Source organism: Nocardiopsis deserti, assembly GCF_008638355.1.
Lineage (GTDB): Bacteria > Actinomycetota > Actinomycetes > Streptosporangiales > Streptosporangiaceae > Nocardiopsis > Nocardiopsis alborubida.
Map to the genome: position 1 here is coordinate 1 of NZ_ML703349.1, position 57671 is coordinate 57671.

42 protein-coding genes, 1 tRNA gene and 1 pseudogene are annotated in these 57671 nt (G+C 71.9%); 21 read left to right on the forward strand and 23 right to left on the reverse strand.

Annotated features, from left to right (window positions below; translation table 11 throughout):
• Window positions 1–737: 737 nt before the first annotated feature.
• From FYW99_RS05160 to FYW99_RS05170, 3 genes are all read left to right on the forward strand, one after another.
• Complete coding sequence (locus tag FYW99_RS05160) at window positions 738–1358, forward strand: DUF6230 family protein (protein WP_150250789.1); 621 nt, start codon at window positions 738–740, stop codon at window positions 1356–1358.
• Between the two features lie 14 nt (window positions 1359–1372).
• A complete protein-coding gene (locus FYW99_RS05165) occupies window positions 1373–1804 on the forward strand; it encodes a DUF6114 domain-containing protein (protein WP_263364049.1) in 432 nt (143 codons plus the stop codon).
• A 164-nt stretch (window positions 1805–1968) separates the two neighbouring features.
• Complete coding sequence (locus tag FYW99_RS05170; protein WP_150250791.1) at window positions 1969–2640, forward strand: hypothetical protein; 672 nt, start codon at window positions 1969–1971, stop codon at window positions 2638–2640.
• A gap of 152 nt (window positions 2641–2792) precedes the next feature.
• On the opposite strand, the gene FYW99_RS05175 is transcribed toward FYW99_RS05170, so the two are convergent.
• Together FYW99_RS05175 and FYW99_RS05180 are read right to left on the reverse strand one after the other, a co-directional pair.
• Window positions 2793–3083 (reverse strand): hypothetical protein, encoded by a 291-nt coding sequence (locus FYW99_RS05175; protein WP_150250793.1) that lies wholly within the window; start codon window positions 3081–3083, stop codon window positions 2793–2795.
• 69 nt (window positions 3084–3152) lie between these two features.
• Entirely contained in the window at window positions 3153–4736 is a 1584-nt protein-coding gene (locus FYW99_RS05180) for a molybdopterin-dependent oxidoreductase (RefSeq protein WP_150250795.1), read from the reverse strand.
• A gap of 134 nt (window positions 4737–4870) precedes the next feature.
• On the opposite strand from FYW99_RS05180, the gene sigK reads away from it, so the two are divergent.
• The 5 genes from sigK to FYW99_RS05205 all read left to right on the forward strand — a co-directional run bounded on the left by sigK (window position 4871) and on the right by FYW99_RS05205 (window position 9410).
• Window positions 4871–5476: an ECF RNA polymerase sigma factor SigK gene (gene sigK, locus FYW99_RS05185; protein WP_150250797.1), complete on the forward strand. Its 606-nt coding sequence runs from the start codon at window positions 4871–4873 to the stop codon at window positions 5474–5476.
• Window positions 5473–6198: an anti-sigma factor gene (locus FYW99_RS05190; RefSeq protein WP_150250799.1), complete on the forward strand. Its 726-nt coding sequence runs from the start codon at window positions 5473–5475 to the stop codon at window positions 6196–6198. The genes sigK and FYW99_RS05190 overlap by 4 nt, the downstream gene beginning before the upstream one ends.
• Before the next feature lie 384 nt (window positions 6199–6582).
• Window positions 6583–8223, forward strand: a complete 1641-nt coding sequence (locus FYW99_RS05195) for an AMP-binding protein (protein WP_150250801.1) — start codon at window positions 6583–6585, stop codon at window positions 8221–8223.
• Window positions 8224–8460: 237 nt separating this feature from the next.
• Complete coding sequence (locus tag FYW99_RS05200) at window positions 8461–8955, forward strand: MarR family winged helix-turn-helix transcriptional regulator (RefSeq protein ID WP_150250803.1); 495 nt, start codon at window positions 8461–8463, stop codon at window positions 8953–8955.
• A 200-nt stretch (window positions 8956–9155) separates the two neighbouring features.
• Window positions 9156–9410 carry a hypothetical protein gene (locus FYW99_RS05205; protein WP_150250805.1) on the forward strand — a complete coding sequence of 85 codons (255 nt, stop codon included), beginning with the start codon at window positions 9156–9158 and terminating at the stop codon, window positions 9408–9410.
• Here the strand turns inward: FYW99_RS05205 and FYW99_RS05210 are convergent.
• Window positions 9411–10414, reverse strand: a pseudogene (locus tag FYW99_RS05210) (IS5 family transposase).
• Window positions 10415–10706: 292 nt separating this feature from the next.
• On the opposite strand from FYW99_RS05210, the gene FYW99_RS05215 reads away from it, so the two are divergent.
• On the forward strand, window positions 10707–11549 hold the full coding sequence (locus FYW99_RS05215; protein ID WP_150250807.1) for an SDR family oxidoreductase: 843 nt from the start codon (window positions 10707–10709) through the stop codon (window positions 11547–11549).
• A gap of 128 nt (window positions 11550–11677) precedes the next feature.
• Here FYW99_RS05215 and FYW99_RS05220 read toward each other — a convergent pair whose 3' ends face one another.
• Window positions 11678–13531, reverse strand: coding sequence for a PASTA domain-containing protein (locus FYW99_RS05220; RefSeq protein ID WP_150250808.1), 1854 nt, complete (start codon window positions 13529–13531; stop codon window positions 11678–11680).
• Between the two features lie 121 nt (window positions 13532–13652).
• Here FYW99_RS05220 and FYW99_RS05225 point away from each other — a divergent pair, with 121 nt between their 5' ends.
• Both FYW99_RS05225 and FYW99_RS05230 read left to right on the forward strand, forming a co-directional pair.
• Complete coding sequence (locus FYW99_RS05225) at window positions 13653–14627, forward strand: ADP-ribosylglycohydrolase family protein (RefSeq protein ID WP_150250810.1); 975 nt, start codon at window positions 13653–13655, stop codon at window positions 14625–14627.
• Window positions 14628–14754: 127 nt separating this feature from the next.
• Window positions 14755–15273, forward strand: a complete 519-nt coding sequence (locus FYW99_RS05230) for a YbaK/EbsC family protein (protein WP_150250813.1) — start codon at window positions 14755–14757, stop codon at window positions 15271–15273.
• Window positions 15274–15753: 480 nt separating this feature from the next.
• Here the strand turns inward: FYW99_RS05230 and FYW99_RS05235 are convergent, their stop codons facing one another.
• Window positions 15754–16851, reverse strand: coding sequence for a CU044_5270 family protein (locus tag FYW99_RS05235; RefSeq protein WP_150250815.1), 1098 nt, complete (start codon window positions 16849–16851; stop codon window positions 15754–15756).
• A complete protein-coding gene (locus FYW99_RS05240; protein WP_150250817.1) occupies window positions 16848–17441 on the reverse strand; it encodes an RNA polymerase sigma factor in 594 nt (197 codons plus the stop codon). The genes FYW99_RS05235 and FYW99_RS05240 overlap by 4 nt, the downstream gene beginning before the upstream one ends.
• Before the next feature lie 263 nt (window positions 17442–17704).
• On the opposite strand from FYW99_RS05240, the gene paaZ reads away from it, so the two are divergent.
• Window positions 17705–19741, forward strand: coding sequence for a phenylacetic acid degradation bifunctional protein PaaZ (paaZ, locus tag FYW99_RS05245; protein ID WP_150250819.1), 2037 nt, complete (start codon window positions 17705–17707; stop codon window positions 19739–19741).
• 268 nt (window positions 19742–20009) lie between these two features.
• On the opposite strand, the gene FYW99_RS05250 is transcribed toward paaZ, so the two are convergent.
• On the reverse strand, window positions 20010–21038 hold the full coding sequence (locus FYW99_RS05250) for an Lrp/AsnC family transcriptional regulator (protein WP_150251180.1): 1029 nt from the start codon (window positions 21036–21038) through the stop codon (window positions 20010–20012).
• Window positions 21039–21240: 202 nt separating this feature from the next.
• Between FYW99_RS05250 and FYW99_RS05255 the strand changes: the two genes are divergently transcribed.
• Entirely contained in the window at window positions 21241–22761 is a 1521-nt protein-coding gene (locus tag FYW99_RS05255) for an AbgT family transporter (RefSeq protein WP_150251181.1), read from the forward strand.
• A 58-nt stretch (window positions 22762–22819) separates the two neighbouring features.
• Complete coding sequence (locus tag FYW99_RS05260) at window positions 22820–23977, forward strand: M20 family metallopeptidase (RefSeq protein WP_150250821.1); 1158 nt, start codon at window positions 22820–22822, stop codon at window positions 23975–23977.
• Between the two features lie 209 nt (window positions 23978–24186).
• On the opposite strand, the gene FYW99_RS05265 is transcribed toward FYW99_RS05260, so the two are convergent.
• The 3 genes from FYW99_RS05265 to pdhA are packed head-to-tail and all read right to left on the reverse strand — an operon-like array spanning window position 24187 to window position 27741.
• Entirely contained in the window at window positions 24187–25665 is a 1479-nt protein-coding gene (locus FYW99_RS05265; RefSeq protein ID WP_150250823.1) for a dihydrolipoamide acetyltransferase family protein, read from the reverse strand.
• Window positions 25662–26654, reverse strand: coding sequence for an alpha-ketoacid dehydrogenase subunit beta (locus tag FYW99_RS05270; RefSeq protein WP_150250825.1), 993 nt, complete (start codon window positions 26652–26654; stop codon window positions 25662–25664). Before FYW99_RS05270 ends, FYW99_RS05265 begins: the two co-directional genes overlap by 4 nt.
• Window position 26655: 1 nt before the next feature.
• Entirely contained in the window at window positions 26656–27741 is a 1086-nt protein-coding gene (gene pdhA / locus FYW99_RS05275; protein WP_150250827.1) for a pyruvate dehydrogenase (acetyl-transferring) E1 component subunit alpha, read from the reverse strand.
• Between the two features lie 280 nt (window positions 27742–28021).
• On the opposite strand from pdhA, the gene FYW99_RS05280 reads away from it, so the two are divergent.
• Window positions 28022–28519, forward strand: coding sequence for a phosphoribosyltransferase (locus tag FYW99_RS05280; protein ID WP_150250829.1), 498 nt, complete (start codon window positions 28022–28024; stop codon window positions 28517–28519).
• An 83-nt stretch (window positions 28520–28602) separates the two neighbouring features.
• Here FYW99_RS05280 and nrfD read toward each other — a convergent pair whose 3' ends face one another.
• Genes nrfD through fdh form a run of 3 tightly spaced genes read right to left on the reverse strand, consistent with a single transcriptional unit; the run spans window position 28603 to window position 33844 of the window.
• A complete protein-coding gene (gene nrfD / locus FYW99_RS05285; RefSeq protein WP_150250831.1) occupies window positions 28603–29703 on the reverse strand; it encodes an NrfD/PsrC family molybdoenzyme membrane anchor subunit in 1101 nt (366 codons plus the stop codon).
• Window positions 29703–30593 carry a 4Fe-4S dicluster domain-containing protein gene (locus FYW99_RS05290; RefSeq protein WP_150250833.1) on the reverse strand — a complete coding sequence of 297 codons (891 nt, stop codon included), beginning with the start codon at window positions 30591–30593 and terminating at the stop codon, window positions 29703–29705. The genes nrfD and FYW99_RS05290 overlap by 1 nt, the downstream gene beginning before the upstream one ends.
• On the reverse strand, window positions 30590–33844 hold the full coding sequence (gene fdh / locus FYW99_RS05295; protein ID WP_150250835.1) for a formate dehydrogenase: 3255 nt from the start codon (window positions 33842–33844) through the stop codon (window positions 30590–30592). The genes FYW99_RS05290 and fdh overlap by 4 nt, the downstream gene beginning before the upstream one ends.
• 361 nt (window positions 33845–34205) lie before the next feature.
• Between fdh and FYW99_RS05300 the strand changes: the two genes are divergently transcribed.
• Window positions 34206–35864 (forward strand): catalase, encoded by a 1659-nt coding sequence (locus FYW99_RS05300; RefSeq protein WP_150250837.1) that lies wholly within the window; start codon window positions 34206–34208, stop codon window positions 35862–35864.
• A 232-nt stretch (window positions 35865–36096) separates the two neighbouring features.
• Here the strand turns inward: FYW99_RS05300 and FYW99_RS05305 are convergent, their stop codons facing one another.
• Window positions 36097–36561: a DUF4383 domain-containing protein gene (locus FYW99_RS05305; protein ID WP_150250839.1), complete on the reverse strand. Its 465-nt coding sequence runs from the start codon at window positions 36559–36561 to the stop codon at window positions 36097–36099.
• 327 nt (window positions 36562–36888) lie between these two features.
• Here FYW99_RS05305 and FYW99_RS05310 point away from each other — a divergent pair, with 327 nt between their 5' ends.
• Both FYW99_RS05310 and FYW99_RS05315 read left to right on the forward strand, forming a co-directional pair.
• Window positions 36889–38688 carry a thiamine pyrophosphate-requiring protein gene (locus tag FYW99_RS05310; RefSeq protein WP_150250841.1) on the forward strand — a complete coding sequence of 600 codons (1800 nt, stop codon included), beginning with the start codon at window positions 36889–36891 and terminating at the stop codon, window positions 38686–38688.
• A 52-nt stretch (window positions 38689–38740) separates the two neighbouring features.
• On the forward strand, window positions 38741–40555 hold the full coding sequence (locus tag FYW99_RS05315; RefSeq protein WP_150250843.1) for a glycoside hydrolase family 15 protein: 1815 nt from the start codon (window positions 38741–38743) through the stop codon (window positions 40553–40555).
• A 116-nt stretch (window positions 40556–40671) separates the two neighbouring features.
• Here FYW99_RS05315 and FYW99_RS05320 read toward each other — a convergent pair whose 3' ends face one another.
• Entirely contained in the window at window positions 40672–42042 is a 1371-nt protein-coding gene (locus FYW99_RS05320; RefSeq protein ID WP_150250846.1) for an MFS transporter, read from the reverse strand.
• A gap of 524 nt (window positions 42043–42566) precedes the next feature.
• Between FYW99_RS05320 and FYW99_RS05325 the strand changes: the two genes are divergently transcribed.
• Genes FYW99_RS05325 through FYW99_RS05335 form a run of 3 tightly spaced genes read left to right on the forward strand, consistent with a single transcriptional unit; the run spans window position 42567 to window position 46824 of the window.
• Window positions 42567–42890 carry a trypco2 family protein gene (locus FYW99_RS05325; RefSeq protein WP_150250848.1) on the forward strand — a complete coding sequence of 108 codons (324 nt, stop codon included), beginning with the start codon at window positions 42567–42569 and terminating at the stop codon, window positions 42888–42890.
• Entirely contained in the window at window positions 42890–45415 is a 2526-nt protein-coding gene (locus FYW99_RS05330) for a trypsin-like peptidase domain-containing protein (protein WP_150250850.1), read from the forward strand. Before FYW99_RS05325 ends, FYW99_RS05330 begins: the two co-directional genes overlap by 1 nt.
• Window positions 45412–46824, forward strand: a complete 1413-nt coding sequence (locus FYW99_RS05335) for an extracellular solute-binding protein (RefSeq protein WP_150250852.1) — start codon at window positions 45412–45414, stop codon at window positions 46822–46824. Before FYW99_RS05330 ends, FYW99_RS05335 begins: the two co-directional genes overlap by 4 nt.
• Window positions 46825–47000: 176 nt before the next feature.
• On the opposite strand, the gene FYW99_RS05340 is transcribed toward FYW99_RS05335, so the two are convergent.
• The 8 genes from FYW99_RS05340 to dnaN all read right to left on the reverse strand — a co-directional run bounded on the left by FYW99_RS05340 (window position 47001) and on the right by dnaN (window position 57241).
• Window positions 47001–47074: transfer RNA gene (locus tag FYW99_RS05340), tRNA-Ile, on the reverse strand.
• Between the two features lie 182 nt (window positions 47075–47256).
• Window positions 47257–47991, reverse strand: a complete 735-nt coding sequence (locus FYW99_RS05345) for a DUF3566 domain-containing protein (protein WP_150250854.1) — start codon at window positions 47989–47991, stop codon at window positions 47257–47259.
• A gap of 111 nt (window positions 47992–48102) precedes the next feature.
• Window positions 48103–50715 carry a DNA gyrase subunit A gene (gene gyrA / locus FYW99_RS05350; RefSeq protein ID WP_190394560.1) on the reverse strand — a complete coding sequence of 871 codons (2613 nt, stop codon included), beginning with the start codon at window positions 50713–50715 and terminating at the stop codon, window positions 48103–48105.
• A gap of 202 nt (window positions 50716–50917) precedes the next feature.
• The gene (gene gyrB, locus FYW99_RS05355) at window positions 50918–52855 is read right to left on the reverse strand and encodes a DNA topoisomerase (ATP-hydrolyzing) subunit B (RefSeq protein WP_150250856.1); all 1938 of its coding nucleotides are present in this window, start codon (window positions 52853–52855) and stop codon (window positions 50918–50920) included.
• Between the two features lie 469 nt (window positions 52856–53324).
• Window positions 53325–53798, reverse strand: coding sequence for a DciA family protein (locus FYW99_RS05360; protein WP_190394561.1), 474 nt, complete (start codon window positions 53796–53798; stop codon window positions 53325–53327).
• A 79-nt stretch (window positions 53799–53877) separates the two neighbouring features.
• Window positions 53878–55011, reverse strand: coding sequence for a DNA replication/repair protein RecF (gene recF, locus FYW99_RS05365; RefSeq protein ID WP_150250858.1), 1134 nt, complete (start codon window positions 55009–55011; stop codon window positions 53878–53880).
• Between the two features lie 93 nt (window positions 55012–55104).
• Window positions 55105–56085 carry a phosphogluconate dehydrogenase (NAD(+)-dependent, decarboxylating) gene (gene gnd, locus FYW99_RS05370; RefSeq protein WP_223838761.1) on the reverse strand — a complete coding sequence of 327 codons (981 nt, stop codon included), beginning with the start codon at window positions 56083–56085 and terminating at the stop codon, window positions 55105–55107.
• 16 nt (window positions 56086–56101) lie between these two features.
• Complete coding sequence (dnaN, locus tag FYW99_RS05375) at window positions 56102–57241, reverse strand: DNA polymerase III subunit beta (protein ID WP_150250863.1); 1140 nt, start codon at window positions 57239–57241, stop codon at window positions 56102–56104.
• Window positions 57242–57671: the final 430 nt, after the last annotated feature.

Consider the following 57671-nt stretch of genomic DNA (forward strand, 5'->3'; position numbering starts at 1 on the left):
TGTGGGCTTTTCCGCCGAAGGCGTCTGCGTTTCCGCTTTGTTGTGTCTTTACTTTATCAGGTGTTCCGCGCCCCGCCAAATCGGCGGTTTGTGGTGTTCCTGGTCGGGGTAAAGCCCGTTTCCCGTTGCGCTTCCGTGTTTCCTTGGAAGCGCCTCCCGAAGCCTAGCCGACTCGGAGCAGTGCTCGAACCGACTCGGTTGAGAGGGAGGAGGGATGTCGCCGGACCCGGTCCGGTGCCGAGTCGACCCGAGGGCCGCTCGCCGTCCCGTGGCGACTCGGAGAACACTACCCCCCTCGTGAACACCGAGCAAACCGCAGTGCACGTGCCGCCGCTCACACGCCAACCTCGGGCGCGCCCGCGCACGGGCAGCTGGGTGGGCGCCGACGACTCACCTGACTGAGAAGACCGGTGCGGGCGAACGCTCACCCGAATGACAAAGAACGTTCTCCGTCAAATTCCTCGGAGCCTCCCCGACAAGCACATTTGTGCGTTTCCGCAGTTCAAGACCTCCTCCAACAGTGCTGCGCTCATGTTTGGCGCGAAACTCGGAAAAGGTGGGAAAGTTCGGAGAACACCCTTGAAATCCCCTCGGATGCAATACATGATGTGCAGCGTTACCGGAACGGACTCTGGTCCGGCGCCCCGACAGGCGGGGACGGCCGCGACCAGGCCGCGTGCCGAAGGTTCGGGGGGACGGCAGGCGCAGCGCGGCCATGCACCCACGGAAGGACATGCATGGACACCACATCCCCCGACACCCCCGAGAGCCACACCAGCTGGAAGCGCTTCGCGCTCTTCTCGCTTCCCGCGGGCGCGGCCGTGGGCGGCATCCTGATCGCCATGGCCCAGGGCGCTCTCGCCGCCTCGTTCACCGTCTCCGGCCAGGAGTTCAAGATCGCCGCGGAGGAACTGAACGGCGAGGGCTTCGTCCAGTACGGCTGGCTGGACCAGACGGTCCGCGAGGAGGCCGTACCGGTGGCCGTCGCCGGAATCCGGGAGGCCGAGATCCAGGGGCTGTGCCAGTCGGTCCTGACCGAGTTCCCCATCGTCGGGCAGATCTCCCTCCGGCTGACCGCCGGTGACCAGGGCACCCCGGTCATCGCGGAGAACCTGGTGATCGACATGTCGCAGATGGACGGCAACGCCTCCTTCGAGAACATCGAGATCGGCCGCGACGCGGGCACCCTCGACCAGGGCCCGGAGGGGGCGCGGGGGTTCAACGACCTGTTCGGCATGCAGTCCGACACGATCGTGATCGAGGACCTGGAGCAGACGGCCAGGGCCGCCAGCGCCGGGACCTTCCGTCTCTCCGGCCTGAGCATGGGCATCAGCATGGGGGACGACGAGTGCTTCTGAGGCCGTCGCGGAGCCTGGGGGCGCGCTGGCGCGGATGGCGCAAGCGCCGCCCCTTCGCGGGAGGGCTCCTGATGGTCCTCTCCGGTGCCGTCATGGCGTCTCTCGTCGCGATGCCGGTGGAGCTGATGATCCAGACCGGTGTCGGCGGGGTCTCCTCACTGATGTTCGGCGGCATGCTCGCCGTCCTGGGCCTGGTCACCTGGTTCACCCCGAATCAGCACGTCATCACCGGTTCGCTGGCCGGGTTCCTCGGTCTGGGCGCGCTCATCCTGTCCAACCTGGGCGGCCTGGTGGTCGGCACCCTGCTGGCGCTGGCCGGCGGCGGGCTGGCCTTCTCCTGGCGGCCGGTCGCCCGGCCGCCCCGGAGGAGGGGACGCCGACGGAGGCACCGGGCGGAGGGGGGAGAGGGCGTGGAGGACCCTTCGGACCCCCGGGCCGAGGACTGATCCCAGCCACCCGTACCACCGGGGGCACGCGGGAGGGCATCGCGAGCCCGTGTGTTCCCGGAGGCCACAGGAAAACCACGTCTACCGATTCGGCGCGTACACCCCCCGATCCCGCCGTGCGGCGCATCCGCGTGCCGTCCGGCCGTCACACACAAGGAGTACCCATGTCGGTTCCGCGACCGATATCCCCCGTCCGCGCCCTCCTGGCGACAGCCGCGGCGGGTGTCCTGGCCCTGGCCTGGGGCGGCAGCGCCTCCGCCCAGCAGGGTCCGACCACGGTGACGCCCGCCGGGGCGGCCTTCGAGGCCAGCCTGAGCGGCAGTGCCACCTTCACCGCCGGCAGCGTCGTGGTGACCTGCGACGCGTCGTCCACCTCTCCGGGCAACGGGAACAACCTGGTTCCCGCGGCTCCGGACAACCACAACCCCGGCGGCGCGGTCTCCTCGACCATCAACGCGCCGAGCTTCACGGACTGCTCGACCAACGTCCCCTTCGTGTACGCGACGGTCACCGTGGCCGATCCCGTATGGGAGATGACCATGCAACACGGGTCGCCGACCGTCGGCACCATGGTGATCCCCGCCGGGGGCATCGTGGTGACCACGCGCGGTCTGTCCTCGTGCACCGCGACGGTCAGCCCTGACGCGCCCGCCGCCATCGGCGGCACGTGGACCAACGGTTCCCCCGCCTCGACCCTGGCCTTCGACACCGCGGCCCCGGTCGAGGTGACGGGCGGGTTCGGCTGCCCGACCAGCGCGACGGAGGCTCCCTTCAACGCGGTCTACGAGGTGACCAACACCGACGACCCGTCCTCACCCGTCACCGTGACCGGCTAGCTCCCACCGAACGTGGCAGCTGCCCGGGGCCGCCGCGCGGTGTGCGCGGCGGCCCCGCCCCGGCGCCCGGTGCCCGCAGAGACGGGCGGACGGGGGAAGTCGAGTGATCTCCGCCCGCACCGCCCTGCCCCGCCGCGGGCGCGGAGGGTTCCCTACATCCCGTCGTCCTCCATCTCCATGTCCTCGTCCATGGACTCCTCGGACATCTCGTCCATCGGCTCCTCGGACATCCCCTCCTCCATGGGCTCCTCGGACATCCCCTCCTCCATGGGCTCCTCAGACATCTCCTCCTCCATGGGCTCCTCGGACATCTCCTGGCTCTCCACGGTGTCGCCCTCCTCGGCGGCACCGTCGTTGCAGGCCGCGAGGCCGAACGCCGCGACGAGGCTCAGCGCCCCGGACGCGAGAAGCCGGTTGAGCCGTCCCCTGGTGATCGTGCGCATGCCGTCCTTCTCCTTCGCGATGGGTGGGCCGGGCCGGTGCGGCCCGGGGGTCTGCTGTGGCGGCCGGGTTCAGGCCACGGTCACGGTGACGGTGTGGTGGCCGGTCGCCCCGTCGGGAGCGACCGGCGCCCCGACGCGGGTCTGGGTGGCGCCGTCGCGGTCGGTGGCGCGGACCGAGATCCGGTGCTCGCCGGGTTCGGCGTCCCAGGCGAGGGCCCACTGCCGCCACGTGTCGGCGCTGTCCTCCTCGGCGAGCCGGGCGGGGGTCCACGGGCCGTCGCCGACACGCACCTCGACCCTGTCGATGCCGGTGTGCTGGGCCCACGCCACCCCGGCGACCATGACACGACCGGGCCTCAGACCGGCGCCGTCCCGGGGCGTGTCGACGCGGGACTGGGTCTTGACCGGGCCGCGCTCGGACCAACCGCGGGGCACCCAGTAGGCGTCGAAGGCGTCGAAGGTGGTCAGCTCGATGTCGGTGATCCACTTGCAGGCGGACACGTATCCGTACAGGCCGGGGACGACCATGCGAACGGGGAACCCGTGCTCGTAGGGGAGCGGGCGCCCGTTCATGCCGACCGCGAGCAGGGCCTCCCTGCCGTCCATGACGTCGGCGACGGGCGTGCCGATGGTCATTCCGTCCTGTGAGCGCGCCACCAGCTGGTCGGCCGGGCCGCCGTCCGCGGGGGAGCGGACGCCGAGCTCGGCGAGGAGGGCGGCCAGCGGCACGCCGGTCCAACGCGCGTTGCCGACGTAGGGACCGCCTACCGGGTTGGACACACAGGCGAGGGTGATGTCGCGTTCCCTGAGCCCGGGGTGGTCGAGCAGGTCGGTGTAGGTCAACACCCGTTCCCGTTCGACCCCGAGACCGTGAACGCGCAGGGACCACGCGGCGGCGTCGAGGCGCGGTACCGACAGCGCCGTGTCGATCCGGTAGAAGTCGGCGTTGGGCGTGAAGAAGGGCGAGAGTCCGTCCAGTTCCAGGTCGGTGCCGTCGGGGATCGGGGCGGCCCGGTCCGCGGGGCGCGGGAGCACCACGTCAGCGGGGGTGAGCCGGGCTGCGGGGGAGGACGCGGTCAGGAGGCGTGCGCTGACCCCGGCGCCCGCGGAGGCGGCGGCCGCGGCTCCGGCGAGCAGGGCGAACCGGCGCCGGTCGAATCCGGTGCCGTCCGCTGGCCCGGTGTCCGGGTGCGCGGCGCCTCCCTTCGGGGTGGCGGCGTCGACCAGCCAGAGCAGGACGACGACGCAGACGGCGCCGCCCGCCAGGGTGGGCAGCGCGTCGAGTAGGCCGTTCGCGGGGCGGGTGAGCACGGCGGCCAGGCCCACGGCCGTGAAGGCGGCGACGCCGACCGGACCGACGGCCCTGCGCCGTCCGCAGGCCGCTCCGACGAGGGCGGCCGCCGCGGCCAGGAGCACGGCGGTCCCCAGGAGGAGGGCGGGTTTGTCCGCGGTTCCGAACGTGTCCACGGCGAACTGCTTCACGGGCGGCGGGGTCAGGTCGACGACCGCGTCCCCGACGGCCAGCAGGGGCGTGCTGGCGGGGAGGGACAGAGCCGCCGCGACGACCTCGGCCACGGCCAGCGCGGACGCTGCGGCCACGAGTCCGGCGAGGGCGGCCGGGCCCCGGCGGGTGCTGCGGGTGGTGTCGGGCATGCCCCCGGTTCGGCGCCGGTCCGGGGGAGGCGACGGGAAGGCGTGTAACAGGTGCATAACGTCCGTCAGGCTGGAGTCACCGGACCTCCTCCGGCGCCGAATACGGGTGGAGGGCGGAAGAGGGGTGGTGGCCGATGGAGCGCACGGCCGAGTGGGGCCGGGGGGAGTCCGACCTCCCCGACGGCTCGGAGGGCGATCCGCTGGCGCGGCTCCTCCAGCAGACCGCGACAGGTGATCTCGCGGCCTTCGAGGGGGTCTACCGGGAGCTGTCGGGCCGCGTGTTCGGGATCGCCCGGCGGGTGGTGCTGGACGAGGCCCAAGCGGAGGAGATCTGCCAGGAGGTGTTCCTGGAGGTCTGGCGGACCTGCTCCCGCTACGACAGGTCGCGGGGGAGCGTGGCCGCGTGGGTCCTGACCATCGCGCACCGGCGGGCCGTGGACCGGGTGCGCTCGGAGCAGGCGGCTTCGTCCCGGCTCGCCGCGGCCGGTCGCCTGGAGTCCGGGGCGACGTCCCCGGACGCGGTGCCCGAACAGGTCGAGCACCGGCTGGAGCGGGAGAGGGTGCGCAGGTGCCTGCGCGGGCTCACCGAGGCCCAGCGCGAGGCGGTCCGGCTCACGTACTACACGGGATACACGCAGCGGCAGGCCGCCGACCTGCTGGAGGTTCCGTTGACCACGGTGAAGGGAAGGCTGCGCGACGGCCTGATCCGGCTGCGTGACTGCCTGGGGGTGGGCGTGTGAACGAGGCGGACGTGCACGGGCTGACGGCGGGGTACGCGGTCGACGCCCTGGAGCGCGAGGAGGCCGAGGCCGCCGAGCGGCACCTGGCGGAGTGCGAGGACTGCCGCCGCGACCTGGCGGACTTCCGGGAGACCGCGGTGCGCCTGGCCGGTGCCGAGACGCGGGAGCCGCGTCCGCGGGTGTGGGAGGCGATCCGCGCGGACGCCCTGCGGACCCGGCAGCTGCCGCCCGCGGCTGAGCGACCGGAAGGCGCCCGGGTCGTGTCGCTTCGTGGTCGGGCCCGATGGCTTCCGTGGGCCCTGGTGGCGGCGTGCGCTCTGGTCGCGGTGGTGCTGGCGGGGTCCCTGGTGTCCGTGAGCCAACGGTTGGACTCCCAGACCCGGCACGCGGCGGAGTTGGAGGCGCTGCTCGCGGCCTCCGACACGAACATGCTGGAGGCTCCGCTCGGGGACGCGCGGGCCACGGTCTTCGCCTCCTACGAGAGGGACGCGGCGGTGCTGGTGGTGGAGGGGCTGGCGTCGGCGCCGCCCGGGATGACCTACCGGATGTGGTGGGCGGACGAGGGCGGCGTGCGCCCCGCGGGGACGCTGGAGCCGTCGGAGGAGGGCAGGCACGCGGGAATGGCCGACGACATGGGGCGCCCGGACGAGCTGCGCGTGTCGTTGGAGGAGGAGGCGGGGAGCGCGGAGCCGACCGGTGAGCAGATGGTCATCGACATGTGAACCGGGCGGGTCGGGTCCCGTGCCCTTCTCGCTGGTCCGGTCCCGTGCGCACCGGACGGGTGCCTTGTGCGGGGGTTCCCGCCGCGGTGCCCGGGCCCGTGCGCAGCGCGGACCTGAACGGAAGGAACGCCGCCGGGCGGTCGGGGTCCGCGAGTGCACGATGCGCACCGCGCGGCGGCCCCGCCGCGGCGCCCGCGAGGTCCGCGTATGCCCGTCCTCCGTACGGCGGTGACAACCACGCGCCGGTAGGGACTCATCCGGGGACGGAGAAACGGCGGGGGTTCCTCGCCTACGGTCGCAGTACTTCCGGGGAGTCGCGCGGCGAAGGCTTCCCGGTGAGGCGCGGAACGCTTCGCCCGTCCCCGTCGGCTCCTCGGAGACACCATGGCGCCCACCGCCGAAGGCCCGCCCGCCCCCTCACGCATGCGACACGTCCTGGAAACGGTGCGGGTGCTCGTCCGCGCCGGTGTGCTCAGCCCTGGACGCCCCGACAGGGTCGCCCGCCAGCTCCGCGCTCTGCGCACGTGGGGCGCCACGATCGCCGGGGGCTACGCCGCGGCGGACGAGCGCGTGCCCGACGCCGTCGCGGTCGTCGACGAGCGTGGCCCCACGACCTTCCGCGAGATGAACCTGCGCGGCCGCGAGCTGGCCCGGGACCTGCGCCGCGCGGGTGTGGGCGCGGGGGCTCGCGTGGGCGTGCTGTGCCGCAACCACAGCGGTTTCGTGCAGACGATGGTGGCCTGCGGGCGCCTGGGCGCCGACACCGTGCTGCTGAACACGGGGCTGTCGGCGGGCCAGCTGGCCGCGACGGTGGGGGACCACGGGGTGTCGGTGGTCGTCGCCGACGCCGAGTTCGAGGGGATGTGCGCCGAGCTCGATCCCGGTGTCGTGCGGGTGACGGCCTGGGGAGAGCCCTCCGACGGGGGTCCGCGGGTGCCGTGGCGGGCGCGGGAGGGCGCGGAAGCCGACCCGGAGCCGCCGGAGCGCCCCGGCCGGTTGGTCGTGCTGACGTCGGGGACGACGGGCACACCGAAGGGAGCGCGGAGACCGACCCCGAGGGGGCCGCAGGACGCGGCGTCGGTGCTGTCGCGCATCCCGCTGCGCTCCTCGGACCGCATCCTGGTCTCGGCGCCGGTCTTCCACACGTGGGGGCTGGCGGGCGTGCAGCTGGGCATGTCGATGCGCGCGACCCTGGTGATGCGACGGCTGTTCGAGCCGGAGGACGCGCTGCGCACGGTCCAGGAGGAGCGGTGCACGGCGCTGTTCGCGGTGCCGGTGATGCTGCGGAGGATCATGGACCTGCCCCGGTCCACGCGCGAGCGGTACGACACGTCGTCGCTGCGGATCGTGGCGTGCAGCGGCTCGTCGATGAGCCCGCAGCTGATCACGGACTTCATGGACGCGTTCGGGGACGTGCTCTACAACCTGTACGGGTCGACCGAGGTGTCGTGGGCGACGATCGCGACGCCCGGGGACATGCGGCTGTCCCCGACGACGGCGGGCCGCCCGCCCCTGGGGACGCGGATCGCGGTCCTGGACTCCGGCGGGGCGGAGGTCCCGCCGGGGACGGAGGGGTCGATCCACGTCGGCAACGACATGCTCTTCGACGGCTACACGGACGGGCGGAGCAGGAGGGTCGCGGACGGTCTGATGGAGACCGGCGACCGGGGCCGCGTGGACGCGAACGGCCTGCTGCACGTGGCGGGGCGGGACGACGACATGATCGTCTCGGGTGGGGAGAACGTGTTCCCCCGGCCGGTGGAGGAGGCGATCGTGACGCTTCCCGAGGTGCGTGAGGTCGTGGTGACGGGTGTGCCCGACGAGGAGTTCGGGCAGCGGTTCGCGGCGTACGTGGTGCCGCACGAGGGCCGGGGCGTGGACCCGAACCGGGTGCGGATGCACGTGCGGCAGGCGCTCGGGCGGTTCTCGGTGCCCCGAGACGTGGTGGTCCTGGACGGGCTGCCGCGCAACGCCACGGGCAAGGTGGTCAAGCGCCTGCTGCCCCGCCAGGAGCCGCGCCGGTAGGCCGGTGGGGGAGGGGACACCGCGCTGCGGGTGCCCGACGAGGACGTTCCTCCTCCGCGAAGGTGCGCCGCCCTCCGCACCACGGTCCCGCGATGACGGGAGGGGTTCCGGTACGCGGAAACGACGCCCTCTCCGACCTGCGAAGACCCCGCACGTCACACATCGGGAACCCCGTACCACTTTTCTTTGTGCCCAAGGTAATTGCGGGCTTTGGAAATCGGGCGCGGGGTAACTACGATGGTGACGATGGCCGACCGATCCCCCGCCCCCGCGGGCGGCTTCCCTCTTCCCGCAGTCGACGAGCAGATGTGCTTCGCCCTCTACGCGGCGTCGCGTGCGGTCACCAACCTGTACCGGCCCCTGCTGGAGCCGTTGGGGCTGACCTATCCCCAGTACCTGGTGATGATGCTGCTCTGGGAGCGCGGCGAGTGCTGGGTGAAGGACTTCGGTTCCGTGCTCCAACTGGACTACGGGACCCTCACACCGCTGCTCAAGCGGCTGGAGGCCCGGGGACTGCTGGTCCGGGGACGCGATCCGCGGGACGAGCGCTCCGTCCTCGTCGTCCTCACCGAGGAGGGCGGGCGGCTCAGGGCGCGCGCCGAGGGCATCCCGGAGGCGATCGGGAGGGTCATCGACCTCCCCGAGGAGGAGTTCGAGGCCACCAGGCTGGCGTTGCGCCGCCTGACCGCGAACGTTCTCGCGGGGGAGGCCCAGCTGCCCGAGGGCGGCTGAACGGACTCCGTCCGCCGCGTCCGCCGTCGGGGGACGACGGATGGCAGCGGCGGACGGCGGGGACGGGCACCACGGGGGTCGTGTCCGTCCCCCGGAGCACGGGCGGGTCGCGGTCGCGGCCCGCCCGTATCCGTTGTCGGCCCGAAGCGCGTTCGCCGTTCCACCCGAGAGGCGCCCCCCGCCGGGCTAGGGTTGGGGACATGTCGATCTGGGCGTCAGACAACCGCAGCGGGCAGGTCCGCGAGGCCCTGACCATGCTCCTGTCCCAGGGAGTGATTGACGACTTCCGCATCCGGCCGGACGAGGAGTTCCCCTTCCGAGTGACCGTCCCTGCCGGGGTGGTCCCGATGACCGAGCACCAGGCCGCGCACTTCGCGCTGGGCGCCGCGGTGAGCCACTTCGGGCGCCTGGCGCGCGGTGGGAGCGGGCCCCCTAGGGCCTGTATCGAGTTGTGATCATTGATCGGCTCGGATGAGGTCCTTGATCCAGATCATGGAAGCGCGGAGATGGAGACCAGCGAGGTAGCTCTCGGGGGTCTTGTCGTAGCGGGTGGCGATGCCGCGCCACGCCTTGAGCTTGTTGATCAGCCGCTCGACGGTGTTGCGCTCCTTGTACAGGTCGGCGTCGTAGGTGACGGGGCGGCCGCCCCGTCGGCCCTTCTTCTTCCGGTTGGCGGCCTGGTCCCTCTTCTCCGGAATGACCGCCTTGATGTTGCGTCTGCGCAGGTAGGAGCGGTTCTTGCGAGAGGAGTACGCCTTGTCGGCGGCGACCGCGTCCGGCCGGGTGCGGGGACGGCCGATCGGTCCGCGCACCCGCACCCTGCCGAGCACGGGTATGAACTGCGGGCTGTCAGCGGCCTGACCCGCGCTCAGTGTGAGCACGAGCGGTCGGCACCCGCGCTCACCCGCGACGTGGATCTTGCTGGTCTGTCCGCCCCGCGAGCGACCGAGCAGGGCGGCCTTCAGCCGGAGCTTGCGGCGCCCTCGGATGCGCCTGCGTTCGACCCGCTCGGCTTCGCCTTCGGCGCCCTGTCCGGTTCGTCCTTCTTCGTCGCCCCCTTTAAACGGGCCTTCTCCTCTTCGGCGGCGGCCTTCTCCAGGGCGGCGAGCGTGTGGGCGTCCAGGTGCATACCGGCCGCATCGTGGTGGGCTCGGGCCGTGGTGGAGTCCACGCTGACCAGCGACAAGTCCACCCGGCCCCGCTCGGCCGCCGTCGCGATCAGACCCTCCAGCAGGGTTTGGAAGACCCCGGCGTCCCGCCACTGCCGGAACCGGTTGTGCACGGTGGACCAGGGGCCGAACTCGGCGGGCATCTCCCGCCACTGTGCTCCCGTGCGGAATCGCCAGAGCACACCCTCGAACTGCTGTCGTAGCCGTGTGGGATACGGGCCGTACTCGCCGATCGGCAGGAACGGCTGGACGTAGGCCCATTCCTCGTCGGTCAACTGCGCGCGTGTCATGTGCTCCGAACTACCGGATCCGCCCTGGCCGCCGCGGCGGATCCAGCAGATTGATCACGACTCGATACACGCCCTAGCAGCCTCCGGGTGTGTGCTCCCGGTAGCCCGATGAGGTCTCGGTGAGCGACGTGGCGACGAAGACGTTCCACAGGCCGAGCGCGTCGCCGGAGCCGACCGCGCGCCTCTCCCCTTGACCTCAATATTTGTTGAGGAACAAGAGTGGTCTCCGGGCGCCGCACCGGCGCCCGCCCGGACCGGGGTCCGGGCCGTCGTCGCGAACGGGAGAAGAACCATGGCCGAGAAGATCCTGGTCACCGGCGCCACCGGCAACACCGGCCGCCACGTGGTGGCGGGGCTGCTCGCGGAGGGAGTTCCCGTGCGGGCGCTCGTGCGGGACCCGGGGAGGTCGCGGCTGCCCGAGGGGGTCGAGGTCGTCGGGGGCGACATCACCGACCCCGGGGCCGTGTCCGCCGCCGCCGAGGGCACCACGGGGGCGTACCTGCTCTGGCCGGGGTACGGCACGGAGGGGGTCGAGGAGACGGTGGCGGCCCTGACCGGGCACGTGCGCCGGGTCGTCTACTTCTCGGCGGTCGCGGCCGGGGAGGACGCCGACAGCGTGTGGGGGCGGGTGGAGAGCGCCGTGCGCGCCTCCGGGCGGGAGTGGACCTTCCTGCGCGTCACGGGCATGGCCACGAACACCCTGGGCTGGGCCGAACAGGTCCGCACCGGCACGGTCCGCGCTCCCCACGGCCGGGCGTCGCGCTCGCTGGTCCACGAACGCGACATCGCGGCGGTCGCCGTGCGGGCCCTGCTGGACGGGGGGCACGCGGGCAGGGCCTACACGGTGACCGGGCCCGAGTCACTGACCCAGGCAGAACAGGTGCGGATCCTCGGGGAGGAGACAGGGCTGCCGGTGCGCTGGGAGGAACAGCCCGAGGAGGAGGCCCGCGCCGAACTCACCGAGACCATGGGAGCCGACTTCGCCACCGCCGGGCTCGCCTACTGGGCTTCCCTCGTCGACGCCCCCGAGCCGGTCTCACGGGACGTCGAGGCGGTCACCGGCCGACCCGCGCTGACCTTCCGCGCGTGGGTGCGCGAGCGCGCCGGGGACTTCACCGCGGGTGCGTCGGCCTGACCCTCGGGCACCGTGCCCGGCACACGTCGGGCCGAGCTCCCGGCACCGGGCCCTGCACCGTCCGGCCCCGGTGGCGACCGTCGGGTCCGGGAACCCGGGAACGCCCCGGCGCCGCGCGGTGGTGCGCCTCAGCAGGAGCCCTTGTCCTCCCACACGCCCCACTGGTCACTGCTCGGCGGGTAGCCCTGGATCCACCAGCGCGCCTCGTACTCACGGCCCTGGTGCTGAACCCGGTCACCGGTGTCGTACACGGTGCCCTCGTCCCACTGCGGTGCGTCGCAGGAGCCGCCGCCGTTCCCGCGTCCACCGTCGTCGTCCTCGTCCCGGCCGCCCCAGCCGTCCTGGTCGCCACGGCCGTCCCCGTCGCCCCGGTCACCCCGGACGTCGTCCTCCTCGGAGGGGGAGGCCTCCTCCTCGGATTCCTCCTCTTCCTCCTCCGGCTCCGGGCCGAGGGAGACGGTGAGGGCGACGGCGCCCTCCTCCGGCAGGATCGTGCCGGGTTCGGGGTCCTGCCCGCTGACCTCGCCGACGGGCGCGGTGTCGTGGTGCTCCTCGGTGACCCGCACGACCAGGCCGAGTCCGGCCAGGGCGGTCGCGGCCTCCTCCCGGCCCATACCGATCAGCGTGGGGACGATGACGCCCTCGCTCACGCTGAGCACGACCGGCTCCTCACGGTCGCCCTCCTCGCCCGCCGCGGGCTCGGTGGCCAGGACGGTGCCGGGGGGCTGGTCGGGGGAGTGCTCCTGGACGATCTCGATACCGGTGAACCCGGCCTGGCGCAGGGTCTCGCGCGCCTCGTTCTCGGTGCCGCCGACCACGTCGGGGACCTCGGAGTGCCGCGGCCCGGTGGAGACGTGCAGCAGGACCTCGGCGCCCCGCACCACGTCGCTGCCGGGCGCGGGCGTGCTGTCGGCGACCGCCCCGGCGCCGACGGTGTCGCTGTAGGCCTCCTCGAAGCGCACGGTCAGGTCCATGGCGAGCCCGGCCAGCCGTTCCTCGGCCTGCTCGCTGGAGGCGCCCACGAGGTCGGGCAGCGCGACCCGGTCGTCCGGGACCAGCGCCCACCCGGCGGCGAACAGGACCAGGACCAGCACGCCCGCGGTGACCAGGACGGGGACGCGCCGCCACAGCGGGACCGGAGCGGCGCGTTCCTCCCGGCGCTCCGGCGGGGCGTCGGTGATGACGGGGATGGGCCGGGTGTCGACGTCGGCGGGGTCCGCCGGGGCCCCGGGGAGCGACCGCAGCACCTGTTCGACCACGGTGAGGTACTGGCCCGCGTCGCGGGGGCGGTAGCGCGGGTTGGGGTCTGTGGCGTTGGCGACCAGCATGTCCAGGTCGGGCGGCAGGCCGGGGATGACGGCCGAGGGCCGCAGCGGGTGGGCCTCCGGGTCGGCGGGCACGCCGGTCATCAGCGTGTACAGGAGCCGCCCGACGGCGTGCACGTCGGTGCGGGTCTCGGGGCCGGCGTCCTCCTCGGCGTCGAAGAGCAGGGGGAAACCGGTGACCCGCACCCCTCCCTCACCGTCCACCACGACCGTGTGGGGGTCGAGCGCGCCGTGCACGACGCCCGCGCCGTGGGCGGCGTCGAGCGCGGTGAGCGTTCCGGCCACGATGGCCAGCGCCGCCTGCACCGGGTAGCGCAACCCTCCGCCGCCCTCGCCCAGCGCCTCCGCGAGGGTCTGTCCCGGCAGGTACTCGCCGACCGCGTACACGTGCTCGCCGTCGCGGCCGTGCCCGAGGACCCGGGCGATCCCCGGGTGGGACAGGCCCTCCAGGGTCTGGGCACGGTCCACGAACGCGTGCACCGCGCCGTGGTCGCCCACCAGCCAGGGGTGCAGGACGGTGACCGTGACGGTCCGGTCGCCGCCGAGGTCGTGTGCGACGTGGACGGTTCCCGAGGCACCGCTGCGCAGCCGCTTTCCGAGGATGTAGCGCTCGTGCAGCGTGATGCCGAAGAGGGGATCGGGAGTGGGGGTCTCCATGGGACGGATTCTATGTCCCCGTTTCCTCCCGAACCTCACGTTCCCGGACCGGATGCGGACACGCGCCGGGCAGTAGGGTCGACTCGCAGCACCCCTGGTACCGAAACGTTGTGAGGCCCCTGTGAACCTCCCCTCCCCCGGAACCCGCGAGGACCGCGCGGCGGGCGTCCTGCTCGGCTCCGCGTGCGGCGACGCCCTGGGCGTGCCCTACGAGTTCGGGCCGCCGCTCGCGCGGGACCGGATCCCCGAGATGGTCGGCGGCGGGCTGGGCCCCTACGCCCCGGGCGAGTACTCCGACGACACCCAGATGGCCGTGTGCATCGCCGAGGCCCTGCGCGAGCACGGCGACCCGCTGTCGGCGGAGGCGCTTCGGCACACCGCGGACGCCTTCCTGCGCTGGAGGAACGAGGGCGCCACCGACATCGGCAACCAGACGGCGTGGGTGATGGGCCGCGCCGGACGCGCGTACCGGCGGCCGGAGGTGGCCGAGGTGATGGAGCGGGCGGCGGCGGACCGCTTCGCCGAGGGGGTGTCGAGCGCGGGCAACGGATCGCTCATGCGCACGGGGCCGCTGGCCCTGGCCTACCCCGACGACCCGAGGGGCCTGGCCGCGGCCGCCGACCGCTACAGCCGCCTCACCCACGGCGACCCGCTGGCCTCCGAGGCCTGCGTGCTGTGGTGCGAGGGGATCCGGCACGCGGTCGCGCACGGGGACCTGGCGGGCGTGCGCGCGGGTCTGGAGCTTTTGCCGCCCGAGCGGCGTGGAGCGTGGGCGGCGTGGCTGGACGAGGCCGAGGAACGTCCGCCGCACGCCTTCGACAACAACGGGTTCGTGGTCGCCGCCCTCCAGGCTGCGTGGTCGGCCGTGGTGCGCGAGCCGGGCGGGTTCGCCCCCGCGCTGATGGCCGCCGTGCGGTCGGGCAACGACACCGACACCGTGGCCGCGATCGCCGGGGCGCTGCTCGGCGCCCGTTGGGGCGCGAGCGCGATCCCGGGGGAGTACCTGGAGGCGGTGCACGGGTGGCCCGGCTACCGGGCCGGGGACCTGGCCGAACTGGCGCTGCGGATCGCCGGGCGCCACTGGGACGGCCGTTAGGCAGGCCCGGCGGACGCGCACCCTGCCGCGCGACGGGCAGCGTGCGCCGAGCACGCCCTAGCCTGGCGGTGTCCCCTTGTCGGAGGACCCCCTCCGAACGACCTTCACGACGACATCGAGGTGTGCCATGTCCGGTGGACTGAACTGGGTACGTGCGGACGAGCACCCGGAGCTGCTGGCCGACCCGGTCCTGGCCGCGGTGCGCGGCCGCGGGGACGCGCGGGTGGCGCCGATCGACCCGGAGCTCGCGGACACGGCGCAGTTCTGCGAACGGTACGGGATGCCCCTGGAGACCAGCGCGAACTGCGTGGTGGTCGCGGCCAGGCGCGGCGGCGAGGTGTCCTACGCCGCGTGCATGGTGCTGGCCACCCAGCGCGCCGACGTCAACGGGATCGTCCGCCGCCGTCTCGGCGCCCGCAAGATCTCGTTCGCGCCGATGGACGACGCCACCGGGTTGACCGGGATGGAGTACGGCGGCATCACCCCGCTCGGCCTGCCGGAGGGGTGGCCGGTCCTGGTGGACGAGGCGGTCGCCGCCGAGACCGAGGTCGTGGTGGGCAGCGGGGTGCGCCGCTCCAAGCTTCTGGTGCCCGGCAAGCTGCTCGCCGACCTGCCTGGCGCCGAGGTTCTGGCGCTCACCAGGTAGGGGATGGCCGCGCGGCCGGGCACGGTCGCCTGGCCGCGTGTCGACACTTCTGTTGGGCTGGCCAGAACCGTTGCTGATGTGCCACAAGAGCTCTGGCCTGCGGCGATCTTGTACTTACAGCGAGGTTGGACGGGGTGGCCGCCGAGCGCAACGGCCGTCCCCGTCAGACTCTGGGCCGGGCCGCCCCGGCCGAGGCCCTCAACAGGTTCCTCGTTGCAACAGCCGCTTGGCAGCAAGCGGTCGAGACGCGCTATAGGCACAAGATCGCGGCGGAGGGGGCAGTCCCGGCGAACCCCCGCGGTCACGGCACGGACTGCGGACTCGCCGCCGTGTCAGCGCGAATGTCGACAAAGCGATGTGTGGTTTCGGCGCCTTCCGCCCCGGTTTGCGGCCGGCTCCGGGCCGGTACCGGCCGCACTGCGTCCGGTACCGGCCCGGAGCCAGGGGGCGACCCCGCAGGTCAGGGGTCCCCCCCGGGCGTCAGGGGGTGTCCCCGACCTCCGCCACCCAGGCGGACTCCACCAGCACGGTGTAGTTGTTCACCCTCGGCAGCCCCTCCTCCCCGGGCGACTCCACGGCGACCGTCTCGTGGTAGAGCGGCGTGCCCGTGTCGGAGTCGAACATGATCCTGCGCTCCAGGACGTAACCGTCCCCCGCGTCCTCCTCGACCAGGAACAGCTCGCCCTCGCGCCCCTCCCGGTCCCGGGCCGTGCCCGCGTACAGCACGTCCTCCTGCCCGGCGAGCGCGCGCAGCGCGGCGGCCTGCACCTCGGAGGTGACGGGGGCCTCCTCGTACAGCAGCTGGAGCGCGTGGACGAGCCCGACCCCGGGGGAGGGGTCCCGCGTGGCTCCGGAGGCGTGGCCGCCGACCGCCAGGAGCTGCTCCGCGAGCCGGTCCGGGTCGGCGGACAGGCTGCCGGGCTCCCAGGTGAAGAACATGCCGTTCCCGCCCTCGCCGCCGCCCCACTCGAACTCCTCGGGCCCGCGCTCGAAGAGCCACCGGAGCGGGCCGGGGTCGCCGCCCTCGTGCTCTGGGAGGCTCGGTGTGGAGACGCTGCGCCCGGACTCGTGCGGGGTACGCCAGACCTGCTCGTTCGTCGGGACGACCCCCCAGCCCGCCTCGCCGGTGTCGGCGTCCTGGGAGTAGGTGAACGTCCACTCCGCGGTGCGCACGTAGGCGACGTCGCCGTCGGCGGACGGCGGGGGCTGCTCCTCGGCGGCCTCGGCCAGGGCGAGGAGGTGCTCACGGCCCGCGGTCAGGTCGGTGGCCAGGGGAACCTCCAACGGGGTGGGGGGCGGACCGGCGTACGCGGGCTGGACGGCGTTCCAGCCCAGGGACCCGAGCACGGCCACGGCGGTGAGCGCGGCGGCGGCGCCCAGCGCCAGGCGCGGGGCGAAGCGCCGGGGGGTCAGGCCGCGGACCCGGTGACGGTCGCCCGAGGCGACCGCCTCGATCCGGGCGAGGTCGCGGGCCACGGGGTCGGGGCGGGCGGAGACCGCGGGGTCGTGCGCGGCGAGCATCCTCCGCACGGCGTCGGTGTCGCCGCGCGAGCCGCGGCTGGCGGGGTTACGGTTCACTTCTCCTCCACGGGAACTCGGACGTGCGGGGCGCCCGGCGTCGCCGGACGTGCTGGGGACGCGTCCCGGTCCGCGGGGGGCGAGGAGTCCAGGAAGCGTTCGATCCGGCGGCGGGCCCGGTGCAGGCGCACGCGCGCGGTGGCCGTGGTGCAGCCCAGGACCCGGGCCGCCTCGGTCAGCTCCAGGCCCTCCCAGGCCAGGAGCATCACCAGTTCGCGGTCGGTGGCGCTGAGCCGGTCCAGGGCGCGCAGCGCGGTGTCGCGCTCCTCCACCTGGCGAACGGTGTCGGACGCGTCGGGGACACCGGCGTCGGCCTCGGCGCTGAGCACCTCGCCGCGGCGCCGTTCGCCGCGCAGCCGGGCCCGTATGACGTTGCGCGCCACCCCGTAGAGCCAGGGCAGTGGCTGATCCTTGGGCAGGCGGTCGTACCTGCGCCAGGCGACGCCGAAGGTCTCGGCCGCGACGTCGTCCGCGCGGTCCTCGCCCAGGCGGCGCACGGCGTAGCGGTACACGTCGCCGTGGTACCGCTCGAAGAACCGGGTGAACTCGCTCTTCGCGGGTTCCTCCGTGTCCGTGTCCTCACTGCTCATCGGCTTCCTTCCGTGCGGTCTCACCCCCTTTCTGACCGGCGGGGCCTCCGTGTTACAGCGTCGGCCCCGGTTTTCGCGCGGGAGCTGCGGTTCGGACGCACCAGGTGAGCGTGCCGGTCCCCTCCCGAGCCTGCGGAGCGGGCCTGTGGACAAGTAGGAAAAGAGCAGGTGGGGAGCGGCGCTGCTCCCCTGGGGCTATTTACTGACCGATCGGTCTGTAATACTGTTCGTCAGAGAGCACAGCCCGAGGAGAGGACCGTCCGGTGCCCGAAACACTCCAGAGCTACGCGCGGGGAGCATGGTTCACCCCCGCGGACGAGGGCGCGCCCCTGGCCGACGCGAACACCGGGGAGACCGTCGCCCGGATCTCGTCCAACGGCCCCGACGTCGCGGGGATGGTCGACCACGCGCGGACCGTCGGCGGCCCGGCGCTGCGCGCGCTCACCTTCCACCAGCGCGCGAACATCCTCAAGGAGGTCGCCAAGCACCTGACGGAGTACAAGGAGGAGTTCTACGCCCTCTCCCACCGGACCGGAGCGACCAGGCGGGACACCGCCGTGGACGTGGACGGCGGTTTCGGCACGCTCTTCAGCTTCTCCAGCAAGGGACGCCGCGAGCTGCCCAACTCCACCGTCATCCTGGACGGGCCCCTGGAGCCGCTCGGCAGGCAGGGCACGTTCGTGGGCCAGCACGTGTACACGTCCCGCCCTGGCGTGGCCGTGCAGATCAACGCCTTCAACTTCCCGGTGTGGGGCATGCTGGAGAAGCTCGCTCCCGCCTTCCTCGCGGGGATGCCCAGCATCGTCAAACCCGCCGGGCAGACCGCCTACCTCACCGTCGCGGTCGTGCGTCGCATGGTCGAGTCGGGCCTGCTGCCCGAGGGCTCCCTCCAGCTCCTCGTCGGCAGCCACCGGGGCCTGCTCGACGCCCTGGGCCCGCAGGACGTCGTGGGCTTCACCGGATCCGCCGCCACCGGCGCCATCCTGCGCAACCACCCCAACGTGGTCAGCGGCGGCGTGCAGCTCAACGTGGAGGCCGACTCCCTCAACTGCTCGATCCTCGGTCCGGACGTGACCGAGGAGGACCCCGAGTTCGACCTGTACGTCAAGCAGGTCGTCACCGAGATGACGGTCAAGGCCGGGCAGAAGTGCACCGCCATCCGCCGCGTCATCGTGCCCGGGGCGATGGCGGAGGCCGTCACCAGGGCCCTGACCGACCGCCTGGCCAAGGTGGTGGTCGGCGCGGCCGACGACCCTGACACGCGGATGGGCGCCCTGGTCTCGCTCGACCAGCGCGAGGAGGTCCGCAAGGCGGTCAAGGCCCTGCGCGCCACCAGCGAGGTCGTCTACGGCGACCCGGAGAGCGTGGAGGTCAACGGGGCCGACGACGAGTCGGGCGCGTTCATGTCCCCGGTCCTGCTGCGCGCCGAGCCCGGCGCCCGGGAGCCGCACGAGGTGGAGGCCTTCGGCCCCGTCAGCACCGTGATCGCCTACGACGGCGTCGCCGAGGCCGTCGAGCTCGCCGCCCGGGGCAGCGGCAGCCTGGTGGGCTCGCTCGTCACCCGCGACCCGGACGTGGCCCGCGAGGTCGTCCTGGGCCTGGCGCCCTGGCACGGGCGCATCCTGGTGCTCAACCGCGACGACGCCAAGGAGTCCACCGGCCACGGCTCCCCGCTGCCCGTGCTGGTGCACGGCGGGCCCGGCCGTGCGGGCGGCGGCGAGGAGATGGGCGGTGTGCGCGGGGTCAAGCACCACATGCAGCGCACCGCCGTGCAGGCCCCGCCGGACATGGTCACCGCGATCACCGGACACTGGACCACCGGCTCCGAGCGGACCGTGGGCGACGTGCACCCGTTCCGCAAGGACCTGTCGCAGCTGCGGATCGGCGACACGATCCGGTCGGCGGAGCGCACCGTCACCCGGGCCGACATCGACCACTTCGCCGAGTTCACCGGTGACACGTTCTACGCGCACACCGACGAGGAGGCCGCCGCCGCCAACCCGCTGTTCGGCGGGATCGTGGCGCACGGGTACCTGGTGGTGTCGCTGGCGGCGGGCCTGTTCGTGGACCCGGCCCCGGGCCCGGTGCTCGCCAACTTCGGCGTGGACAACCTGCGCTTCCTCACCCCGGTGAAGGAGGACGCCACGATCCGGGTGACGCTGACCGCCAAGCAGATCACCCCGCGCACGAACGCCGACTACGGCGAGGTGCGCTGGGACGCCCTGGTCACCGACCAGGACGGCGAGGCCGTGGCCACCTACGACGTGCTCACGCTGGTGGCCAAGGGCGGGGAGGAGTAGTTCCGTCGCCGCACAGGCGAACGGACGCATCCGTGAGCAGGAACATCGTCAGACAGGCATGTCGGTAAGTGGACACGTCGCCAAACAGCTACGTCGCCAAACAGGCACAGCGGCGAACGGACATGTCGACTTCACCGACAGGCGGTGCCCCCGGCAGTGGCGTGGCCGGGGGCACCGTCGCGTGCGGCCCTCGACAGGGTGCCGTGCCCGCTCCTCGGCGGGCGGCTCATGAGCTGTCCGGAGAGTGCGTGGTCCCGCACGGCCGCGCTCACCGCCCGGCGGACGGCTCCCCGTCCAGCAGCGCCGACGGGCCGGGCGGCCCGAGCCGCACGCCCTCGCGCGCCGTCCAGTAGCGGCGCAGCACGTCCAGCACCACCGAGACCCGCAGGCCCGTGATGCCCGAGAGGCGCCCCAGGTCCGCGGAGAGGAAGTCGGCGAGTTCGGCCTCGTCGCGGAAAACCGCGTGGTGGATCACGGACGAGGTCCCGGCCACCACCGAGACGTAGCGCGCGGAGGGGTGCGCCCCCAGCGCGTCGGCGACGCCGCCGATCTCGCGGGGGCTGACCTCCAGGGCCAGCACCGCCTCCACGCCCATGCCCAGCAGGGCGGGCTCCACCTCCACCCGGGGGCGCACCATGCGGCGCTCCAGCACGGACTGGACGAGGCGGTAGGCCGTGGACTGGCTGACCCCGAGCGCGCGGGCGACCTCTCCCGAACCGGCGCGCGCGTCGCGGTGCAGCATCCGCACCACGAATGCCTCCTGCTCGCCCAGGGGGCTCCGGGGCTCCGCCGCCCCGTTCTCCCCCGTGTCGGTGTAGGGGTCCAGTGCCCGGGTCCGCGCGGGGTCGAGCCGGTCCAGCCGCCAGGAGTCGGCCCGGCTCACCGCCCGCAGGACCAGGTCGGACCGCGTGGCCGCCACGCCCTCCACCGAGGGGATCCCGTCGGCGAGCAGGTCCGCCGCCCGTTCGCGGCGGAAGGGGTGCACGACGCAGTAGACGTCGGACCCGCCGCCGGTCACGGCCGCGAACTGCGTCTCCGGACGCTCCGCCAGGCGGCGGGCCACCTGCCGCGAGCGGCCGGGGGCGGTGGTGATCCACACGTGGTGCGGATGGGCGTCGGAGAGCAGCGGCCAGTCCACCTGGCCGACCACGCGCACGGAGCGCTCGGACTGGAGGCGCTGGAGCCGCCGCCCCACGGTGCTCGCCGAACTCCCCACGGCCTCGGCCAGGGCGCTGACCGGCGCCCTGGGCGCCAGCTGGAGGGCGGCGACCAGGTCCATGTCGAGTTCGTCCAGCACCGCGTCCGTTTCCGAGAAGACCACAGTCACCACGCATGCCGTCTCTGATGAATGATCCCACCACTTTAGCGCTGATGGTTGACATATCCATCCACCGCACATGCAATGTACTGGTCAACGCAGCACGGGAGGGGCGCCAGCCCGCCCGGACGTCAGGGGAGCACGGGTGACCACGACCGATTCCACACGCCCCAGGCTGCCCATGCGGCTGCTCCTGGGCTCCCTCCAGGTGATCGAACGGGTGGGCAACAAGCTGCCCCACCCGTTCTGGCTGTTCACGATCATGGCCGGGATCGTCATCGCGCTCAGCGCCCTACTCAACGCGCTGGGCGTCTCCGCCGTCTCGCCGGTGGACGGCGAGCGCATCGCGGTCCGCAGCCTGCTCTCACCCGAGGGCGTGCAGACCATCGTCGGCGACGCGATCGACAACTTCGCGACCTTCCCACCGCTGGCCATCATCATCGTCGTCATGCTCGGGGTATCGGTCGCCGAGCGCAGCGGCCTGCTCAACGCGATGCTGCGCGGCAGCGTCACCAGGGTCCCGGCCCGGTGGCTGACCTTCGCCGTCGCGCTGACCGGCGTCACCGGCAGCGTCGCCTCCGACGCCGCCTACGTCGTGCTCATCCCGCTGGGCGCCCTGCTCTTCAAGGCCGCGGGCCGCAGTCCCGTCCTCGGCCTGGTCGTGGCCTTCGGCTCCGTCTCCGCCGGGTACAACGCGTCCCTGCTCATCACGCCCACCGACGCGCTCCTGTCCGCCCTGAGCACCGAGGCCGCCGCGATCATCGATCCCGGCTACACGGTCACGGCGCTGGACAACTACTTCTTCGGTGCCGTCTCCGCCGTCGTGCTCGCCGCCCTGATCACCCTCGTCACCGAGTTCCTGCTGAGCAGGCGTTCCGAGGGTCTGGCCGAGGACGACGACGGTGAGGGGGACCGGGAGGCACAGGAACTGGGCTCCATGGCCCTCTCCGACGCCGAGCGCCGGGGGCTGCGCAACGCCGGGCTGACCGTGCTGGCGGCCGTGGCGGTCCTCGCGGCGGCGCTCGTGCCCCCGGCCTCGCCCCTGCGCGGGGAGGACGGGACGGTCCTCGGCTCGCCGATCATCACCGGTGTCGCCTACGTGCTGGGCGTCCTGTTCCTGTTCGCCGGAATCGTGTACGGGCGCACCACGGGCACCGTGGCCTCCGCGCGGGACGTCCCCGAGGCGATGACCGCGGGGGTGCGCGACCTGGCACCGGTGGTCGTGCTGTTCTTCGCCGCCTCGCAGTTCCTCGCCTACTTCCGCTGGACCGGGATCGGCGAGATCGTGGCGATCCGCGGAGCCGCGCTGCTGGACTCGGCCGGGGTCCACCCCGTACTGCTCTTCCTCGGCATGATCGTGTTCGCCGCCGCGCTGAACCTGCTCATCACCAGCGGTTCCGCGCAGTGGACCCTGATCGCGCCGGTCTTCGTGCCCATGTTCATGCTCCTGGACGTGCCGCCCGAGACGACCCAGGCCGTCTACCGCATCGCCGACTCCAGCACCAACGTCATCAGCCCGATGAGCCCGTACTTCGTCATGGCGCTGGGCTTCCTCCAGCGCTACCGCCGGAACGCGGGCATCGGCACGCTGATCTCCCTCACGCTGCCGCTGTGCCTCACCGTCCTGATCGGCTGGACCCTGCTGTTCCTGGGCTGGTGGGCACTCGGCATCCCGCTGGGACCGGGTGTTCCGGTGCGCTGACCGCACCCCTCCCGCCGCGAGCGGGATCCCCTGACCAACACAACGAAGAAAGTGACAGATGAGCCAGACGGTGACCGCGAGACTGGCGGACGCGGCCGAGCGCGCCCTGCCCAGCATGATCGACGACCTGCGCGCCCTCGTGGAGCTGGAGACTCCCAGCGGCGACCGGGACCTGCTGTCCGCCGGGCTGGACGGCATCGAGGAGTGGCTGGTCCGGCGGCTGGGCGCTCCCGAGAGCCGGGTCCGCTACGACGGAGGTTCCTTCGGCGACGTGCTGGAGGTGTCCTATCCCGGAACCGGGGCGGGGACCGTGCTCTTCGTCAGCCACTACGACACCGTCTGGCCCGCCGGAACCCTGGCCGGGTGGCCGGTCACGGTCGACGGCGACCGGTTCAGCGGCCCCGGCTGCTTCGACATGAAGGCCGGGATCGTGCAGAGCGCCTGGGCGCTGCGGCTCCTGCGCGAGCTGGGCCTGCCCCGGCCCGCCGTGCGGATGCTGCTCACCGGGGACGAGGAGATCGGCAGCCCCGCGTCGCGCCCGCACATCGAGCGGGCCAGCGAGGGCGTGGACCTGACCCTGGTCCTCGAACCCAGCCGGGAGGGCATGCCCAAGACCCGGCGCAAGGGCATGGGAATCTTCGACGTGGACGTGCGCGGCGTGGAGTCCCACGCGGGCCTGGACCCCGCAGCCGGGGCGAGCGCCGTGCACGCCCTGGCCCAGGTCGTGCCCGCGCTCACCGCCCTGTCCGCGCCGGAGCTGGGCACCACGGTGAACGTGGGCCGGGTCTCCGGGGGGACCGGGTACAACGTCGTCGCCGGGCACGCCCGCTGCGGGGTGGACGTGCGGGTGCAGGACCCCGCCGAGATGGCCCGCGTGGACGCCGGGCTGGCCGCGCTCGCCGCCGCCGACCCGCGCGTGGCGGTCGAGGTCACGGGCGGGTGGAACCGTCCGCCGATGAACCCCAACCCGCCCTCTGAGGAGGCGTTCGCCCTGCTGCGCGAGGTGGCCGGGGATCTGGGCGCCTCCCTGGAGGAGGTCTCGGTGGGCGGTGCCAGCGACGCCAACTTCGTCTCCGCGCTGGGCCGCCCGGTGCTCGACGGGCTGGGCGCGGTGGGCGCCGGGCCGCACTCGCGCGACGAGCACGTCCTGGTCGGCGGGACGCCGCGCCAAGTCGCCCTGGTGGCGGGCCTGATGGAGCGGATCGCGGGGAGGTAGGGGCAGCGCCCGGCCCCGCCCGGGACGACATGGGGACGAGTCGCCATGGCGACGAGTCGACACCCAGCGGGCCGACGCGCTCCGGCGTCGCGCCGGAGCGACCGTCGCGGCAGCGGCCCGTGGAAGCAGGGGGACGGAAGGCCGCCGCCCGAGCCCGCACGCGGGCGCCCCGGGATGCCGACTCCCCGGGGCGCCCGCTCGGGCCCGGCCTACAGGCGGGCGATGGCCGCGGCCGGGTTCTCCATGGCGTCGGCGACCACACGCATGAAGCCCGCGGCGGCCCCGCCGTCGCACACGCGGTGGTCGAAGGCGAACGACAGCTGCGTGATCTTGCGGACGGTCAGTTCGCCGTCCACCACCCACGGGCGGTCCATGATCCGGCCCAGGCCCAGGATCGCCACCTGCGGGTGGTTGATGATGGCCGCGCTGCCGTCCACCCGCAGCGACCCGTAGTTGTTGAGGGTGAAGGTGCCGCCGGTCATCTCGGCCTGGGAGGCCCTGCCCTCCCGGGCGGCGGCGGTGAGCCGCCGGATCTCCCCGTCCAGCTCGGTCGTGGTGAGCCGGTGCGCGCCCAGCACGGCCGGGGCGACCAGACCCCGGTCGGTCTGCACCGCCAGGCCCAGGTTGACCCCGTCGTACTGGACCAGCTCCCCGCGCTCGGTGTCCACCCTGCCGTTGAGCTCGGGGTGGGCGCGCAGGCCCGCGACCACGAACCGCGCCACGTAGGACATCAGGCCGGGCCCGGACGGATCGGACTGCCGGAGGCGGACCAGCTCGGTCGCGTCCACGTCCACCCAGACGGTCGCCTCGGGGATCTCGCTGCGGCTGCGGGAGAGCGACGCCGCCACGCTGCGGCGGAACCCGCTCATGGCCACGCGCCGGGACTCGGCCAGTCCCGTGCGGGCGTCCACGGCGCCGGTCACGACGGGTTCCGGCCCGGCGGCGGGAGCGGCGGAGCCGGCGGCAGATCCGGCGGGGTCAGCGGGAGCTGCGGGGTGGTCGGCGGCCGGAGCCTGCGCGGCCTCGACGGCCTCGCGCACGTCGCGCCGGGTGATGAGCCCGCCCGGGCCGCTTCCGGGAACCTCGGAGATCCGCAGCCCCGCCTCGCGGGCCATCTGCCTCACCAGGGGCGAGGTGACCAGCGGCGGACGCGTGGCGGCGGGCCGGGCCGGGATCACGGCGGCGGGAGCGGTGGAGGCCGGTGCGGCGGGCCGGGTCGGACCAGCGGTGGCGGGGGCGGCGGACCGGGCCGGACGCGCGGGCGGGCGCTCACGCGGCCGCCGACGGCGCCCGGAGGCCGCGGCCTCCGGTGTTCCGTAGCCGATCAGCACGTTGCCCGAACCCGTTCCGGCGCGCTCCTCCTCGCGGTAGCGCTCCCCCTCCGCCGACACCGGCGCGGCGGAGGAAGCGGACTCGGTCGCGGACCCGGACGCGGTCGCGGACCCGGAGCCGTCGGTCACGCTGATCAGGGGGCGCCCGACCTCCATGACCCGGCCCTCCTCGCCGTGCAGCTCGCTGACGGTGCCCGCGAAGGGGGAGGGGACCTCCACGATCGACTTCGCGGTCTCCACCTCCACGATCGGCTGGTCCACGGCCACGGTGTCGCCGACGGACACGAGCCAGCGCACCACCTCGGCCTCGGTGAGCCCCTCGCCCAGGTCGGGGAGGTCGAAGGTCTGCGTCGTCACTGGTCCTCCCACTGAAGATCGTCGACGGCGTCCAGGATCCGGTCCACGCCGGGGAGCTGGAAGCGCTCCAGCTTCGGCGGCGGGAAGGGGATGTCGAAGCCGGTGACGCGGCGCACCGGCGCGGCCAGGGAGTGGAAGCAGCGCTCGGTCACCCGCGCGACGATCTCCGAGGCGACGCTGGCGTACCCGCTGGCCTCGGCGACCACGACGGCGCGCCCGGTGGAGCGGACCGCCTCGCACACGGTGGCGTCGTCGAAGGGGACGAGGGAGCGCACGTCCACCACCTGGAGGCTGCGGCCCTCCTGGGCGGCGGCCTCGGCCGCCTCCAGCGCGGTGGGCACCGAGGGGCCGTAGGCGATGAGGGTGGCGTCGGTGCCGGGACGGCGCACCACGGCGCGGCCGATGGGCGGCTCGGGCGCGGACAGGTCGATCTCGTCCTTGCCCCAGTAGAGCTTCTTGGGCTCCATGAACACGACCGGGTCGTCGGAGGCGACCGCCTCGCGCAGCAGGAAGTAGGCGTCGGCGGGCGTGGACGGGGTGACCACGGTCAGGCCGGGCGTGTGGGCGTAGTAGGCCTCGGAGGAGTCGCAGTGGTGCTCGACGCCGCCGATCCCGCCCGCGTAGGGGACGCGGATGACCATGGGCAGTCCGACCCGGCCGCGGGTGCGGTTGCGCGTCTTGGCCACGTGGCTGACGATCTGCTCGAAGGCCGGGTAGGCGAACGCGTCGAACTGCATCTCCACCACGGGGCGCATGCCGTTCATCGCCATGCCGACGGCCATACCCACGATCCCGGACTCTGCGAGCGGGGTGTCGAAGCAGCGGTCCTCGCCGAACTCGGCGGTGAGGCCGTCGGTGATGCGGAAGACGCCGCCGAGGGGGCCGACGTCCTCGCCGAAGACGTACACCGCCGGGTCCTCGGCCATGGCGTCGCGCAGGGCCCGGTTGAGGGCCTGGGCCATGGAGAGCTTGGTGGGGTCGGTCGCCATGTCAGTTGCCCTCTCTGCTCAGTTCGTCGGCCAGGAAGGCGGCCTGCTCGTCCAGCTGCGGCGTGGGGGCGGCGAACACGTGCGCGAACAGCTCGGCGGGCTCGGGGTCGGTGTCCCTGGCGATGCCCTCGCGCATGGCGGTGGCCACGGCCTCCGCCTCCTCGGCGATCCGCGCCTTGCGGGCCTTGGTGAGGACGCGCTTCCTGGTGAGGTGGGCCTCCATGCGCAGCAGGGGGTCTCGGGCCTTCCAGGGGTCGACCTCCTCCTGGCTGCGGTACCGGGTGGCGTCGTCGGCGTTGGTGTGCGCCTGCATGCGGTAGGTGTGCGCCTCCACCAGCTGGGGACCCCCGCCCGCCCGCGCGGCGGCCACGGCCCGGTCCAGCACGGCGAGCACCGCGGGGGTGTCGTTGCCGTCCACCCGCTCCGCGTTCACCCCGTAGCCGACGCCCTTGTGGGCCAGCGAGGGCGCGGCGGTCTGGCGGGCCAGGGGGACGGAGATGGCGTACTCGTTGTTCTGCACGAAGAACACCACCGGGGCCCGGAACACCGCCGCGAAGTTCAGCGCCTCGTGGAAGTCGCCCTCGCTGGTGGCCCCGTCGCCGCACATCGCCATGACCACGGTGTCCTCACCGCGCAGGCGGGCGGCGTGCGCGACGCCCACCGCGTGCAGGAGCTGGGTGGCCAGCGGTGTGGCCTGCGGGGCCACGCGGTGCGCGTAGGGGTCGTAGCCCGAGTGCCAGTCGCCCTTGAGCAGGGTGAGCACCTCCACCGGGTCCACCCCGCGCGCGACCACGGCCGCGGTGTCGCGGTAGGTCGGGAACAGCCAGTCGCCCTCCGCCAGGGCCAGGGCCGCACCCGTCTGGCAGGCCTCCTGCCCGTGCGAGGAGGGGTACACGGCCAGGCGGCCCTGCCGCACGAGGGCGCTGGCCTGGTCGTTGACGCGGCGGCCGATCACCAGGGAGGTGTACGCGGCGAGCAGCCGCTCCCGGTCCGGGAACGGCAGGGCGGCCCCCTCCACCGGGCTTCCGGTCTCGTCGAGCAGCCGGACCGGCTGTTCGGAGGGGAGAAGGTCCCGGTCATCAGCCATGGCGCCAGCCTCCTGTGTCAGAAAGATGTGTTCAGACACATGGTGCTGTTTATTGCCATCTGTTCGCCACAACCAGGCAAAACTCAAGAAAACGTCGAGGATTTCACCCAGAATTCTGGCCGTACGTCCAATCGTGTGACCCAGAACACCACTCGGTGTGGACAAGTGGCCCACGCCACCGCGCCGTGTCTCCGTGCGGGCACGAAGCGGCGCCACGGTGGTTAACCTGGGGCGGTACCGAGCCGCTGCGCACACCACACCACCGGGAAAGAGGGGCCTCGTGAGCGACGAGCGCGAGAACCTGGACTACGGGCTCTTCGGCACCGCGATCCGCGACCTGGCCCACGCGATCGCCGACGACGGGTTCGCGCCCGACATGATCCTCTCCATCGCGCGCGGCGGCCTCTTCGTGGCGGGCGGTCTGGGATACGCGCTGGACGTGAAGAACCTGCACGTGATGAACGTGGAGTTCTACACCGGGGTCGGCACCACGCTCGACATGCCCGTCATGCTCCCCCCGGTGCCCAACGTGGTCGACCTCAGCAGCAAGAGGGTCCTGGTCGCCGACGACGTCGCGGACAGCGGCAGGACCCTCAAACTCGTCCACGACTTCTGCGCCGAGCACGTCGCCGAGGTCCGCAGCGCGGTCATCTACGAGAAGCCGCGGTCCCTGGTCAAGTGCGAGTACGTGTGGCGGCACACCGACCGGTGGATCAACTTCCCCTGGTCGGTGGAACCCCCGGTGGTCAACCGCCCGGACCAGGTCCGCGACGCCTGACCGCACGCGACCGCCACGTCCACCGCGCACATCCGCGCGGCCGTCCTCCCCGCCGCCCGGGCGGCGGGGAGGACGGCCGCCACTCACTCCTCCGCGGTCCGGGCCCGGGGGACGGCGGCCGCGTCGGCGCCCCTGCGCTCCGCCTCCCGCTCGGCCAGCCTGCGGCGCTGCGGCACCACTGTGTACTTGGGGTCGGCCACGGACTGCCTGCCCGCGTGGAAGACGCCCAACCGGGTGCACGCGGAACCGGCCAGCAGGGCGGCACCGCTCACCGCGGAGGCCACCCGGCTGCGGCGGCCCAGCACCGCACCGGCCGCACCGGCCAGGGTGAGCGCCTTGGCGGCGCGGACGAATCCGCCCGCCGTGCCCCGGCGGTAGGGCTCGCCGGACAGTCCCATCCGGCGCTCCATCGCCTCGAAGAGCACCGTCTCGGCCAGGGCCCCGCCCACGGCGGCGCGGCGCGCGGGGCCGCTCTGCGCCAGGGGCGCGGTGACCAGGCCCATCCCGCCCGCGGCCGAGGCCGCGGAGGAGGCGAACACGAACGGCATGTACCGGTAGCCGTCGTGCCAGGACGGCACCGCGGTGTCGCACACCAGCGGCGCCGTGTAGGTGGCCACCAGCGGGCCCACCGCACCGGCTCCCAGGGTGGCCGCCCGGCCGATCCTCGGGAACCATCCGGTGGCGGAGGTCACCGCGGCGACCCCGGCGAGGGGGCCGTAGGCCATGAGGATCCAGGAGCCGACGCTCATCGGCGAGGTCGGCTTGACCACCCGCAGCATGTTGAGGAAGCGCTCGGGGCGCCCCAGGTCGTGGATGAGCGCGGCCGTCGAACCGGAGATCGCGCCCAGGGCGGCGTACTTGAGGGGGCGGGCCAGCGCCGGGCGGCCGGTCAGCTCGGCACCGGCGGCGAGCACCGACGAGGCCCCGGCGAGCCCGCCCAGGAACAGGTAGCCGCCGATGTCGGAGGCCTTCCACACGATCTGGTTGAGGACCGGTCTGCCGTAGTAGGAGCGGAACTCGGCGTCGGGCACCCGCGTGGGCTCGCCGCGCCCCCTCCTCCTGCGGCGCCCCTCCCCGTGCTCGCGGCGCTGCTCCTCCCCGACGACGTCGGCGGCCCCCGTGACGGCCTCCCGTCCGGGGCGCTGCCCGCGCATGCCCTCCTTGGTCACGTCCGACGAACTCATCAGCGCCTCCCCACGAACGTCGCGGCCGCTCCGACCACCAGCGCCGCCGCCGCGACACCGGCGTGCCGCCACATCGACGGCAGGTCCCGGGTGGTCACCACCGGGTCCGGCGGCAGCCCGTAGACCTCGGGTTCGTCCAGCAGCAGGAAGAACGCGCCCGCGCCGTCCACCCCGTTGTCGGGATCATCGCCGTACAGGCGGGCGGAGGACACCCCGGCCTCGTGCAGGTCGGCCACCCGCGCCTCCGCGCGCGCACGCAGTTCGTCGAGGTCGCCGAACTGGATCGAGTCGGTGGGGCAGGCCTTGGCGCAGGCGGGTTCCAGGCCGTCACCGAGCCGGTCGTAGCACAGGGTGCACTTCCAGACCCGGCCGTCCTCCTCCCGCTTGTCGATGACCCCGTAGGGACAGGCCGGAACGCAGTACCCGCAGCCGTTGCAGATGTCCTCCTGCACCACCACCGTGCCGAACTCGGTGCGGAACAGGGAGCCGGTCGGGCACACGTCCAGGCAGGCGGCGCTGGTGCAGTGCTTGCACACGTCCGAGGACATCAGCCAGCGGAACTCACCGCGCTCGTCGGCGCCAGTGGCGGCGCCGGGCAGTTCGAAGGAGGGCATGCCCAGGTCGACGGCCCCGGGCCGCCCCACGCCCGGGTCCTGGTGGCCGAGGGGCTCGCGCTGCTCGACGAAGGCCACGTGCCGCCACGTGTCCGCGCTCAGGCCCCCGCTGTTGTCGAACGACATGGACGTGAAGTCCAGGCCGTCCTCGGGGACCATGTTCCACTCCTTGCAGGCGACCTCGCAGGCCTTGCAACCGATACACACGCTCGTGTCGGTGAAGAAGCCGACCCTCTCGTGCCTGCCGTCCCCGTTGCTCTCCGCGGACACGCTCACACCTCCAGTCCCGTCTCTTCCGTGATTCCGGCCCGCTCCCGGTACTCGCGCACCAGGTCGAGGCGTTCGGCGCCCCGGGGCCTGCGCCCCGGCCGGATGTCGGCCGTGATCGCCTTGACCTCCTGGATGTGCACGTTGGGGTCGAGCGCGATGGGCATCAGCTCGTTGACCGCGTCCCCGGTCGAGTAACCGTTGGGCCCCCAGTGGTAGGGCATCCCGATCTGGTGGACCACCCGTCCCTGCACCCTCAGCGGCGCCATCCGGTCGGTGACCATGACCCGGGCCTCGATGGCGTTGCGCGCGGTGACGACGGTGGCCCAGCCGCCGTGTTCCAGCCCGCGCTCCTCGGCCAGCTCGGGGCCGACCTCGCAGAAGAACTCGGGCTGGAGCTCGGCCAGGTAGGGCGTCCACCTGCTCATCCCGCCCGCGGTGAAGTGCTCGGTGAGCCGGTAGGTCGTCACCACGTACGGGAAGACGTCGGCCCCGGGCGTGCCGGGGGCGGGGTGGTACCGGTTGTACTCGTGCGGGTACAGCAGGCGCGTCGGGTTGCGCTGGCGCCCGTACAGCGGGTTCTCGAACGGGGTGTCCTGCGGCTCGTAGTGCGTGGGCATCGGCCCGTCGTTGAGGCCCGCGGGCGCGTACAGCCACCCCTTGCCGTCGGCCTGCATGATGAAGGCGTCCCGACCGGTGAGCGCCGCGACGCCCTCGGCGCCCTCCTGAGGCTCGTAGTCGGGCGCCTTGCGGTTCTCGAAGTCGGGGGTGTCGTGCCCGACCCAGCGCTCCTGCTCCGCGTCCCACCACACGAGGCTCTTGCGGGGGCTCCAGGGCTCCCCGTTCTCGTCGGCGGAGGCGCGGTTGTACAGGACGCGCCGGTTGTCCGGCCAGGCCCAGGCCCACTCCCCGGCGATCCAGTCCTGTTCGGTGTGGGGCTTCCTGCGCGCCGCCTGGTTCACCCCGTCCTTGAAGACGCCGCAGTAGATCCAGCAGCCGCACGAGGTCGACCCGTCGTCGCGCAGCTCGGTGTAGACGGTGAGCGGACGGCCCTCGGCGTCGTGGCCGTTGATCTCGCGCAGGACCGCGGCGGCGTCGGGCTCGCCGTCCTCCTCCAGGGGGTAGTCCCAGGTGAGGTCGAGGACGGGGCGGTCCTTGGGGTCGTCGGAGTCGGCGAGGATCCCGCGGATGTTCCGGCCCAGGTGGTACATGAACCACAGGTCGCTGCGCTGGTCCCCGCTCGGGCTCACGGCCCGGTCGTGCCACTGGAGCAGCCGGTTGGTGTTGGTGAAGGTGCCCGACTTCTCGGTGTGCGCGGCGGCCGGGAAGAAGAACACCTCGGTGCCGATGTCCTCGGTGCGCATCTCACCGGACTCGATCTCCGGCCCGTCCTTCCACCAGGTGGCGCTCTCGATCAGCGAGAAGTCGCGCACGACCAGCCAGTCCAGCTCGGCCATGCCCATGCGCTGGGCCCGGCTGTTGGCCGACCCCACGGCGGGGTTCTCGCCCATGAGGAAGTAGCCCTTGCATTTTCCGGCGATCTGTCCCATCACGGTGTCGTAGTGGCTGTGGGAGCCGGTGAGCCGGGGCAGGTGGTCGAAGCAGTAGTCGTTCTCGGCCGTCGCGCTGTCGCCCCACCACGCCTTGAGCAGGCTGACGGCGTAGGCCTCCATCCCGTCCCAGAACCCCTTCCGGGGGTTGCCGGCGGCCATGATGTAGGTCTCCAGGGACTGCTCCTCGTGGGCGTGGGGCATCGGCAGATAGCCCGGGAGCAGGTCGAACAGGGTCGGCACGTCGCTGGAGCCCTGGATGCTGGCGTGTCCGCGCAGCGCCTGGATGCCTCCTCCCGGGCGACCGATGTTGCCCAGCAGCAGCTGGAGGATGGAGGCGGCCCGGATGTACTGGGAGCCGACCGTGTGCTGCGTCCAGCCCACGGCGTAGCAGAAGGCGCTGGTGCGGTCCCTGCCGGAGTTCTCGGTGAGGTGGTCGCACACCCGCTGGAAGGTCTCCCGCGGGATGCCGCAGACCTGCTCGACCATCTCCGGCGTGTAGCGCGCGTAGTGGCGCTTGAGGACCTGGAACACGCAGCGCGGGTCGGTGAGCGTCGGGTCCTCCCTGGGCTTCTCCCGGATGACCGCACCGCCCGCCCCCTGCTGCTCGGGCCGTCCGGAGCGGCTGGTGCCGAGGTTCTCCTCCAACCGCTCCTTGAACAGCTGGTCGCGGTTGCCGGAGGCGGCGGCGACCTCGGCGCCCTCGTAGCTCCAGGTGCTGGCGTCGTAGCTCCTGTTCTCCTCCGAGAAGCCGGAGAACAGGCCGTCCAGGTCCTCGGTGTCCTGGAACTCCTCGCCGACGATCGTGGCGGCGTTGGTGAAGGTGCGGACGTAGTCGAGGAAGTACTTCTCCTCGGTGAGGACGTGGTTGATGATCGCGCCGAGGAAGGCGATGTCGGTGCCCGCGCGGATGGGCACGTGCATGTCGGCGAGCGCGCTGGTGCGGCTGAATCGGGGGTCGACGTGGATGACCACCGCGCCGCGGGCCTTGGCCTCCATGACCCACTGGAAGCCGACCGGGTGGGCCTCGGCGAAGTTGGAGCCCTCGATGACGATGCAGTCGGAGTTCTGGAGGTCCTGGAGGAACATGGTCGCCCCGCCGCGGCCGAAGGACGTCCCCAGCCCGGCGACCGTGGAGCTGTGGCACACGCGGGCCTGGTTCTCCACCTGGACGACGCCGAGCGAGGTCAGGAGCTTCTTGATGAGGTAGTTCTCCTCGTTGTCCAGCGTGGCGCCGCCGAGGCTGGCGATCCCCAGCGTCCGGTTCACCCGGCGCCCCTCGTGCTCCTGCTCCCAGGTCTGCTCGCGCGTGCGGACCACGCGGTGGGCGACCATCCTCATGGCGGTGTCGAGGTCGAGTTCCTCCCAGTCGGTGCCGTACGGGCGCCGGTACAGGACCTTCTCCTCGCGGCCGGAACCGGTGGTGAGCTGGAGGCTGGCCGACCCCTTGGGGCACAGCCGCCCGCGGCTGATCGGCGAGTCCGGGTCGCCCTCGATCTGGACGACCTTCTCGTCCTTGACGTAGACGTTCTGTCCGCACCCCACCGCGCAGTAGGGGCAGACCGACCTCACGACCCGGTCGGCCTCCTCGGTGCGGGCCCTGAGGTTCTCCGACCGACGGGACTTCGCGGCGGCCCCGCGGCCCGTCGGGTCGTCCCCGGTGAACTGCCGGTACACCGGCCACGACTCGATCCACGTGCGTACGCCCATGCTCGCCTCCGCCCCGGGCCCGGGGCCCGTCGATGGTCTCCAGGTCTCCCGCTACCCACGGACACGAGGGGCATGGGTCCGGATCCCCACCGTGATCCGGGCGGGCGTCCGCGGGGGTGAGGACACGCCGCCCGTGGCGGTTCCATGGGGCTTCCGTGACGCGGTCCGGGCTGCGGTGTTTCACGTGAAACACCGGCGTCGGAGAGGGGCGAAACGCCCTTTCCGGACTTCCCCGGCGGGGGGTGGGTCCCGGTACTCCCTCCACTTGGTAAGAACTTCCCCCGCCGCGCGTCCGGGGCCGCGGCAGTGGGCAGGGGGCACCTGGACAGGGATCATGACGACGTGGTGGGGGACCAGTTCCATGACCGACGTATCCAGCCAGGGATCCGCGCCGGGAGACGACCGCGAGGTGCTCACGAACCGGCAGGGACACCCGGTCTACGACAACCAGAACCAGCGCACGGTCGGGGAGCGGGGGCCGGCGACGCTGGAGAACTACCAGTTCCTGGAGAAGATCAGCCACTTCGACCGGGAGCGCATCCCGGAGCGGGTGGTGCACGCGCGCGGGGCGACCGCGTTCGGCTACTTCGAGTCCTACGGCTCGTGGGGCGACGAGCCGATCAGCCGCTACACGCGGGCCAAGCTCTTCCAGGGCCAGGGGAAGCGGACCGACGTCGCGCTGCGCTTCTCCACGGTCATCGGCGGCAGGGACTCCTCGGAGTGCGCGCGCGACCCGCGCGGGTTCGCGATCAAGTTCTACACCGAGGACGGCAACTGGGACCTGGTGGGCAACAACCTGGCGGTGTTCTTCATCCGCGACGCCATCAAGTTCCCCGACGTGATCCACGCCCTCAAACCGGACCCGGTGACCTTCCGCCAGGAGCCCAACCGCATCTTCGACTTCATGTCGCAGACCCCCGAGTGCATGCACATGCTGGTCAACCTGTTCAGCCCGCGCGGCATCCCGGCGGACTACCGGCACCAGCAGGGCTTCGGCGTCAACACCTACAAGTGGGTCAACGACGTGGGCGAGACCGTCCTGGTCAAGTACACCTGGATGCCCAAGCAGGGCGTGCGCAGCATGACCGAGGCCGACGCCGCCAACCTCCAGGCGCAGGAGACCGGGCACGCGACCAAGGACCTGCACGAGGCCATCGACCGGGGCGAGTACCCCGAGTGGGAGCTGCTCGTGCAGATGATGAGCGACGAGGAGCACCCCGAGCTCGACTTCGACCCGCTGGACGACACCAAGACCTGGCCGGAGCAGGACTTCCCGCCCAGGGCGGTGGGGCGGATCGTGCTCGACCGGAACGTGTCGGACAACTTCGCGGAGAACGAGCAGATCTCCTTCGGCACCGGCGTGCTCGTGGACGGCCTGGACTTCTCCGACGACAAGATGCTCGTCGGGCGCACCTTCTCCTACAGCGACACGCAGCGCTACCGGGTGGGGCCCAACTACCTCCAACTGCCGGTGAACCAGGCCAGGAACGCGAACGTGCGCACCAACCAGCGCGACGGCCTGATGGCCTACCACCAGGACGCCGGGGGCCAGAACCCGCACGTCAACTACGAGCCGTCGATCAACGGCGGTCTGCGCGAGGGCCAGTACCCCACACACGACGAACAGGGGCCGGAGATCCGGGGACGGGTCACCCGCAAGCGCATCTCCCGCACCAACGACTACCAGCAGGCGGGGCAGCGGTACACGCTGATGGAGGACTGGGAGCGCGACGACCTGGTGCGCAACTTCACCGGGCAGCTCTCCCAGTGCGACCGGCCGGTCCAGGAGCGGATGGTCTGGCACTTCCTCATGGTCGACGACGACCTGGGGCTGCGCGTCGGCGAGGGGCTGGGCATCGGCCCGGGCGACGTGGCGCACCTGGAGCCGCTGCGGAGCCAGAGCCTGGACGAGGGTGAGCGCCGGCGCATGGCCCACCTGGGCAAGAACGGCCCCCGCGACGTGTCGGGGCTGACGATGACCCACTGCGTGCCCAACAAGCGGCACGTGGTGGAGCGCTGAGGCGGGCGCAGCACCACGCGGTCCACGCCTGCGCCACCGGTGCCGCCCACGAGTGGCTCGACCGGCGCTGTCCCGCGGTCGTCCGGCCCCGGTCCCCGTTCGGGGGCCGGGGCCGGACCGTGTGCGGCTCCGGCACGGGCGCGGCCGAGCGACACGACACGGCCGCCGCCTCCCGGGAGGCGGCGGCCGCCGTCGCACCGTCCCCGCTCCGCGCGGGGTCCGTTCGGGCGCGTCAGCGCCTGTCCCGGTCGCGCCGGGAGGGCGCCAGGATGATCCCGAGCGCGAGCATGCTCAGCCCCAGGAAGAGGTGCAGCCAGTTGTCGGCGTTGTTGAGCGGCACGAAGTTCGCCGGGTCATCGGACCCGACCAGCAGGCCGTAGAGCCACAACACCAGGTAGATCACGCCACCACCGAGGAGGAAGAACCGTGCCGTCCTGGCGGTGCGGGCCATCGCCACCCCGGCCACGCCGAAGGCCAGGTGGACCAGGTTGTGCAGGATGGACACCTGGAAGAGCCCCAGCAGCAGGGCCTCGGAGTGGTGTCCGACGAACTGCATCTGATCGTAGTTGGTGGTCACGCCGGGGATGAAGCCGAGCACGCCCACCAGCAGGAAGACGATGCCGTAGATGAGTGCGGCGAGGCGGATCGGCTTTCCGGGAACTCTGGTCACGCCCTGGGTCGATGTCCTGTTGGACATGGTTACCTCCACGCGTGGTCGTGTCCGTTTCGTCTGCCTCTGTGACTTAAGAGGCCACTGATGAAGCATTACCCGGTGTGACTCACATCACTCATCTTCCTTGGCGATGATGTGGCGGTGACGGCCTCCGAGCGCGGTGGCGGGGCGGCGAGCAGACCGTGACCCGCGCGGTGAGTGCGGGCGCGGAGTCGGGGTAGTCGCGCCAGCGAGGCACTCCCGTGGCGCTCCGGGGTCGCGAGCCGCCGGGTCAACGCCTCCGCGCGCAGCGGGCGCGGTGCCGCGGGGACGGTGCCGACCGACGGCGTCGAACCCGGGAGGGAAGCGGTCATGGCGGAACTGGTGTCCGACCACGTACTGAAGCGTCTGCGCGAGTGGGGGGTCGACCGCGTCTTCTCCTACGCGGGCGACGGCATCAACGGTCTGCTCGCCGCATGGGAGCGGGCTGGCGACCGGCCCCGCTTCATCCAGTCGCGGCACGAGGAGCTGGCGGCCTTCGAGGCCACCGGGTACGCCAAGTTCTCTGGCCGGGTGGGGGTGTGCGCGGCCACCTCGGGTCCCGGGGCCATCCACCTGCTGAACGGCCTCTACGACGCCAAGCTCGACCACGTCCCGGTGGTGGCGATCCTCGGCCAGACCGCGCGCAGCGCGATGGGCGGCTCCTACCAGCAGGAGGTCGACCTGATGTCGCTGTACAAGGACGTGGCCAGCGACTACCTCCAGATGGTGACCGTCCCCGAGCAGCTGCCCAACGTACTGGACCGGGCGATGCGGATCGCCGCGAGCAGGCGCACGGTCACGGCGGTCATCATCCCCGCCGACGTGCAGGACCTGGAGTACTCGCCGCCCGAGCACGAGTTCAAGATGGTGCCCTCCAGCCTGGGGCTCCCCTCCCCGCGGTCCACCCCGTCCCCGGAGGGGCTGGCCGAGGCCGCCGAGATCCTCAACTCCGGCGAGCGCGTCGCCATGCTGGTCGGGCAGGGAGCCAGGGGAGCGGCGGACGAGGTCGTCGAGATGGCCGACGTGCTGGGTGCCGGGGTGGCCAAGGCGCTGCTGGGCAAGGACGTCCTCCCCGACGACCTGCCCTTCGTGACCGGGTCGATCGGGCTGCTCGGCACCCGGCCCTCCTACGAGCTGATGCGGGACTGCGACACCCTGCTCGTGGTGGGCTCCAGCTTCCCGTACAGCCAGTTCCTGCCCGAGTTCGGCCAGGCGCGCGCCGTCCAGATCGACATCGACCCGACCATGGTCGGCATGCGCTACCCGTTCGAGTGCAACCTGGTCGGCGACTCCGCGGAGACGCTGCGGATGCTGCTGTCGCTCGTGGAGCGCAGGACCGACCGCTCCTGGCGGGAGAAGATCGAGGACGACGTCGCGCGGTGGAGGCAGGTCCTCGAACGGCGCGCCCACGTGGACGCCGACCCGGTCAACCCCGAGCGCGTCTTCCACGAACTGTCCCCGCTGCTGCCCGACGACGTGATGGTGACCTCGGACTCCGGTTCGGCGGCCAACTGGTACGCGCGGCACCTGGTGTTCCGCGAGGGCATGCGCGGGACGCTGTCGGGCACGCTGGCCACGATGTGCCCCGGCGTCCCCTACGCCACGGGGGCAAAGTTCGCCCACCCCGACAGGCCGGTGGTCGCACTCGTCGGGGACGGCGCCATGCAGATGAGCGGCATCAACGAGCTGATCACCATCGGCCACTACTGGAGGGAGTGGGAGGACCCGCGGGTCGTCGTCGCCGTCCTCAACAACCGCGACCTCAACCAGGTGACCTGGGAGCTGCGCGCGATGGGCGGCGCACCGCAGTTCCTCCCCTCGCAGCGGATCCCCGACTTCCCCTACGCCGGGTACGCCGAGAGCATCGGCCTGATGGGGATCAAGGTGGAGGACCCCTCCGACGTGCGCGACGCCTGGCAGCGGGCGCTGGCGGCGGACCGGCCCTGCGTGGTCGAGTTCGTCACCGACCCCGCCGTCCCGCCGATCCCGCCGCACGCGACGCTGGACCAGATGGAGAGCGTGGCCAAGGCCCTGGCCAAGGGCGATCCCGACGCGTGGTCCGTGGTCAGGCAGGGCGTCCGGTCCAAGGCGCAGGAGTTCCTGCCGGGAGGCGGGCGGGGAGACCGCTGACGCGAGGCGGGGGGACGTAGGCATCCGATCGTGAACGGAAGGGAGGCGGAGCGTGGCTCTGCCCATCGAGGACTACGCGCTTCTGGGTGACATGCAGACGTCGGCGCTGGTCGGCAGGGACGGGAGCGTGGACTGGCTGTGCCTGCCCAGGTTCGACTCCGGCGCCTGCTTCGCCGCCCTGCTGGGCGACGAGGGCAACGGGCGCTGGACCATGGCCCCGGTCGGGGAGCACCGGGTCTCGGCGCGACGGTACCGCTCCGACAGCCTGGTGCTGGAGACCGAGTTCCGGTGCGCGGACGGGGCGGTGCGGGTCGTGGACTGCATGCCCATCGGCGCGCACGACACCGGCCTGGTGCGCCGGGTCGAGGGCGTGGAGGGCCGCGTGCGCATGCGGACCGAGGCCGTGCCGCGCTTCGACTACGGATCGATCGTCCCGTGGGTGCGCAAGGAGGGGCGGCGGCTGCACATGGTCGCCGGTCCGGACAGCTGCTACCTGGACTCCGACGTGGAGTTCGACGTCCTGGCCCCGTCCAGGCCGGTCGCGGAGTTCACGGTCGCCGCGGGGGACAGCGTGGACTTCGCCCTCGTCTGGACGCCGGTGCGTGCCCCCGAGCCGGACCCGTCCCACGTAGGCGCGCTCATCGAGCACACGGAGGGGGTGTGGCGGGAGTGGGCGTCCAGGTGCACCTACCGGGGCGAGTACCGCGACGCGGTGGTCCGGTCGCTCATCACCCTCAAGGCCCTGACGCACTCGCCCGGCGGAGGCATGGTCGCAGCGGCCACCACCTCGCTGCCCGAACAGCTGGGCGGCGTGCGCAACTGGGACTACCGCTACTGCTGGATACGCGACGCGACGCTGACGCTGCTCTCGCTGCTGGAGTCGGGGTACAAGCGGGAGGCGGCCAACTGGCGCGAGTGGCTGCTGCGGGCGGTGGCCGGCGAACCCGCGCAGATGCGGATCATGTACGGGATCGAGGGGGAGCGCAGGCTGCCCGAACTGGAGCTGGACTGGCTGTCCGGCTACGAGGGCGCCCGTCCCGTCAGGATCGGCAACGAGGCGGCCCAGCAGTGGCAGCTCGACGTCTACGGCGAGGTGATGGACGTCTTCCACCAGGCCAGGGAGCACGGGATCCCGCCGCGGGAACCGGCCTGGGAGCTCCAGCGGCACCTGATGGACTTCCTGGAGTCGCACTGGCGGGACCCCGACAACGGGATCTGGGAGATGCGCGGGCCCCGGCGGCACTTCACGCACTCCAAGATCATGGCGTGGACCGCGGCGGACCGTGCCGTCAGCGCGGTCGAGAGGTTCGGGCTGGAGGGCCCGGTGGACGACTGGAAGCGCCTGCGAGGGGAGATCTTCCGGGACGTGTGCGAGCACGGGTACGACCCCGGTCGGCGGACCCTCACCCAGTACTACGGTTCCACGTCCCTGGACGCCTCGCTCCTGATGGCGAGCACCGTCGGCTTCCTCCCGGCCACCGACGAGCGCATGCGGGGGACGGTGGACGCGATCCAGCGGGAACTGTGCAGCGGGGGCCTCGTCCAGCGCTACTCCATGGACGAGGGCACCCGGCACGTGGACGGCCTGCCCCCCGGTGAGGGCGTGTTCCTGCCCTGCACGTTCTGGCTGGTGGACAACCTCGTCATGCAGGGCCGCGTGGACGAGGGCCGGGGGATCTTCGAGCACCTGCTGAGCCTGCGCAACGACGTGGGGCTGCTGGCGGAGGAGTACGACACCGACGCGCGGCGGCTGGTCGGGAACTTCCCCCAGGCGCTGTCCCACATCGCCCTGGTCAACACCGCCTACGAACTGGACCGGGACCGCCGGGGCCCGGCGCGCCAGCGCGCGGAGTCGCGGGGCCGGTGACCTGCCGCCCCGGGTCGGCAGGTCGCCAGATCGCCAGATCGACAAAGCGACAGGGCGGTTGGACGACAAGAAGACAGGGGACGGGGCGGCGAACCGGCCCGCCGCCCCGTCGCCTCCTACTTCGTGGCCGTGGTCGGCTCGGTGCCGCCCGCGTACAGGTCGACGCCCTTGGGCTCCTTCACCAGGGAGACCCCGAGGAAGGAGACCGCGCAGGCCACGACGATGTAGACGCCGATCGACCACGAGGCGCCGGTCTCGGTGAGCAGCAGCTCGGCGATCGTGGGCGCGAAGGCGCCGCCGAGGATCGCGCCGAGGGCGTAGCCGATGGACACGCCGGAGTAGCGGACCTCGGCCGGGAACATCTCCGCGTACAGCGCCGACTGGGGGCCGTAGCTCAGACCCAGGGTGAGTGTGAAGACGAAGACGCCCGCGAAGTACAGGTAGATGTTGCCGGTGTCGACCATGAACCACATCGGCACGGACCAGGCGGCCAGCAGCAGGTAGCCGAGCTGGAAGGTCCGCACCCGGCCGAGCCTGTCACTCAGGATGCCGCCGTAGAGCGTGGAGACGAGCCAGCCGAACGAGGCGAGGGTGGTCGCCAGGAGCACGGGCCCGCGGTCCATCCCGAGGCCGAACTCCTCGACCGGCCGGGAGGCGTAGGTCGCCAGGTAGGCGATGACGAGGTACCCGGCGGCGTTGTTGGCGACGAAGATCAGCGCGGAGAGGACGACCTCCTTGGTGTGGCTGCGGAACAGGCGGCCCAGCGGGGCGGAGGTCTCGGCCTTACGCGCCTGCATGAGCTTGAAGACCGGGGACTCCTCCACGGACTTGCGGATGAGGTGGCCGATGATGATCAGCAGGAAGGACAGGAGGAAGGGGATGCGCCAGCCCCACTCCAGGAACGCCTCCGGGCCGATGGCGGCGGTGATCACCCAGACGACGAAGGTCGCCAGGATCATGCCGCAGGGGACCCCGATCTGCGGGTAGGCGCCGAAGAAGCCGCGCTTGTTGACCGGCGCGTGCTCCACCGACATCAGCGCCGCGCCGCCCCACTCGCCGCCCGCGGAGAAGCCCTGGAGGATGCGCAGGAGGATCAGCAGGACGGGCGCGGCCACGCCGATCTGGGCGTAGGTGGGCAGCAGGCCGATCAGGCAGGTGGCGAGCCCCATCATGACCAGGGTCGCCACGAGCACGCGCTTGCGGCCGAACCTGTCGCCGAGGGCGCCCGCGACGATCGCGCCGAGCGGCCGGAAGAGGAAGGAGATGCCGATGGTCGCGAAGGACAGGATCTGGGCCAGCCCCGGGCTGGCCTCGGTCAGCGGCGACAGGAACAGGGGGGCGAGCACGAGGCCGGCGGCCTGCGCGTAGATGAAGAAGTCGTACCACTCGATGGTGGTACCGACCATGGTCCCGGCGAGGACGCGCCGCCGCTCCCTGGTCTCGATCGCGCCGCCCGGCCCTGGGGCCGTCGAGTCGGAAGTTGCCATTGGTGCTCCGTATGTTCTCTACCGACCGGAGGTCGGATTCCGCTCGTGGGCTCCTGGTCCCGACAGTCACGGTGACAATCACCTGCCCCTCCAGGCGCACAAGCGACAGGAAGGACATGTCCGACACCGGACTGAGCCCCAGGACACCATGCCATGTGACTCAAGGCACTTTCTACACCGGGGCCCACTTTTCGCAGCTCGAAAGCCATGTCCTGACCGAACGGTCGGTCAGATGGATGGCACCGTCGGTGGCCCGCGCCCCGTGACCAGTCATGATTCGGCGGCGGGCGGACGACATGTCGGCGGGTCGACGAGTCGACATGGCGCCGAGTCGGCCTCCGGACGGAGAGGAGGCCTGAACAGGGAGAAGCCGCGCGCCCCGTCCGAGAACAGGTGGGTACAGCGGAAAACACCCTGTTAGCGGCGGGCCGACATGGAAAACTGGCCGTCACACCCATCCTGTGATGTAGAACACGGCCCTGTTCCCGCCGCCCCACGACGAAACGCCCCCAGGGAGGCATCAGGTGTCCACCATCGGACTGTCCCAGGCCATCAAGGAACTGCGCGATGAACTCGCCACAGCACAAGCGGAAGGGAAAGATCACGGGATCCGCATCGAGATCGTCGAGGCCGAGGTCGAACTCCTCCTGGAGGCGCACGAGGAGGGAGCAGGGAAGGCCGGTGTGAGCTTCGGTGTGGTCTCCCTCGGGGCCGACGGGAAGGTCGGCCGCACGAACACGCACAGGATCACGCTGAAACTCGCCCTCACCGGGGCGGATGGGAAGAACACCAGGGTCTCCTCCCGGAACGGAGTACGCCGAGACGATGACGAGGGCTCGGCACGCTAGTGGACACGAGGTTCATCGCGGACGTTCGCGTCACGCCGCTTGAGGGAGAGAAGGTCTACGGGACCGGCTACCTCATCAGCCCCTCACTGGTTCTCACAGCGGCCCATGTGCTCGATGGCCACGCCAGTGTCAAGGTGCGCTTGGGCGTCAATCCGCCAGGGACCTTCATCAGATGCGCTGTCCACTGGAAGAACGAGGACCTGGACGTCGCCCTGCTGCGGTTGGAGACGAAGCAGAAGCAGCTGCGTCCCCGGGTGCGCTGGGGCCGGTTCTCGGGGCACAAGAAGCAGGAATACGACGCAGCGGGGTATCCCGACCTCGCGTTGAGTGACTACAGCACGAACTTGAAGCACCTGAACGACAGCCTGCGTCCGCTCGACGGCATCGTGACGGGGGAACTCAGGCTCAACGTCCAGCAGGAGTACGTCGAGAAAGTTTCCTGGGCGGGGTTCTCGGGCACCGCCGTGTTCACCAACGGTCTGCTGGTGGGTGTGGTCTTCAACTATCGGCAGGACACCGGGGAGCTGCACGCCCGCCGCTCCTCCCGGTTCACCACCCATCGGGATTTCAGGCGGCTGGTCGAGGAAGACACCGGGGGGCCGCTGCGAACCGAGGCAGCAGACCACCCTTCTCTTCTCGGAAGGGTGTACGCCACCACCACGCATTTCTTCTACTCGTCGCGTGCCTCCCTGAAGAAGTTCGGGTCCGACCTCGCCCGACCGTTTCGAAGACTGGTGGGAAGGTCCCGAAAGCGCGATGGGCCGGACACCCGACGTCCGGTCTGGTCCCTGAGCGCCTCCGCGGCCGCGCTCCTCGTCCTCACCCTCGTCCTGAGCGGTCTGTACTGGTGGTACTCGAACGGCTTCCCGGTACCGGACACCGCCTGCGCCCCGCCCGCCGAGATCACCGTGCTCACCACACCGGACCAGCACTCCGTCGTCCAGCGGGCCGCCGAGGACTTCGCCGTCCACCAGGGCGAGCAGGACGCGGACGGCTGCGTGCCCGTACGCGTCAGCGTCACCACGGCGGGTGGATCCGCACGGACCCGCGAGCTACTGCGCGAGGGGTGGAGCGACCTGCGCGCGGGACCGCGTCCGCACGTCTGGCTGCCGGACTCCAGCGCGGACATCGCCCTGCTGGGCGGTGACCCGGGTGACGCACCCGAACTGGAGCTCGGGGAGGAGCCCGCCACCAGGCTCACGCCCGTGGTCCTGGGCCTGCCCGAGTCCGTGAGCGAGATCCCCGCCTGCTCCGGGACCGACCCGAGCGGAGTGCGTTCGAACCTCGTCGTCTGCACGGCCGCGGCGGCGGAGGCCGGGCTCCTCCTCGCCCGTCCCTCACCGGAGGCGTCGGTCTCGGCGCTGATCCAGACCGAGGCCCTGTACTCCACCTACGGGGACGGGGGCGCCGAGGAGATCCAGATCGCGGAGGCCCGCGCGACCTCGGCCGGGCTCGACGCCGAGGGCAACCTCGGCCTGCTGTGCGCGCTGCGCGGCGGGGACGCGGACCCCGCCGCCGTCGGGGTGTTCAGCACCGAGTACGCGGTCAACGCCTACAACAACGGCGGGCAGCTCGGCCCCGGATGCGGGCCGACGGGAGAGGAACCGGACGTGCCCCTGGTCCCGGTCTACTTCTCCGAGACGCCGGGCCTGGACCACCCGTTCGTACGGCTGGACTGGGGCGGCGACGACGGGGTCGAACGGGAGGTGGCGGCGTTCGAGGACTGGATGCGGCGGCCCCGGGCCGCGGGGGCCTTCCACGGCTACCGGACGCTGGAGGGCGACATGATCGGCGGGGAGGCGGAGCGGTCCTCCATGGAGGTCAGGCACCTCGACTCGGACCGGGATGACGAGGAGTGGCGGGAGCGGCTGGAGTCCGGGCTACGGCAGCAGGAGCGCTCCCGCGCCCCGGTCGAGGTCCTGCTCGTCGTCGACCGCTCCGACTCCATGAGCGGCCCCGGCACGGGCGGCACCCGGCTGGCGACCGCGCAGGAGCTGGCGCGGACCGCCGTCGGCCTCCTGGGGGAGCAGGACACCGTGGGGGTCTGGGCCTTTCCCGAGGGCGGGCCGGGCAACGACGTCACCGGCCAGGAGCGCGTCCTGCCCCCGGAACCGGGTATGGACGCGCGCCGGGAGGAGTTGGCGCGCGAGGAGATCGACGCGCTGGCCGCCGAGTTCCCGGCCACCCCGCTGGCCGACGCGATCCGCGACGGCGCCGAGGAGCTGGGGTCCTGCGCCGACCGGCCGGGGGAGCCCGGTGCCTGCGCGCTGGTCGTCCTCACCGACGGCGTCGCCCTCCCCGAGCCGCGCGGCGGCGCGCGGGCGGACGACGTGGCCGCCGTGCTGGAGGGCCTCGACGAGCGCGTGCGGGTGCACGTGGTGTCCGTGGGCAATGAGGGGTGCGGCGGCGAAGGGCTGCTCAGTCGGCTGGCGGGCGCGGGGGCCGAGTGCCACCACCCGCGCGCCGACGAACTCGAACAGGTCGTCTACGGCATCGTGGCCGGGACCAGGGCGGCGACCCCGTGAGGGCCCGCCCGCGGCCGTCGCGGCCGATCACGTGCGCGGTCCTGTCGCTCCTGCTGCTGGGCTCCGCCGCCTGTGACGCGCGAGGCGAGCGGGACGAGCGGGTCCTGCGCGTCGCCCTTCCCGTGGACGTCACCGCCACGGGGGACGCGGGCGGGGGCGGGGTGTACACGCGGCTCATCGAGCGCTGGGAGGCGGAGAACGAGGGGTGGGAGGTCGACGTCCGGTGGCTCTCCCCCCGGGCGGACGAGCAGCGCTCGCAGATGGTCGTGGCGTTGCAGGCCGACCCGGCCGCCTACGACGTCCTCCTCCTCGACAACCAGTGGGTGCCGGAGTTCCACGAACGGGACTGGCTGGCGGAGGTGGACACCCGGGGCGACGGCCCGCTGGCGTGGAACGGCTTCCTGGGCCGCGCCCGGGACGCGGTGTGCTACGAGGGCCGGGCGCGGGCGGTGCCGTTCCACATGGACGTGGGCCTGCTCTACTACCGCGCCGACCTGGTCGGCCCCGAGGAGGTCACCGCCCGGATCGAGGAGGACGGTTGGCGCGGGCTGCTCAGCCTCGCGGGCGAGGTGCGCGACGAGCACGGCCTGGACCACGGGTACACGGGCCAGTTCGCCGACTACGAGGGCCTGACCGTCAACGCCCTGGAGTTCGTACTCGGCGGGCACCCCGGCCTGGAGGCGGACAGCCGGGGAACCTTCCACGGGGCGGAGGGCGGTGGGGCAGAGGGGGACTGTGTCACGTCCGCCGGTGCGAGCGGGGAGTTCCAGGGCCTGGAGGTGCTGGAGACGGGGCTGGACCCCAAGGCCGGGGGCGTCATCCCGCGCGCGGCCCTGGAGGAGACCGAGACCGAGAGCCTGAACCGGTTCCGCGGCGGCGAGGTGGTGTTCATGCGCCACTGGCCCCGCGTCGTGCCCCAGCTCCAGGCCGACTCCGAGAGCGCCGAGACGCTCCGGGAGGGGCTGCGCTGGGTCGGCTGGGCGGGGGAGGCCGAGGGCGGCGACCCCGCCTTCGGGGTGCTCCGGCTGCCCGCGGCCGTGCTCGGCGGCAACAGCCTGGCGGTCACCGGGGAGTCACCGCACCGGGACGAGGCCTGGAGCCTGGTCGCGGCCATGACCGGGCAGGACGTCCAGACGGAGTTCCGGGAGGCGGGCCTGCTCCCCGCTCGCGGCAACGGCTACCGGCTGAGCGACGCCGAGGACAGGGACGTGCGGTACTGGGAGGAGCTGCGCGACGCCGTCGGCGAGGGGCTGCTGCGGCCGCGCACCCCCTACTACCCGTACGTGAGCGAGGTGCTGCGGGACCACGTGGACACGCAGATCCGCCCGGGCTCGACCGACCCGCACCCCGAGGACATGGTGTGCGAGCTCAACGCCGCGCTCGCCGGGAGGGTCAGCACGTGCGGCTGACGGCCCCGGGGGCGACAGGTCCATGAGTCGACGGGTGTACGTGTCGACACGTGCACCCGTCGACACGTCGACACGTCCCGTTGTCGACACCGCGTCCGGCGAACCGGGCCCGGCGCTGACGCACATGTGGCGCACAGGCACGAAAAAAGGCCCCCCGCGGGGAGCCTTTTCGTGTGTGGGCGTACCAGGACTTGAACCTGGGGCCTCATCCTTATCAGGGATGCGCTCTAACCGACTGAGCTATACGCCCTTGCTGCGTGTGGAACTCTACCGCATCGGCGGGACCGGGGCGAACCGGTGATCCGGGGCGGACGCGAGGCGGGACGCGGCTCACGCGTCCCTTTCCACCTCCCATTTTACCCGGGTGCGGAAGTGCTCGGGACCAACGCGTGAGGGCCCGGCCCCAGCGGGGGCCGGGCCCTCACGACGGTGCTACTCAGCCTCGGACAGCGTCACGTCGACGCCGCCGACCAGGTCGGCGACGAGGTTGTACAGCATGGCGCCCACCGTGGACAGGGCGGTGATCAGCACGATGTTCAGCGCGCCGACCACGCCGGTGTACCCCAGGACGCGGCCCGGCGAGAACCAGGAGGCCGGGTCGAGGCCGAGCTCGTCCTCGGTTCCGTCACCCTCCAGAAGCGCCGTGAGCATGTTGGTCAGCTCGTCGAAGACACCCAGCATCGACAGCGTCGCGTAGATCACCGCGACCGCCACGAACAGGATGATGAAGCACACCAGGGAGACGACGAAGCTGAACTTCATCACCGACCACGGCTCCACGCGGGAGACCGACAGGTGTGCCTTGCGGCTGGACAGGCTCGCCTTCACGGCGCTCGGGCCCTCAGGCACCGAGGTCTTCGATTCGGACACTGGCGTTCCCCCCGCTTCGGCGCGGTCCCCCGCCACGGGCTCGGACGTTCCGGCGGCGGCCTCGGACGCGGTGTCCGCCTTGTCGGCGGAGCCCCCGTCCTCGTCGCCGGACTCCTCGGCCGTGTCGGCCTCTCCGGTGTCCTGTGCCGGGTCGGCCTTGTCGTCGACCTCGGTGGTCACGGCGGCCCCCGCTTCTGCCGTGTCCTTCTCGGTCGTCTCCACGTCCCCGCCCCCGGCGGTCTCCGCCGTGTCCGGGTCGGTTTCGTTCGTGGTGGTGTTCCGCTGGTTGTCAGACATAGAAACGTTACCGCTGGACTTTCCTTGAGAACGGGTGATTGGCGCGACCAGGGTGTCCGCGGGGTTCGCACAAAACGAACCCCGCGGTCCATATGGGGCCTAACGCGAAGTCTAGGCCTCCGGGTTGCCTTCGTCGTTCGCGTCCGCGCTCTCGGCCGTGTCGACGGCTTCCTCTCCCGCGGCCTCGGCCGTCTCGACGGCCTCCTCCTCGGCGGCCTCGGCGTTGCGCGCCACGGCCACGATCTTGTTGCCCTTGTCCAGGTTCATCAGCCGGACGCCCATGGTCGTGCGGCCGGACCGCTTGACCTCGTCGGCACCGGTGCGGATGACACCGCCCACGGAGGTGATCGCGAAGACCTCGTCCACCTCGGGGTCGACCATCAGGGCGCCGACCAGCTTGCCGCGGGCCTCCACCACCTTGGCCGTCAGCACGCCCTTGCCGCCGCGGTTCTGCACCGGGTACTGGTCGGACGGGGTGCGCTTGGCGTAGCCGTTCTCGGTGGTGACCAGGACGTCCGTGGAGCCGTCGCCGGGCCGGATGACGTCCATGCTCAGCAGGTAGTCGTCCTCCAGGAACCGCATGCCGATCACGCCGCTGGTGGCGCGGCCCATGGGGCGCAGCGACTCGTCGGAGGCCGGGAACCGGATCGCCTGGGCGTCGCTGGAGATCAGCAGCAGGTCGTCGTCGGGGAAGACCAGCCGGGCGGCGATCAGCTCGTCGTCCTCGCGCAGGTTGATCGCGATGATGCCCGCCGCGCGCGCCGAGTCGAAGTCCTCCAGGCGGGACTTCTTGACCAGACCCTCGCGGGTGGCGAGCACCAGGTACGGGGCGGCCTCGTAGTCGCGCAGCGCCATGATCTGCGCGATCTCCTCGCCCGGCTGGAACGGGAGCAGGTTCGCCACGTGCTGGCCGCGCGCGTCACGGGCGGCCTCGGGCAGCTCGTAGGCCTTCGTGCGGTACACCCGGCCCTGGTTGGTGAAGCACAGGATCCAGTTGTGGGTGGTGGTGACGAAGAAGTGCTGGACGATGTCGTCCTGCTTGAGCTGGGCCCCGCGCACACCCTTGCCGCCGCGCTTCTGGGCGCGGTAGTTGTCGATGCGCGTGCGCTTGGCGTATCCACCGCGGGAGATCGTGACGACCACGTCCTCCTCGGCGATGAAGTCCTCCATGCGCATGTCGCCCTCGAAGGGGATGATGTGCGTGCGCCGCTCGTCGCCGTACTTCTCCACGATCTCGCCGAGCTCCTCGCGGATGATGCTCCGCTGGCGCGTGTCCGATTCGAGGATGTCGTTGTAGTCGGCGATCTGCGCCATGAGCTCGTCGTACTCGGCCGTCAGCGCGTTGCGCTCCAGGGCGGCCAGCTTGCGCAGCTGCATGTCGAGGATGGCGCGGGCCTGGATGTCGTCGATCTCCAGCAGGTCCATCAGGCCGGTGCGGGCCTGGTCCGCGGAGGCACTGGCCCGGATGAGGTTGATGACCTCGTCGATGCGGTCCATGGCCCGCAGCAGGGCGCGCAGGATGTGCGCCCGCTCCTCGGCCTTGCGCAGCAGGTACCGGGTCCGGCGGACGATGACCTCGACCTGGTGCTTGACCCAGTGCCGGATCATCTGGTCCAGGCGCAGGGTGCGCGGCACCCCGTCGACCAGCGCGAGCATGTTCGCGCCGAAGGTCTCCTGGAGCTGGGTGTGCTTGTAGAGGTTGTTCAGCACGACCTTGGCGACGGCGTCGCGCTTGAGCACGATGACCAGGCGCTGTCCGGTGCGGCCGCTGCTCTCGTCGCGCACGTCGGCGATGCCGGTGACCTTGCCGTCCTTGACCAGGTCGGCGATCTTGAGCGCGAGGTTGTCCGGGTTGACCTGGTAGGGCAGCTCGGTGACGACCAGGGTCTGACGGCCCCGCTTGTCCTCCTCCACCTCGACCACGGCGCGCATCGTGATGGAGCCGCGCCCGGTCCGGTACGCCTCCTCGATGCCGCGCTTGCCGACGATGAGCCCGCGGGTCGGGAAGTCGGGGCCCTTGACGCGCGCGATGAGCTGGTCGAGCAGCTCCTCGTCCTGCGCCTCGGGGTTGTCGAGGTACCAGTTGACGCCGTCGGCGACCTCGCGCAGGTTGTGCGGCGGGATGTTGGTGGCCATACCGACCGCGATGCCCGAGGAGCCGTTGACCAGCAGGTTCGGGAAGCGGGCGGGCAGCACGACGGGCTCGGAGGAGCGGCCGTCGTAGTTGGGCCGGAAGTCGACGGTTTCCTTGTCGATGTCCCGGAGCATCTCCATGGCCAGCGGCGCGAGCTTGCACTCGGTGTAGCGCATGGCGGCGGCCGGGTCGTTGCCCGCCGAGCCGAAGTTGCCGTTGGGGTCGACCAGCGGCATCCGCATGGACCACCACTGGGCCAGGCGCACCAGGGTGTCGTAGATGGCGCTGTCACCGTGTGGGTGGTAGTTGCCCATGACGTCGCCGACGACGCGGGCGCACTTGAAGTAGCCGCGGTCGGGCCGGTAGCCGCCGTCGTACATCGCGTAGAGCACGCGCTGGTGGACCGGCTTGAGGCCGTCGCGCACGTCGGGCAGGGCGCGGCCGACGATGACCGACATCGCGTAGTCGAGGTAGCTGCGCTGCATCTCGACCTGGATGTCGACGGGCTCGATCCGGTCGGTCATCCGCGGCGGGGCCTCCACACTGGAGTCCCCGCCCTCAGGGGCGTCGGGGTTGTTCGCATCCGTCACGGATGTCGGTCCCTTCTACGAAGCTTGCTTGAGCACGGGTGGGAACGGAGACCCGGGTCCCCAAGGACCCAGGCCCTGTTTCTCGGACCGGCCTCAGCTTGCGGGGGGTGGTCCGGGCGCCCACGGGGTTCTGGATGTGCCGGAGGTCCCCGTTCTTCGGGCGTCCGAACACGGAGCGAAGCGGAGGTCCGAGAAACACTGCCTAGATGTCCAGGAAGCGGACGTCCTTGGCGTTGCGCTGGATGAAGGCGCGCCGCGACTCGACGTCCTCACCCATGAGCACGCTGAACAGTTCGTCGGCCTGGGCCGCGTCCTCCAGGTTGACCTGGTGCAGGACGCGGCGGTCCGGGTCCATCGTGGTGTCCCACAGCTCGTTGGCGTTCATCTCGCCCAGACCCTTGAAGCGCTGCACCATGTCGCGCGGGCGCGGGTCCCTCTTGCCCTGGGCGATCCCGGCCTCGATGACCCGGTCCCGCTCGGCGTCGGAGAAGGCGTAGCTCGCGTCGCTGCCCTTCTGGTCCCACTTGACCTTGTACAGCGGCGGCGCGGCCAGGTACACGTTCCCGGCCTCGACCAGCGGCTTCATGAAGCGGAACAGCAGGGTGAGCAGCAGCGTGCGGATGTGCTGACCGTCGACGTCGGCGTCGGCCATCAGGATGACCTTGTGGTACCGCAGCTTCTCGGCGTCGAAGTCCTCGTGGATGCCGGTGCCCAGGGCGGTGATGATCGCCTGGACCTCCGTGTTCTTGAGGATGCGGTCGATCCGGGACTTCTCCACGTTCAGGATCTTGCCCCGGATGGGCAGGATGGCCTGGTTGTGCGGGTTGCGACCGCCCTTGGCGGAGCCGCCGGCCGAGTCGCCCTCGACGATGTAGACCTCGCACTCCTCCGGGTTGGTGGACTGGCAGTCCGACAGCTTGCCCGGGAGGGAGGTGGTCTCCAGCAGCGTCTTGCGGCGGGTCAGGTCGCGGGCCTGGCGGGCGGCCACGCGCGCGCGGGCGGCCTGGCTGGCCTTGGACACGATGTCCTTGGCCTCGCCGGGGTTGCGCTCGAACCAGTCGCGCAGGTGCTCGTTGGTGACCTTCTGGACGAAGGACTTGGCCTCGGTGTTGCCCAGCTTGGTCTTGGTCTGGCCCTCGAACTGCGGGTCGGCCAGCTTGACCGAGATGATGGCGGTCAGGCCCTCGCGGATGTCGTCGCCGGTGAGGTTGTCGTCCTTCTCGCGCAGCAGCTTCTGGTCGCGGGCGTACCGGTTGACCAGGGTGGTCAGCGCGGAGCGGAACCCCTCCTCGTGCGTGCCGCCCTCAGCCGTGTTGATGGTGTTGGCGAAGGTGTGCACGGACGAGGTGTAGGACTGGTTCCACTGCATGGCGACCTCGACCGAGATGCCCTCGCCGTCCTCCTCGAAGGAGATGATCGACGCGTGCGCCGGCTCCTTCTTGGCGTTGATGTGGCGGACGTAGTCCGACAGCCCCTCCTCGTAGTGGAAGGTGTTGACCGTCGGGCCGCCGTCGGTGTGCTCGGGCCGCTCGTCGCGGATGGTGATGGACAGCCCCTTGTTGAGGAAGGCCATCTCCTGCATGCGGCGGGCGAGCGTCTCGAACGAGAACGTGGTCGTCTCGAAGATGCCGCCGTCCGGCCAGAAGGTGATCTGGGTGCCGGTCTCGTCGGTGCTCTCGCCCTTGACGAGCTCACCCGTGGGCGCGGTCATCTCGTAGCGCTGGCGCCACACGTGCCCTTCGTTGCGGATCTCCACGTCCAGCGCCGTGGACAGCGCGTTGACGACGGAGACGCCGACGCCGTGCAGGCCGCCGGAGACCGCGTAGGACTTGCCGTCGAACTTGCCGCCCGCGTGCAGCGTGGTGAGGACGACCTCGACGGCGGGGCGCTTCTCCACCGGGTGGATGCCGGTGGGGATGCCGCGGCCGTTGTCGGCCACGCACACGCCGCCGTCGGCCAGCAGGGTCACCTCGATGGCGTCGGCGTGACCCGCCAGGGCCTCGTCGACGGAGTTGTCGACCACCTCGTAGACCAGGTGGTGCAGGCCCCGCTCCCCGGTGGAACCGATGTACATTCCGGGGCGCTTGCGTACCGCCTCAAGCCCCTCCAGAACCGTGATTGAACCTGCGTCGTAGGCCAAGTGGGAACACCCTCCTGCTGGGGACGCCTGCCGACCGCGGCCGAGCGGCGACGGTCACCCGTGACGCGGTGACCGGGAGGGCCGACGTGCCGCGACACCTGGGGGATCACCGTTCGCCACAGGGGCCGTCCGCCCACCCTCTTCTGGGGGCGTGGGACCGGCTACAGGCGTCTGAAGAACCGTCCCCATGATACCCCGCACGGTGCGACAAAGTGGCATTGGCGGCCCTGTGCCGCCTCACAACGAACGTTCAGGGAGGGAGACGACTCCCTACACGCGGGAGGGGCTGCGCGCAAGTCCCGGTGCGGTTGAGTGGCGCCTGCGGCGACCGACGGCCCCTGCCCCGTCCGACCCCCCGCCCCCCAGCGGTGCCGAACACCTGTGGGAACGGCGTTCACCTGGGGTTATCCACAGGACGTGGAAGGGGAGGAAGCGGACACTCCGGTACCAAGACTCGGAGGGACGCGCCTCAGCGGCGCCGGAAACCGGGCCCGCGGACCTTGATGGCGACGACCGTGCCGTCGCCCAGCTCCTCGTTGAGACGGCGCATGAGATCGCGCACCATCGCTCGCGCGTGGGCCGCCATGGTGGGTGAATCAGCCACCACGACGAGTTCACCGTCCGAATAACTCTCCGGACGCAGGTGTTCGGCGTTGAAATCGCCCACAATGTCCGCCCAACGGCCGAACACGCCGCCGATGGCCACCTGCTCCTGCCAGCCGTGCTCGATCAGCCACGTGCGCACGGCCTCGCCGAACATCTGGGGCTCGTTGCGTGACCGCAACCGGCCACGCCGGCGCGAGCGCTGGAGCCCCCGGGGCACCGCGCCGCGGTCCTTGGCCTCGGCCCGGGCGCGTGCGAGCGCCTGGCGGGCCAGGTCCGCCCCCGAGGGCGCCGGGGGAGCCGAAGGCCCTGGCTCGGACGGGCGCCGCGCGTCGTCCACAGGCTGTGGACGGAGTCCTCCGCCGCCGTGGTCGGCCGCCCCGGGAGCCGGACCCCGGTCCACAGGGTGTGGATAACGCTCACTCACCCGTGACGCCCCCCTCGCGCACGCCGTACCGGGCCCCGTCCAGTTCCTTGGGGATGTCCTCGGGCACGGCCGCGGTCACCAGGACCTGCTCGGCGTCACCGACGCGCTCGGCCAGCCTGCGGCGGCGCTCGCTGTCCAGCTCGGCGAACACGTCGTCCAGGATCAGCACGGGGTCGTCACCGTCGGAGCGCAGCAGGTCGAAGGCGGCCAGCTTGAGCGAGAGCGCGTACGACCAGGACTCGCCCTGGCTGGCGTAGCCCTTGGCGGGCATCCCGCCCAGCCCCAGGACCAGGTCGTCGCGGTGCGGTCCCACCAGGCTGACCCCGCGCTGAAGCTCACGGTCGCGGGCCTCGTCCATGGCCGCGCGCAGGGTTTCCACAAGCTGTGGACGGCCGGTCGGCGGCGCGGCCCCCTCGGGGACCGCGCCGCTGCGGTAGTCGGGGACGGCCGGGCCCCCGGAGTCGGTCAGCCCCGCGTAGGCCTCGGCGACCCTCGGGCGCAGCTCCTCCACCAGCTCCAGCCGCGCCGCCAGCAGCTCCGCACCCCTCTCCGCCAGGTGGGAGTCCCACACCTCCAGCGTGCTCAGGTCGGGCGCCGAGCGCTGGCGGAACATCCGGCCGGAGGCCGACTTGAGCAGGGCGTTGCGCTGCTTGAGCACCCGGTCGTAGTCCGAGCGCACGCCCGCCATCCGGGGCGCGCGCGCCACCAGCAGGTCGTCCAGGAACCGGCGCCGCTCGCCGGGGTCACCCTTGACCAGGGCCAGGTCCTCCGGGGCGAAGAGCACGGTGCGCAGGATCCCCAGGACCTCGCGCGGGCGGCCCGCGGGCGCCTGGTTGATCCGGGCGCGGTTGGCCCTGCCGGGGTTGAGCTCCAGGTCCACCACCATGGACCGCTCGTCGCGCACCACCTTGGCCCGGACGATCGCGCGGGGAGCGCCCTGGCGGACCAGCGGGGTGTCGGAGGAGACCCGGTGGCTTCCGAGGGTGGCCACGTAGCCGATCGCCTCGACCAGGTTGGTCTTGCCCTGGCCGTTGGCGCCGACGAACACGCTCACACCGGGGCCCATCTCGACGAGGGCCTCACGGTAGGACCGGAAGTCGGCCAGTTGCAGGTGGGATACGTACATCCGGCCTTCCTCCTGGGGCGGCGGCGGTCGGGGGAAGGGTGTTCCCGGGGACGGCCCGCGGGCTGCGTCCCCGGGGCGGGGCTGGAGGACGCCTCAGACGTCGATGTCGTCCGAGGTCTCGGCCCGGTGCACGGCGTGCCCGCCGAACTGGTTGCGCAGGGCCGCCACGACCTTCATGGCCGGGCTGTCGTCCTGGCGGGAGGCGAACCGCGCGTAGAGGGAGGAGGTGATCGCCGGGGCCGGGACCGCGAGGTCCACGGCGGCCTGGACGGTCCAGCGGCCCTCACCGGAGTCCTCGGCGTAGCCGCGCAGACGCGACAGCTCGGGGTCCTCCTCCAGAGCGCGCGAGAGCAGGTCCAGCAGCCAGGAGCGCACCACGGTGCCCTCGCGCCAGCTCTCGAACGTGCCGGGGACGTCGTCCACGAGGCCGGAGGCGACCATGAGCTCGTAGCCCTCGCCGAAGGCCTGCATCATGCCGTACTCGATGCCGTTGTGGACCATCTTGACGAAGTGTCCGGCGCCGACCGCTCCGGCGTGGACGAAGCCCACGCCCTCGTCCGGCACGAGGGAGTCGAAGACCGGGCGGGCCTTCTCGACCTCCTCGGCCGGGCCGCCGACCATGATGCCGTAGCCGTTCTGTCGGCCCCAGACACCGCCGCTCACACCGGCGTCGAGGTAGCCGACGCCCTTCTCCGCCAGTGCCTTGGCGCGGACGCGGTCGTCCGCGTAGTGGGAGTTGCCCCCCTCGATGACGAGGTCGCCCTCGTCCATGAGCTCGCCCAGTTCGGCGATGGTCGCGGCCGTGGGGTCGCCCGCGGGGACCATCACCCAGACCACCCGGGGGGCGGCCAGGCGTTCGACCAGTCCGGCCAGGGTGTCGACGTCGCGCTCCGGCGAGGCGACGTCGTACCCGACGACCTCGTGGCCCTTCTCCCGCAGCCGGGCGGCCATGTTGCCGCCCATCTTGCCGAGACCGATCATTCCGAGCTGCATGGTGCTCTGCTCCCCTTCGCCGCCTGTGGATGGACGCCGGCCGGCCCGGGTCGCGGACCGGATCCGGCAGGTGCCAGTCAATCGAACCGGCCGCGGATCAGCCCGGCTGACGCACCGGCATGATCAGGTAGCGGTACTCGGGGGAGGAACCCTCCTCCGCGGGCTTGCCGGTCAGGATCGACGGCTTGGTCGAGGTGGTGAAGTTCAGGCGGGCGACGTCGGTGCCGATGGCGCCGAGCCCGTCCAGGAGGAACCCGGAGTTGAAGGCGATCTGGATGTCGTCGCCGTCCAGGTCGGCCTCCAGGGCCTCGACCGCCTGCGCCTCCTCGCCGGTACCCGCCTCCAGGACCAGCTGGCCCTGGCTGAAGGACAGCCGCAGCGGGGTGTTGCGCTCGGCGACCAGCGAGACGCGCTTGACCGCCTCGACGAACTCGGAGCGGCTGACCTCGGCCACCGAGTTGAAGGTGTCCGGCAGCAGCGCCCGGTACTTGGGGAACTCGCCGTCGAGCAGGCGGGTCGTGGTGCGGCGGCCGCCGCCCTCGAAGCCGATCATGCCCTCGCCGGAGCCGCCGTCCGAGAGGGCGATCGAGACCTCGGCGCCCGAGGTGAGCGACTTGGCGGTGTCGTGGAGGGTCTTGGCCGGAACCAGCGCGACCGCGGACAGGTCGGGGTTCTCCGGCTTCCAGGTGAGCTCGCGCACGGCCAGGCGGTAGCGGTCGGTGGAGGCGAGCGTGATCTTCTCGCCCTCGATCTCGACGCGCACGCCGGTGAGCATCGGCAGGGTGTCGTCGCGCCCGGCGGCCACGGCCACCTGGCTGACCGCGGCGGCGAAGGCGTCGCTGCCGACGGTCCCGCTCACACCGGGCATCTCCGGGAGCGTGGGGTAGTCCTCCACCGGCATGGTGGTCAGGGTGAACTTCGCGCTGCCGCCGGTGACGACGACCTTGGGGCCGTCGGTGGAGATCTCCACAGGCTGTGCGGGGAGGTTTCGGGTGATCTCGGCCAGGAGCTTGCCGGTGACCAGCACCGTGCCCGGCTCCTCGACGTCGACGTCCACCGCTGCCTGGGTGGAGACCTCGTAGTCGAAGCCGGACAGGCGCAGCTGCTGGCGGCCGTCGAACTCACCGGCCTCCAGCAGGATGCCGACGAGCACCGGGACCGAGGGGCGCGTCGGGAGTGTGCGCGCGGTCCAGGCGACTGCCTCGGCCAGTACGTCGCGTTCGACCCGGAACTTCACTTTCCGACTCACTTTCCGCACGACCGGGGGTGCCGGTCGAAGCCTCAACGTTGCAGCTCGTGGATCTGTGGGTCTGCCGAGGGCTCCGTCCACAGGGCTGTGGAGGCCGCGCCGGTGGCGCCGGGAGCTGCCTCGGATCCCGTATGGGGTCACCGCTCGGATCCGGGCGGCGGAGGACAGGGGCGAGACCACACGTTACCCGGATTCACCCGCTGCCGCTGACAGCTCAGCGCCGGGCTGTCGTCACGCCGGTCTCGGAGAGTTGTCCACAGATTTTCCGCGGAGCGGTTGTGAAGCCACATCTTGGTTAATGAAGGTGCGCAGTAGTAGTAGGGCCTGTGGATAGTGTGGATAACCCTTGTTTTCGCAGGTCAACACGCGAATTTTTGTCCACAGGCCCTGTGGGTAACCCTGTGCGTAACTTGGCCCG

Bases quoted from the DNA above. Each gene is read 5' to 3' on its own strand.
- fdh (WP_150250835.1), bottom strand. From the start codon at position 33,844: ATGGGCGTACGCACGTGGATCGAGTCGTGGCCGGTGTACCGGCAGTTC.
- FYW99_RS05205 (WP_150250805.1), top strand. From the start codon at position 9,156: ATGTCGATCTGGGCGTCAGACAACCGCAGCGGGCAGGTCCGCGAGGCC.
- FYW99_RS05195 (WP_150250801.1), top strand. From the start codon at position 6,583: ATGGCGCCCACCGCCGAAGGCCCGCCCGCCCCCTCACGCATGCGACAC.
- FYW99_RS05345 (WP_150250854.1), bottom strand. From the start codon at position 47,991: ATGTCTGACAACCAGCGGAACACCACCACGAACGAAACCGACCCGGAC.
- FYW99_RS05305 (WP_150250839.1), bottom strand. From the start codon at position 36,561: ATGTCCAACAGGACATCGACCCAGGGCGTGACCAGAGTTCCCGGAAAG.
- FYW99_RS05160 (WP_150250789.1), top strand. From the start codon at position 738: ATGGACACCACATCCCCCGACACCCCCGAGAGCCACACCAGCTGGAAG.
- FYW99_RS05215 (WP_150250807.1), top strand. From the start codon at position 10,707: ATGGCCGAGAAGATCCTGGTCACCGGCGCCACCGGCAACACCGGCCGC.
- FYW99_RS05300 (WP_150250837.1), top strand. From the start codon at position 34,206: ATGACCGACGTATCCAGCCAGGGATCCGCGCCGGGAGACGACCGCGAG.
- FYW99_RS05260 (WP_150250821.1), top strand. From the start codon at position 22,820: ATGAGCCAGACGGTGACCGCGAGACTGGCGGACGCGGCCGAGCGCGCC.
- pdhA (WP_150250827.1), bottom strand. From the start codon at position 27,741: ATGGCTGATGACCGGGACCTTCTCCCCTCCGAACAGCCGGTCCGGCTG.
- sigK (WP_150250797.1), top strand. From the start codon at position 4,871: ATGGAGCGCACGGCCGAGTGGGGCCGGGGGGAGTCCGACCTCCCCGAC.
- FYW99_RS05175 (WP_150250793.1), bottom strand. From the start codon at position 3,083: ATGCGCACGATCACCAGGGGACGGCTCAACCGGCTTCTCGCGTCCGGG.
- FYW99_RS05310 (WP_150250841.1), top strand. From the start codon at position 36,889: ATGGCGGAACTGGTGTCCGACCACGTACTGAAGCGTCTGCGCGAGTGG.
- FYW99_RS05220 (WP_150250808.1), bottom strand. From the start codon at position 13,531: ATGGAGACCCCCACTCCCGATCCCCTCTTCGGCATCACGCTGCACGAG.
- FYW99_RS05270 (WP_150250825.1), bottom strand. From the start codon at position 26,654: ATGGCGACCGACCCCACCAAGCTCTCCATGGCCCAGGCCCTCAACCGG.
- FYW99_RS05230 (WP_150250813.1), top strand. From the start codon at position 14,755: ATGTCCGGTGGACTGAACTGGGTACGTGCGGACGAGCACCCGGAGCTG.
- FYW99_RS05170 (WP_150250791.1), top strand. From the start codon at position 1,969: ATGTCGGTTCCGCGACCGATATCCCCCGTCCGCGCCCTCCTGGCGACA.
- nrfD (WP_150250831.1), bottom strand. From the start codon at position 29,703: ATGAGTTCGTCGGACGTGACCAAGGAGGGCATGCGCGGGCAGCGCCCC.
- FYW99_RS05255 (WP_150251181.1), top strand. From the start codon at position 21,241: ATGCGGCTGCTCCTGGGCTCCCTCCAGGTGATCGAACGGGTGGGCAAC.
- FYW99_RS05180 (WP_150250795.1), bottom strand. From the start codon at position 4,736: ATGCCCGACACCACCCGCAGCACCCGCCGGGGCCCGGCCGCCCTCGCC.
- FYW99_RS05320 (WP_150250846.1), bottom strand. From the start codon at position 42,042: ATGGCAACTTCCGACTCGACGGCCCCAGGGCCGGGCGGCGCGATCGAG.
- FYW99_RS05240 (WP_150250817.1), bottom strand. From the start codon at position 17,441: ATGAGCAGTGAGGACACGGACACGGAGGAACCCGCGAAGAGCGAGTTC.
- FYW99_RS05200 (WP_150250803.1), top strand. From the start codon at position 8,461: ATGGTGACGATGGCCGACCGATCCCCCGCCCCCGCGGGCGGCTTCCCT.
- recF (WP_150250858.1), bottom strand. From the start codon at position 55,011: ATGTACGTATCCCACCTGCAACTGGCCGACTTCCGGTCCTACCGTGAG.